This is a genomic window from Humibacter ginsengiterrae (genome assembly GCF_054780115.1).
Genome location: NZ_BAAGWY010000012.1, coordinates 56,889 through 112,337, shown reverse-complemented (window position 1 = coordinate 112,337; position 55,449 = coordinate 56,889). Strand labels below are relative to the sequence as shown.

Below are 55,449 nucleotides of genomic sequence, written 5' to 3'. Positions count from 1 at the left end.
GTTTCGGGGCGGGCGTGCAGTCTCGCGATCGGGGCAGCACGCCGTGGCAGCACGCAGGGGCCGCTTACACGTCGACGCGGTAGCCGAGGGCGAGGTCTGCAGCGTTCTTTCCGCGGATGCCCCAGTTCACCTTCGGAGTCTCGGCGATCGTGATCTCCAGGCTGTGCGGCTCGATGCCGGCCTTCGTCTGAACGCGATCGATCAGCTCCGCGATGAGGGCTCGTTTGGCGCCCTCTGAACGCCCTTCGAACATCGAGATCTCGACGATCGTGTAGTCCGGGCCGCGGTCCGCCGGGTAGATGAAGTCGTCGGCGTCGAGCGAGATGAACCGCTGGAACTTCTTCTCCGGTGGGTAGTCGAGCGCGACCATGATCGCCTCGTGGATCGCCTCCGACAGCGCCGTTCGATGCCGCGCGAGCGAGTCACGCCGCCCGTAAACCACCACCTGCGCCATGTCGGCCACCCTACCGAGCAGGGGTCGCAGCGGGTCGTTTGCGTTGGCGAGGACCATGCCTGCCAGGCTGTAGCGTGTATGTGCGGTTCGAAGGTGCGACACCGAATTCGCGCGGCGTGAGGCCGGGAGTCTTTGCGCTCGCCAATCGTCTTGCCCACACTGGCGTTCTCAGCAGTGCTGACTATGCCTGGTGGCGCTCCAGTAACGATTGGACGAACGCCGCTTACACCGACACGGCCGAGATCGACGCAACACTGTTCGATCGGAGTATTCACGCCCGCACCGAGTGCTGGTTCAAGCTCAGCGCTGCCCATCTCATCGCTCGCACCCGCGGATACCTTCGACTCCTTGACCGATAAGGGATCGACTGGATCGAGCGCCGATCCGATGGTCCGGGACGAATCCTGTACGAAGACGACGTCCAGATCGTGATCGTGCCCTGACCATCGAGGCAGCAACCACGCTGAAAACCTCGCCGCATCTCAAGTCTCTGATACAAACGCGGTGGCGGTAATACGATTCGGCAATGCCGTACAGCGTGCGAGTGGTGCTTCCGGCGCCGATGATTGTCCGCAAGAAGGCAGGAACGAGATGACTAGTCCGACGCATCGACACATGATGCCGATGCTGTGGCGGCAGCTAGTCCGTTCTCCGAAGGCGATGTTGGCCTGCGCGCTTATCCTTGCTATTCCGCTTGCCCTAGGAGTGTGGATGATTGCGTGGGAAACCCACGTGCAATCTCTCGCGTGCTCGGTCGCTTCGGTCGTCATATCGCCGAAGGACTTCAACAAGTTCGGCGAGCCCACCGCGTTCGATCGACAGATTCGAACCCGCAATTGCGGGGTTATGAACATGAACAGTGACTGGCTTCGTCCGCCGGCCGCGACGATCATCCGATCGGGTGGCTCATATGAGTTCACCGTGGTCGGTTGGCAAAGCCCGATCTTCGACATGACACCGAACATCGTCGCAGCGGCACCGTCGGCCTGAACCACGATGCCAGCTCACGGCAAACGAGACGCAACACGCAACTGGATCGGCCACCTTCGGAATTGCACTACCGGTTCCGCAGTGCGATTCCCGTCGCGACGAGAGCGATGAAACCAATCCCGAGGGTGACGAGATTGATGAGAGGGTTATGAGTGGCTGCGGCGATGACACCTCCAATGTTCACGGAGATGATAAAGATCGCGGCACAAACCACGGCTTTGCGGGGCCACGGGCGAAGTCTTAGCGCGCCGGCCGCTCGGCGTCGCGCATGTCCAACCGGTGTTTCTGCCCTCGCGAGACCGATGAGTAAGACGGCCACCACGACGAGCATGCCGAAGAATGCGACAAGGATGGTCACCGCTAACAGGCTCATGCCTCCACTCATCCTCTTCGTTCGGCCGTCATTTGCGTTGATACTCCTGGTGCAAGCCCATCACCTCGAAGGTGCGGAGCACGAACACAAGGGCAAACCCGAGCCCGTGTTATCTAGCAACACGAAGGGAAGCATCGATGGTCGTTAGTCGCAGCCCTACGAGGTCTTGCTAGCCTATTCATATGCACAAGCCAAGTCTCCGAGCCTGAATGAGGCATGCCACAACTCAGTTGCTTTGCTCGTCGTTCGGATTTTGTGCTTGGAACCGACGTGCGGAACGGCGCCTTCGGGCGTATGCAATCGCGCGCCGCGCCCATGCGACTAACCCCGAGAATGACCAACAGAATCACTCCGATTGCCGTCACGACCGCGAACTCAGACAGTCTACCGCGGCTGGCAACCAGTCCGATCAGCCCGATAACGAAGAGAGATACACTCGTCGCCCCGGCCACCAAATACAAGATCGCGTAAAGCCGCATCCGACCCGCCAAGCCTTCAGTACGCTCCATAAGCCGACCTGTCTTCAGCGGACACGCCGCCCTCGTCTTGCCCGGGCGCCCGCAGGTATCACAATCCCCTGCCGCGGCGACAACCGACACCGGCGCTAACACCGCGCTTGGTGCGGCGTCGGTACAGTCATCCTATGGGTCGCCCGACTCCAGACGGGTCGATGAGGCCGGCCCTGCCCCTGGTGCCGCCCACTTGACTGCGGCGGTTCTTCTGCTCGGTGTCGCGCTCCTGCTTGGGCTCATGGGTGCGACATTGATCTAGACGGAAGCAAGGGCTGCTCACCGCCAGCAGCGGGCCACCGGTCCCAGCGATGTGCACGTTCGAGAAGGTAGTCGTAGCTGCTGCCGCGGTCTTTTCACTGGCCAATTCTCGCCTGCAGCCGCTATTGCAGTCGGAAGCGTTGCACTCGTCTGTGTTATCGCAGCCTTGATCGCTTACGCGGACGCTCCATGATGTGTCTTCCGCAAATCACGCAAACCCGAGGGGGGTGGGGCTGCCGGACGAGTAGGCGACCGCCCCGCGGATCCCGATAGGAGCTGTGCTCCTCAATCGAGCGCGAGAACCGTCAGTAGCGCCTGGTCGACCTAGCGCATCTCGGCGCTGCTCAGCCACCCCGCGAACTCTCCGAGCCTTGCCTGAGGGTCGATGACGGTGAGCTGCTCGACCAGTACGCGAGTCTTGATGGCTTCGATCTCGATCTCGGGACGGAAGGATGCGGCTCGCCGTATGGACCGACTACTTCTTCTTCAGATCGGCGCGGTACCAGAACACGTTGTACGGGCCCCACTTCGAGAGCGTGAAGTAGATCGTGCGACCACCGTTCGCCGTGTACTGGGGCAGCATGAACGGCGCGTACAGCCCGGGTACGGTCGTGGCGGAGACGAGCGTCTTCGGCGTGGACCACGGACCCCACGGATGCGCACTGTCGCTGATGAGCGCGCCGGCACCCGCGCCGTCCGTGTAGGTCATGAGCCAGCGCTGCAGGTAATCGTTCCACACCACCGACAGCTCCCCAACGGTGCCGTCGGCGACCACCTTGGCGTCGGCGATATTTGCGCTCCACTGCGGCGCGCCATCCGATTTCGTGCCCGTGAAGTAGCGGTAGGCGCTCTGCTTCTCGACATCCTTCTCGGGAACCTTCATCAGCTTCACCTGGCCGAACCTGCCGTGGGTGACGCCCCAGAAATAGAGTTCGTCGCCCACCGTGGCCACGCTGACCTGCACGAAGTTGCTGTTGCCGCCCCAGCGGGGGGACGCGAGCTTCTTCCAGGTCTGGCCGTGGTCCGTCGACTTGGCGAGTCCCGCGTAGTTGGTCTCCCACTCGCCAGGATCGCCCCAATGCTTCACTGACATGTAGTCGAGGTACATGTCCCCGTTCGCCGCGAAACCGTACGTCGGGATCGTCGTCATCTCGACCTCGTCGACCTTCTTCGACGAGATCAGCTCCTTCGCCCAGCCCTGCTTGTCGACGATGTAGCCGTCGAGGTGGATGCCGTCCGCTGGGTTCGTGTCTGTCGTGTACGCCATCGCGTTGGAGCGCCACTCGGTTCCGCCGCCGCCCGTCATGCCAGGATCGCGCTGTCCGAAGGTGTCGCCGAAGACGAACCACGTCTTGCCATCCGCCTGGAACATGGATCCGAGGTCCTGTCCGGCGACCTCGAAGCGATCGGTCTTGTTCGGCGACTTCGGCCCGGTGAGCTGCGACACCTGATGAACGTCGGTCACGCCGGCGAGCACCGAGGGCCGGTCCTGGGTCGAGAGCATGGTTGCGGGATCGTCGGACGAGCATCCGGAGAACGCGACGACGGTGACGGAGACCACCGCTACCAGGGGCGTGAATCGTGCCGCAGCGCGAGCATGCGGATGCGCCATCCGTGATCCTCCTCATCGAACCGATCGTGATCAGTGAACGCCATGAAATCGGTTTCGTCAAGTCGATGCCAGGAGGCGCTGACCGCTTCGAGCGCGAATAGAGAGATTTCACGAAACCGATTCCGCGCTAAACAGAGGAGGTCGCGAGCAGACTCAGGTGGTCTTCGGCGAACGCGCGTTCGGAGCAACGATGACGTGATTCCCCATTTCGCGGAGCCGTGCGACATCCGATTTCGACGTCGCATAATCGACGATGATCGTGTCGAAGTCCCGCAGCTGGGCCATCTCGTGGAGCGCCCGCTTGTTGAATTTCGTGTGGTCGGTGAGCAGAATGCGCTTTGCCGCCGAGTTGAACATGGCACGCTTCGTGTCCACGGTCTCAGGCGTCTGAAAGAAACATGCATCATCGGTGATAGCTGCTGTCGACATGATGAAGACGTCTGCCCGCAGTTGCGAGATCGCCTGAATCGTCATCGTTCCCATGAATGCACTGCACCAGTTGTAATAGGTGCCGCCAAGGCCGAGCAGTGTGATGCCACGCTGGCCGTTGAGGTCGTTCATCAGGGTCAGCACGTTCGTGATAACTGTGAGCGGCGCCTTCTGCGGCAACAGCTTGGCCAGTTGCAGAACTGTGGTGGAGTCGTCGAGGAACAGCGACTGTCCGGGCTCGATGAGTTCGATGGCGGACGAGGCGATGGCTCGCTTCGCCTCGATCTCCTGTCCCGCGCGATAGACATCGCTGGATTCCACGAGGCTTGACGATTGCGCTGTCGCCACCCCCCGTGACTTCCGCAACAGGCCTCGCGATTCCAGTTCATCCAGATCGCGATGCACGGTCATCAGCGAGATCCCGAATCGTTCTGCGAGCTGTTCGATGCGGGCCGCTCCCTCGGCCATCACTGCGTCGGCGATCGCACGCTGTCGCGTCTGCTGTCGGTTCTGCCGGGCGTCGCCCTTTACATCCCCGGGACTGGCATCCGATTCGAGCATGCGAGTACTCCAGATCAGTCAGCGCGGGCCGGGGAGTGCAGCCACCTCGTCGAGTAGTCGCTCCACTGTACGCGGGTCATGGGCAAATCGGCCCAGGAACAATCCGTCGATCGAACCAGTCAGCTCGGTGAGCATCCCGGGTCCGGCGCTTCCCCCGTAGATCACTGCGGCGTCTGCAATTCGTTCGTCGGCCGCCAAGTGCGAACGCAAAGCATTCGAGACGGCGCGGATATGCTCCGCCGGTGCGGGCGCCTCGGCTCCGATCGCCCATACCGGCTCATACGCGACGATCAATTCGCGAGCCGGCTCCGGCTTGCCAGCCTCCAATTCACCCATTTCCGGGATGAGCGCCAGCACCTGCTCCAGTTCCTCGAGCGTCTCGCGCTGCGCAATCTCGATGTCTTCTGGAGCCGATTCACCGACGCAGAGCACCGGGGTCAACCCGGTGCGGAACGCCGCGGCGAGCTTTCGTGCCGCAATCTCGCGGCTCTCACCGAACATGCTGCGACGCTCCGCATGGCCGATCTCTGCGTACCGGCACCCGATCGCACGAAGGTCGGCGCCGCTGACACCACCTGTATACGGGCCTTTTTCCTCCCAGAACAGGTCTTGCGCGCCGACCCCGACCGGGCTCTCGGCGAACTCCCGCATGGCGGCCGGCACGGTAGGCAATGACGGAAGCACGAAGAGCCGTGCCGCCCCGGTTGCGAGCGCTGCATGCCGAGCCGCGATCGCCGCGACACTCCTCGACCAACCGATGGTCGTTCCAAGGTCGAAGTACAGCTTCAGGCTTACCCCGAGAATCACGGGCCGAGGGCAGTCAGGTCTGACATCGCCCATGGGAATGTTCACTCGCACGTGTCGTGCTGCTCGTACTCGTCGAGCACGGCGACCTTATCGGCTGAGGCCGACGACTCGTCGAACTCGTATCCGAGCCACTCCCTGGCAAGCCGGCGTGCAAGTTCGAGGCCCACAACGCGCTGGCCGAACGCGAGCACCTGTGCGTTGTTGCTGAGCACGCTGCGCTCAACGCTGAAGCTGTCGTGCGCCGTCACAGCACGGATGCCCGGCACCTTGTTCGCAGAGATCGCGACGCCAAGGCCGGTGCCACAGACGAGTAACGCGCGGTCCGCCTCACCGTCCCTGACCATTTCGGCGGCTGCGATGGCGACCGTGGGATAAGGGGTGTGGCTGTCGGCATCCACTCCGACATCGATGACTTCGCTCACGCGCGGATCATTCTCGAGATCCGCCTTCAGCGCCTCTTTGTACTGATATCCGGCGTCGTCTGATCCGACGACCACCCGCCAGCTGCGGCTCATCGTTCTCACCCCTCATTCGTCTCGGTCGGCCCGGCCCCACCATCGGCTGAGTCCTCTAGCGGGACCGCGAGCGTTGTCGGCTGCGCGGATTCATCTGGTACGGGCGCGTCGGCAGCTCCGATGAGCTCCGCCACAGCCGCCATCGCGAGCGCGAAGGACACGGCCCCTGGGTCAGGCGTTCCGACGCTGTTCTCAGCATGCGGGCGCGCCCGGCCTAGACGGGGAACCAGCTTCGCCGTCGCGTCCGCGGCATCAGATGCCGCCTGCGCGGCAGCGGCCCAGGCTTCTGGCAGGTCGTCGCCAAGACGTGCACGGTCTGTGAGAGTGCTCGCGAACGGAACGAGCGCGTCCACCAGTGTCTTGTCTCCGACCGTGGCTTTCCCGATGGTCTGTACCTCTCGGCGAGCTTCCTGCACCGCTTCGGCGATCGTTCGAGTCAACGGAGCGTCGGTGTCGCCGATCCGCTCGCCTGCCGCGCGGAGAGCGGCGCCCCACAGTGCGCCCGACGTACCACCGGCCCGGTTCGCCCAGGCGTTGCCGGCGCATACGAGCACGGTTCCGGCCCCTCCGCCCGCCTCACGCGTCTCCATGGCCGCACCGACGGCTGCCCGTGCGCCACGTTGCATGCCGATTCCATGATCGCCGTCTCCGGCGACGGCATCCAGCCGTCCCAGCTCATCAGCTTCGCGGTCGATGACGTCGCGTATTGCCGTAAGCGCTTCGCACACGCAGGCCGCTACTCGGCGGGACTCGGCACTGGACTCCGGAAGGGCCGGAGCATCAGCCGACGCCGAGGCTTCGGACGCCGGCTCTTTCGCCACGGGCGTTACCGTGCCCTTGCGGTAACCAGGGGCGTAGGCGGGCCCGTTCCAAGCCGCCTCCAACTCATCATCGAGCCACATCAGCGTGAGCGAGACGCCCGCCATCTCAAAGCTCGTCGCGAACTCACCCACTTCGGGCTCGACAACGGTGAGTCCGGCACGTTCGAGGTGATCCTCGATCATTCCGTAGAGCAGGAACAGCTCCTCAGATTTGACCGAGCCGAGTCCATTCACGATCACGGCGACCCGGTCAGCACCGTCCATGGGTCGTTCAGCGAGCAGGCGGCTCACGAGCAGTTCAGCAAGCCGCCCCGCGTCGGGCAGTGGCAGCGTCTCGATGCCAGGCTCACCGTGGATGCCCATACCGACCGCCATGTGGCCGGGTGCGATCGTGAAAAGCGGCTCGTCCGCGCCCGGAAGCGTGCAGCCGGAGAAGGCCACGCCGATCGTTCGGGTGCGATCGTTCGCACGAGCCGCAAGCGCTGCAGTCTCGTCCAGACTGAGACCCTGCTCTGCGGCCCATGCTGCCGCCTTGAAGACTGCGAGGTCGCCTGCTATGCCACGACGCTTTTCGCGGTCGTGCGCGCCGCCGCTGAAGATGTCGTCAGTGACTCTTACGGTGGCGCACGGGACCCCTTCGGCGAGGAGTCTGCGTTGCGCTTCGTCGAAGTTGAGGACGTCACCTGCGTAGTTCCCGTAGCTGAGCAGAACGCCGGCAGGACCCGCGACCGATCGGGCGACCTCGTACACCTGCTCTGCGCTCGGCGAGGCGAAGACGTTCCCCAGGGCTGCCGCATGCGCGAGGCCCGCGCCTACGAATCCAGCGAAGGCCGGATAATGGCCCGAGCCGCCGCCGATCACCACAGCGACACCAGGCGCCGGGCCGCTTCGGCGGGAGACTCCACCCGGCACACGCGCGATCAGACTGCGATTGGCCGCGACGAACCCGCGTAGGGCCTCCTCGGCGAATTCCGCTGGGTCGTTGACTACGTGGCTCATGTGCCTCTCTTGTCTCGAGGAGTTGGCCGCTCGTTTCGCCGCCTCGATTCGCGAGGCGGGCACGTGGACCTGGTCGATCGATGATGGCCGGCACGCGGGGCGAACGAACGTGATCGTCCGCCCCGCGTGCGACCGATGGCGCGCTCTGGGGCTAACCGGAGTAGGTGAAAGGCCCCGTCATCTTGTCGACGTTGGCCTTCGTGATGAGGATGCAGTCGAACGACTGCTTCTCCTCCTTCGGCTTCGTGCCGTGCTTGATGTACGCATCCAGTTCTTGCACAGCCTTCTTCGCGAAGGTCGCGACCGGCTGGAGCACTGTGTACGCAAGGTCGCCAGACTTGATCGCGGAGACAGCATCGGGAGATCCGTCGAAGCCTCCGACAACCACGCCGGTCTTCCCGGCTTGCTTGAGGGCAGCGATCGCACCCAGCGCCATCTCGTCGTTGCCTGAGATCACGGCATTCACGTCGGGGTGTGCCTGCAGGATCGACTGCATCTTCTGCTGACCGAGAGCGCGATCCCAGTTGGCGGTCTGCTGCGCAGCCTTCACCCATCCGGGGTACTGCGAGATGACGCTCTGGTAGCCGTTCGCACGCGTGGCCGCATTGTTGTCAGACGGCAGGCCGTAGAGCTCTGCGTAGTTTCCCTTGGTGCCGGCAGCCTTGATCCATTGCTGCGCGCCGATCGCCGCACCCTGCGCGTTGTTCGACACGAGCTGACCGAGTGCGACACCGGTCTGGTTGATCTCGGCGTTGACGAGGAACACCGGAATCTTCGCCTTCATGGCCCGCTTGATGTTACCGATCGAGCCGCTGGCATTGGCGGGGTCGAGGATGATGCCGGCAGAGTGATTGGCGATGGCCGTGTCGATGATGTTCGATTCGGTGTTCACATCACCCTTGGATGCCTGAACGCTGGCCTTGTACCCAAGGTCTGTGGCTTCCTGCTTGGCGACGTTTCCCTCCGTAAGCCAGTACGGATTCGAAGGGTCGTTCACCACGATGGTGATGAGGCCGCCGGCTTTACCCGATCCAGTGGAGTTGGACCCGGTCCCGGATCCCGAACACCCTGTCAATGCGAGTGCCGCGATGCCGAGCGCCAACGCTGCCGCGATAGCTTTGCGGGACATATTGTTTCCTTTGCGCTTTTGAGCTGTGCTCGATTGCTGTATGGATTCGTCCTGTGTGTGCGGGACGAGTGCCGCCGTCAGGCGACGGTTTCCTCGGCGGCCGACCTGGCGGTCATGTCGCCGGTCGGCTCCGAGGAAGCTGGTGGAGGCGCCGGAGTCTCCGATTTCGCAGCGGAGCGGCGTCGACGGTACTGAATCCCGTTGAGGAGTACGGCCAGCACGATCACTGCGCCGGTGAATACGGTCTGCACATACGCCGAGACACCCACGATGGTGAGGCCTGCAGCGAGGAAGCCGATCACGAATGCACCGAGCAGTGTGCCGCGCACTGTGCCGCGCCCGCCGGTGAGTGCGGCCCCGCCGATCACGACGGCCGCAATGGCCGTCAGCTCATACGACGTACCCTGGGTTGGCCCGGCAGAGGTGAGCTCGCTTGTCAGAATGACGCCGGCGATGGCGGCGCACACGCCCGAGATGACGTATGCCCGCACCTTGACCTTCCGCACCGGCACGCCGGAGAGCTCGGCGGCGCGCATGTTCCCGCCCGATGCGTAGAGCCATCGGCCGTACACCGTACGGTTCAGCAAGAGACTCGCGGCGATGCCGACGACAAGGAGCACCCAGACACCGATCGGGATGCCGAGAAGCGAGTTGAATCCGAGCCAGTCGAATCCGGTGTTGCCGAGCTCCGGCTTGCCGTCGAGGTTGTTGACCGTGAGGCCGTTGGTAGACAGCTCGGCGAGACCCCGAACCACGTAAAGCATGCCCAGAGTGGCCACGAAGGGCGCCACGTTGAGCCTGGCGACGAGGATGCCGTTGACCAGCCCGACCAGGGCACCGGTCGCGACTGCGATGATCACGACGACCCACACGGACGGGTACAGGACCACGCTGCCGAACTTGATCCCCTGCATGCAGAGCCCGGCAACCATGCCGGCCAGGCCGAGGGTGGAACCGACGGATAGGTCGATGCCGCCGTCGAGGATGACCACGAGCATCCCTATGGACAGGATCGCGTACACCGAAACCTGCTGGCACATCACGACGATGTTCGACAGGGTGGGGAAGGCGGTCGGCGCCAGGAGCGAGAAGATCGCGAAGATGACAATGAGCGCCAGGAATGCTCTGGCTTCGAGCAACATCGCTCCGAACGACAACCCAGCGAGCGGATTGCGTCTGCGAGTCCTCACCGTTGAATCGGTCATGAGTATGTTCCTTGGTCCTCGTTCTCAGGCCGCGACTGCTTCACCGGAGCTGGCCATGATGTCTTCTTTGCGTACGGTGGGTGGGAATTCGGCCGCGATCCGGCCGCGGCGCAACACGACGATCCGATGCGCGATGCTCAGGCACTCACCGACCTCGCTCGTGGAGTAGATGACCGCGAGACCCGCACGAGCACGGCCGGCGATGAGGCGGAAGACTTCCGCTTTCGCTCCGACATCGATTCCTCTGCTGGGCTCGTCGAGCAGTAGCACGTCTGGTCCGGTCGATACGATCTTTCCGATCACGACCTTCTGCTGGTTCCCTCCGGAGAGCGAGCCGATCATCGCGGCGCCGCCGGCGGTCTTCACGCGGACGTCCTGGATCGCCTCGTTGACGTGCTTGCGCTCAGCGGACGGTGAGATGAACAGGCCGCGCACGAATCCGCTCAGGCTGGACAGGGAGAGGTTCTGCCCGACCGTCATGGTCTGCACGAGGCCGTCACGCTGCCGATCCTCCGGCACGAGTCCCAGTCCCTCGGCGAGGCGTTCTCGAAGCGTCAGCTTCGAGACCTCGTGCTGCTTGAGCTTCACCTCGCCGCCGGCCAAGGGAATGCGTCCCGCCACTGCCTCCATCAGCTCGGTGCGGCCGGCGCCCATCAGCCCGTAGAGGCACACGATCTCGCCTTCGCGTACATCGAGCGAAAGGTGATCGACCAGAAGGCGGTTCGGGTCTCTCGGGTCTGCGACACTCACATCCACGATGGAGAGCGCGACGTCACCGAAGTCGTAGCCGGAGGGCGGGGAACCCAGGTCGAAGTCGTCGCCGACCATGTGCCGCACGATCCATTCCAGATCGATGTCTTTGGCCAGCGCAGTCGCCGTCATCGTGCCGTCCCGGAGCACGACCGCGTAGTCGGTGATCTGCAGCGCCTCTTCGAGATGGTGGGAGATGTAGACGATCGAGACCCCGCGCGAGGTGAGGTCGTCGATCACGTGGAACAGGACGTCGACCTCGGTAGCAGACAGGGCGGACGTGGGCTCGTCCATGATCAGGATGCGCGAGTCTGCTAACAGGGCACGCGCGATCTCGACGAGCTGCTGCTGCCCCAGCCGGAGATCGGAGACCAGCATCAGGGGCTCGATCTCGTTGGAGAGCTCGGAAAGGACCGCACGGCTTTGCCGCTCCTCCTCGCGATAGTCCACGGCGCCGAGCGCGTTGCGCAGCTCCCGCCCCATGAACAGGTTGTCGCGCACCGTAAGGTTCGGAGCCAGGCTCAACTCCTGGTGAATGATCGAGATACCCTTGGCCCTCGCATCGTTCGTGTCAGCGAAGACGACCGCTTCACCGTCGAGCAGGATCGTCCCTGAGGTGGGCTGCTCGACGCCCGCGAGGATCTTCATGAGCGTCGATTTGCCTGCACCGTTCTCGCCGAACAGGGTGGTGACAGTTCCCGCGTGCACATCGAAGTTCACGCCTTTGAGGGCCCGGGTCGCTCCGTACGTCTTCACGATGTGTCGCGCAGAGAGCACTGCATTCTCCGCTGCAGGCCTCCGCACAGCGTTCTCGCTACTCATCTGGTCACCCCTCAACCGTGATGGATGCAGGCGTCACGTTCCATTGCTGGGGATTGACCAGCGTGAAAGCGCCCTTCACCGCGATGGTCTTGCCGGTCAGCTGGGTGGAGTCGACCTTCGTGAGCACCTGCTTCTTCAACTGGTCGTTGATCGCCGAGCCGGCGTCCTGGAACTGGATCTGGTTTTCGAAGTCGCCCAGGTGGATGTTGCCCGTCACGTCGCGAAGGTCGGTTCCGGTGATGGCCGGACCCAGTTGAAGTCCGATCGCTGTACCCTGCGGCAATCCCTGCACCGTCATCGGGGTGAATCCGGCATCTGGGATCTGACCGACCACGCCGGTGAACTCGATCGGAATGACGTACGTCGCACCGTCCGAAGATTTGCCGTACTTCTTCGCTGCCGCTGCGGGATCCTTGGCGATCGCCGCCTCGAGCACGGCGACACTGACGGCGTGCTTCTTGATGTATGCCTGCTGCTTGGGGAACTGCGACTTGCCGTACTCGGCGGCGACGAACTTGCCTGACGACGACTGCGCGAGGCTGGAATCGGCAGGAACGATTTTCGTACCGAAGAACATGGCCAAGAGCACGAGAACGACGACGAGACCGCCGATGGTGCGCTTCGCGACCGGCGCGAGTCGCTTCGTCCGAGTTCCGGCTGCGGTGGTCATGAGACGAGAACCCGGGACTCGATGTCGTTCGGCCGTATCTGCAGCTTTCGCCCCTCGCCCTTGCGGAACATCTCGAGCGCCTTCTCATAGTCGTCGAGAGTGAAGGAGTGGCTGATCATCGCTTTCGCATTGATGGCGCCGCCCTCGAAGAGCTGTACCGCTCGTCCGAACGAGTTGAGCACCGCCATGGTCCCGACGATGCTCAGCTCGTCTCGATACACACGGAACGGCGAGAACTGAGCCATGCGGTCAGCCGGTGCCACACCGAAATCCTGGAAATAGCCAGCGGGCTTGACCCTCGTGAGGGCATCTTCAATGGCACGGATGTTGCCAGTGCAGTCGATAACCACGTCCCACTTCTCCCGGTCGGCCTCGTCCGCGCTGTTGTACCGCAGGCTGATACCGCACGCTTCCGCAGTCTTCAGCCGCTCACTGTTGAGATCGACGATCGTCACCGTTGCCGCGCCGGCTCGCGACGCGAGCTGCGCCATCAGCAGACCCATCGTGCCCGCCCCAAAGACGAGCACGTGATCGCCTAGACGACGGGGTAACACGTCCCAACCTCGGATTGCGCAGGCGAGCGGTTCGATGAGCGCCGCCTCGAAGAGATCCGTTTCGGGCTTCAGCTTGTACACGTTGCGCGACGGCGCAACGAAGAACTGCTGGGATGCGCCATCAGAGGCCACGACTCCCAGCCCGTTCCATTGCGGGCAGAGATTCGAGTGCCCGTTGAGACAGAACTCGCACTCGCCGCACGTTGTGCTGGGGTTCACGGCGACGTGGTCACCGACCTGAAAGTCGAAAGCACCGTCGTTGACGCCCTCTCCTAGGGCGACGATCGTGCCGGTCGCTTCGTGGCCCGGCACCAGCGGAAAGACGGTGCCCTCGAATTCGCCGTCGAAGACGTGCGTGTCAGTTCCGCAGATTCCCACCGCGGCGGTCTCGATCAAGACCTCTTTGTAGCCAGGAGCCGGCATGGGCCGTTCCTCCAGCGAGAGCCGGCCTTCCGACTCGAACACAACTGCGCGCATCTTTGCTCCCATTGCCTCGTCCACGCTGACTCAACGCGACATCGTCGCTCTTGCCGATCGCACTCGTCCTCCGCCAGCACTGCTTGCCAGGCCCGTGTGATCTTTACGTTATTTTGTTATCATTTCACGTGAGAAATCACCATATGCTGACGAGCGAAACCTGTCAAGCAGGTCGCCACCATAGTTCGGAGGATCCGTGCCAGCGCCTCACCAAGTGGCCGTAGTCGGCAGCATCAACGTCGATCTGATCGCGCACGCTCCACGGCTGCCCGGGCCCGGCGAAACGATCGGCGACGCGTCGTTCATCCGCATGCCAGGAGGAAAGGGTGCCAACCAAGCAGTCGCCGCGAGTCGCCTCGGTGCTGCGACTCGCATCATCGGTGCGGTCGGCGATGACGACGACGGTGCATGGATGCTTCGCGTGATCGGCGCCGCCGGGGTAAGCACCACGGATGTGAGCACGACCGATGGCCAGACCGGAGTAGCACTCATCGTCGTCGACGCGGCGGCGGAGAACCAGATCGTCGTCTGCCCGGGCGCGAACTCAGCGATAACGCTCGATGGGACCCGCTTCGGCGTCGATGAGATCGTGCTGACGCAGTTGGAGACTCCCCCAGCGATCGTTGCCGCTCTGACTACCGTCGTGCCGGGATTTCTCGCCGTCAACGCCGCTCCCGCCGGGCGGTTGCCGGCCACCGTCATCGACCGCGCTGACCTCATCGTGGTGAACGAGTCGGAATATCAGCTTCAGCCCGAGCTGCGTGAAGGCCGCTCTGTAGCTGTCACGTATGGCGCCGATGGCGCCATACTCCTGGAGCACGGTCGGGAAGTCGCTCGTGCTTCGTCGCCGAGGGTCTCGCCGGTGAGCACCGTCGGGGCCGGCGACGCATTCTGTGCTGCTTTGACCATTGCGCTCGGATCGGGCATGCCGAGCGGGCAGGCGCTTCAGGCTGCCTGCAACGTCGGATCGGCCGCCGTCACGATGGCGGAATCCCAGCCCGAGCTCGACCTGCTCGAGAGGTACATCGGTCCGTGAAGCGCAACTCGCCCACATGCGATGGAATGGCTGCATGACGACCGATCGCATCCCTGCCGTGTTCGAGAGCCGTGACGAGCGATTCGCCGGCATCCGTGGCGACACCGAGTTGCGCATCCTCTTCGACGACGGCCGCTGGCTCGAGGGGCCCGCCTACTCACCGCAGGGTCGGTTCCTGCTGTTCAGCGACATCCCGAACGATCGCGTGCTGCGGTACGACGAGGTGAGTGCCCGCATCGATGTGTGGGCGAGCCCGGCCGGCTTCGCGAACGGACGCACGGTCGACGCGCAGGGTCGGTTCGTCGAGTGTCAGCACGGGCACCGTCGCGTCGTGCGCAGGGAGCACGACGGGTCGGCGTCGGTGCTGGCGGATGCCTACGGCGGGCTCCCGCTGAACAGCCCGAACGATGTCGTCGCCCGTTCCGACGGCTCGGTGTGGTTCACCGATCCGTCGTACGGCATCCTCACCGAATACGAGGGGCACCGCGGGGTCGAGGAGATCGGAAGCCGCAATGTGTACCGCTGGGCAGCGGGCGCCGGCACCACGGATGCCTCGCTCACCATCGTCGTCGACACTCTGACCCAGCCGAACGGCCTTGCCTTCTCCCCCGACGAGCGGCTGCTCTACGTGAGCGATAGCGAGCTGCGGACGATCACCGTGTTCGACGTCGACGGCGACGCATTGCGCAACGGGCGAGCCTTCGCTGCCAGTGACGCCGGCTACGACGGCCTGCGACTCGATGACCAGGGACGCGTCTGGGCCGCGACAGGCGAGGGTATTCACGTCTACGACCCCGACGGCACTCTGCTCGGTCTGCTCCGCCTGCCGGAGATCGCCGCGAACCTCGAGTTCGGCGGGCTCCAGCGCAACACGCTCTACATCACGGCGACAACGCGACTGTATGCGATCCGCGTCACGGTCGAGGGTGCGAAGCGGCTCTGAGCGGGGTGCGCTCGAGCGCACCCCGCCTCGTTCGGCGGGGCCTCGCGCTACGGCCGGAGCATGATTCCGCATGGATGCTTGCGCCGAGCTGTGATTCACCGCTAGGTTTGCCGAGGCCCAACCGGCGGCCGACTCAGTCCGGCTCGCGCGGCATCGTCGCGCTCGAGCGGACAAGGAACACGAAAGGGGAACGTCATGATGCACACCATCACGCACACTCAGCCTCACACCTTCGTGTTTCGCGGCGCCGCGTTGCTGCGCGGTCGTCGTCTCGGCACAGGACTGGCCTGCTGATGCCGGCGCACCGCTAGCACACACCGCTCGCCGCTGCCGCCGGTCGACTAGTCGTCGACCGACGGTGGGGCACCCGCCTGCGTAGCGGGTGGCGTATCCGGAGCTGACTGCTTCGTTTCGATACGCGTGCCACTTCGTGGCCCGGTGCACAACGAGCGGTAGCCGCTCGGCTCCTGCCGCCATCGCCGCACGTCTGCCGACCGCAGAACGTGCCCGCGGCAGAAAACGCCTCCGTGCCGCGACCGGGCGACCCATCGTCTCTTGTATCCGCCCTTTCAGATCGCGACTGACGGCATCCGTCGATGAGTCGCGTGAGTCCCGTGACGACCGGGTCGTCGCGGGCACCCGTCGAACCGGTACACGGCCGTTCGACGTCACCGCGAGAAAACCGAACCTAAGGAAACGAACCATGAGTACGCAGACACTCGATCAGCAACGAGCGTCGACGACCGAGGCGATCGCCTCGCTGAGGCAGAACTCGCATCCGCCGAGTCCGCTCGACCGCCTCGCCATGCGGGTCGGCCTCGCGCTCGTGCTGTGGAGCAGGCGCGAGCACCGTGAACGTCCCAGCCGAGACGCGGAATGGGAGCTCATTGCGCGCCGCAACCGCCTCGAGCGGGAGCGGCGGGAACGCGAGGTGAGCTGGCTGCTCGCCATGCACAAACTCCCGCCACGGTGATCGCCATGAACACGATCACCCTTGGAGGCATCCTGGCCGCTGCCGAGTACATTTCGGCAGCGGCCGGGGTGCAGCCCTCCAGAGAGGGATCCGCGTCAGCCGATGACGACCTGGATCGCGGCCTCCGGCGTGTTCACGCGGAAACTGAACGACTCCTCGAGGTAGAGGCTCACGCTCTGGGCGTCGTGCGAGCGGTATCCGATCGCGAGATCCTGGCCGACCTCGAGCACGAAGTCCCCGCCGCGCAGGCTGAGCACGACGACTCCGTCGAGCCCAGGAACCCACTCGACAGGACCGCCGAGGATGTCGCGCAGATGCCGGATCAGCGGGTACCCGCCGCCCTCGTTCGCCTCGATCACGCTCGTCCACTGCGTCGGTCCCAGCGCCAGCGCGTACGGCCCATCGACTCCTGAGCGCTTCAGCGCCGCGATCGCCTGCGTGACCACGTCGTCGTAGTCCTGCGGAGCGCCCTCGTGCACCAGCGGCCGATGCGGCGACGCGGCGACGATGCCCGTGATGCCGGCGGCATCCCATCCGTTGAAGACGGCCGAGTTCTCCACTCGAGCGGCACGAACCGCGGCCTCGTCGAGGGGACCGAGGTCGACATCCTCCGCACCGCGATCGGCATCGTCGAGCTCTTCCCGGTCCAGCGTGAAGTCCGCTCGCACCTCCACCAGCGGCAGCACTTTGCGGCTTCGGGCGATGACGGATTCCTCGGGTGCAGCGACCACGCCTGTCACACGCCCAAGGTTGGTCGCCGAGTACTCCCAGCCGTGCGGTCCGGAGAAGTCGACGAGTTTGCGCGCGCCGAGCGCGACGGGCAGACGGGCGGATGCCTCGGCATCCAGCAGCGCCCAGGTCGAGTCGGTGAGCGGTGCGTGGTTGCGTAGCAGATGGTTCGTCATGATGCGGTCCCTTCCAGTTCGTCCGCGGGAGCGCGCAGCGACCCGATGCCGAGAGAGCCATCAGCCCCTCCGCCGTTCGACGGCTGGCTCTGCTCGTCGCCACCCGAGCTCAGCCCCAGCGTCTCGGCAAGGGCTGAGGGGTCGGCGAGCGCCTGCAGCACCGGGTTCGACGGCACGAAGAACGTGCCGCCCGTCACCGGGGTCGACACGTCGAGCAGCTTGTCGTAGAACCCGGGTGGGTCCCCGATGAACATCCGCTCCATCATGCGCATGGTGACCCAGAGCTGGGCCGAGTACCCGATGAAGTAGGTGCCGAACTCGCCGGCCCCGGGCCTGCCGAACGGCATGTTGTCGCGCAGGATGTCGTGCTCGACGCCGTTCTCGTCGACGATCGTCGCGAGCGTCTTGTGCGCCTTCTGGTTCTCGGCGCTGTCGGGCAGTTCGACGTTGTCGAGCTTCGTGCGGCCCATGACCGCCTCCTGCTGCTCCACGGTGAGCGACTTCCAGGCACCCATGTCGTGCAGGTACTTCTGCGCCACGACGTAGCTTCCGCCGGCGAATCGCGGATCCTCTTCGTCGATGACGGCCGTGGGCGCGAGGTCGCTGCCGATCGGATTGGCGGTGCCGTCGACGAACCCGAGCAGGTCGCGCTCGTCGAAGTAGCGGAAGCCCTGCGTCTCGTCGGCGATGCGCACTGCACTGCCGAGGGCATCCAGAAGCAGGCGCTCGAGTTCGAAGCACAGGTCGATGCGCTCGGCCCTGATATGGAAGAGCAGGTCGCCCGGTGTCGAGACCGCGGTGTGCACGTCGCCGCGGATGGTCGGGAACACCTCGAGCTCGGCGGGGCGGATGCCGGGAACCATGCGGTCCCACAAGAGGCGCCCGATGCCGACGACGCACGACAGATGTGCGCCGAGGTCGCGGAATCCGACCGTCTTCACGAGGTCGTCGATGCCGGAGATGGTGTCGCGCACAGTGTTGAGCGACGCGGCATCCGCCCCGACGGTCACGATGAGGAACACGGCGAACTTCGAGAGCGGGGCGTCGACGCTCTGCGCATCGATCGGCACCCGATCGCCGTGTTCGCTCGACATGCGGGCCCCTTTCCGCCTTTGCCACATTACCGCCGCACCGGTGTCCCTGTTCTGGGCGCAGGATCGACCGGAACGGTTCGCCCGATCCGAGGTAAGTTCACTTCACATGGGGCAGGAACCAGTCCGACCACGGGCGGGCGAGGCAGCGCGCTTCGTGATGAACGCGTTCAGCACCGAAGCCACGGTGTACGGCATCGTGCTGGTGACGGCCCTGACCGCCATCGGCTGGAAGTTCGAGACCGACCTCGAGGTGCTCGGCTTCATCGTGGCGACCACGCTCGTCTTCTGGGTGACCCACGTCTACGCTCGCGCCGTCGTCGCGCACAATGACAAGACGGGCGAACCGGTGCCGGTCAGAGCAGCGCTCGCCGAGTCGCTCCGTCATTCCTACGGGATGCTGCTGGCCATGCTGCTGCCCGCGTTCTTCCTCCTGCTGGCTGCACTGAACGTGATGGACGAGTACGTCGCCTATTACATCGCGCTGCTCGTCGGGATAGCGATGCTGATGATCATCGGCTACATCGTGGCCCTGCGGAACCGTCGTTCCTGGTGGCGGCGCATCGCGGCCGCGGTGATCACGGGCCTGCTCGGCGTGATCGTGATCGTGCTCGGCATCCTCGCGCACTGATGCGCACTGATGCGGACCGTCGTCCCGGGTGACGCGGTGCCTGCGGCTGACTCGATGTGCGGCGACTCACAGCGCCACCACACGGATTTCCGTTCGGTTCCAAGGCCCCGCGGGTAACGTTCGAGGTGTCCCTTGATGTCTGCGACGCACACGATGACCGACCACAACCGCACGGCAGAACGGCCGCCTTCCCGCGCTCGATGGATGCCTGCTGTCCGGTTCGCCGCCGTGGGAATCGGATCGATCTTCGCGGCGCTCGCGAGCGTCGCTGCGCTCACCGTCGCCGAGGGTTTCTGGGTGCGCGGGCGGCTTCTCCCGTCGCGCACGGAGGACCCGGAGGCGGCGAGAGGCCTCTTCGGGCGGCAGCACCAGGGGCCGCCGCTGAACCTGGTGCTGATGGGAGATTCCCTGGCCGTCGGGTACGGCTCCGAGGATCCGACGGAAACCGTGGGTGTGATCCTGGCGAACGAGCTCGCCGAGCTGTCGGAACGGCCGGTGCAGCTGGAGAACGTCGCGAGAGTCGGCGCGGAGTCGATCGACCTGCTCGTCCAGTTGGGCGCTGTGCGCGGGTTCTCATCGCGTCCCGATGTCGCGGTCGTCATCGTGGGTGCCAACGATGCGATGCACCTGCGCCCCCTCAACGAGTCGCTCGGAGCGCTCCGCACGACCATCACCGAACTCCGCGGCATGGGCGCGCAGGTCGTGCTCGCCAGCTGCCCCGACCTCGGAACGGTGCGCCCGTTCTTCGAGCCGCTGCGGTACTTCGCGCACTGGCTCAGCCGCCTGCTCGCCACCAGCCAGACGATCGTCGCCCTGCGCGCGGGCGCCCGCACCGTCTCACTGGCGGACTCGCTCGGCGCGCTCTTCCGCCAAGATCCCGGCACGATGTTCTCGCAGCTGGACCACCTGCATCCGTCCGCAAGGGGATACCATCACGCAGCCGAAGTACTGCTGCCCAGCGTGCGAGCGGCAGCAGGGTACCCGATGGGCGACGGGCGATTCGTGCCGCACCGGGTCTACGACAAGAACAGCAGGCATCCGCTCGCCTGGCTCGCCTTCCGCGCATCGCGCCGGGCCGGAATGCGCCTGCGGCACAGTCGCGGCATCACTACAGCGTCTGCCTAGCGCCGCGCGCGCCGCGCCGGGCGCGCATCCTTGCCTATCGCCTCGCGCGAACCTGGGTCTCCCCGCACAATCCGCTCGAACCGGTTGCGGCAGCGCGGCACCTACGGAATCGTGGCCGACTCGAAGGAAAGCAACCGGAAGGAGAGCCCATGCTCACCCTCACCGAGAACGCCACCACGATCGTGAAGACGCTGACCACTCAGTCGGTCGATTCGCCCGAAGGAGGCCTGCGCATCAGCAGCCCGGACCCGAATGCCACCACCTTCTCGGTGGCCGTCGCGCCCGCGCCGGAGGCCGACGACCAGGTCATCGTCGACGGCGACGCGCGCGTCTTCGTCGAGGAGAACGCCTCAGTGGCGCTGGCCGACAAGATTCTGGATGCCCAGCTCGACGACCAGGGAGCTGTGCACTTCCAGCTCGGGCTGCAGGCGTAACGCCGAGCGCCGCCGGGCGCGACGACCGGCGTCGCAAGGGCGGGTCACCTCAGGGTGGCCCGCCCTTCGCGTTCTCAACGAGCGCCTCTCACCCCAGCAGCCCTCGATCGACCGCCTTGCGCACAGCATCCGTGCGCGACGTGGCACCGAGCTTCTGGAACAAGCCGTACACGTGCCGCTTCACGGTGCCCTCGCCGATGCCGAGCTGAGCGGCGATCTGCTTGTTCGACTGCGCCAGGCTGATCAACCGCAGCACCTCCAGCTCTCGCTGCGTGAAGGCATCCTTCTCCCTGAGCGCCGGATGCTTCGCCTCCGCCACCGGCGGCGTCATCACCGCGTCGACCAGAGCGTCGATGAGCACGGCGCCCGACGTCGACTTGCTGAGGAATGCGCGCGCGCCCGAGCGCAGCAGCGTGTCCCTCAGCGGTGCGTGGTTGTGCATGGTCACGATCGCCACGGCCGACTGCGGAGAGATGCGGCGCAGTTTGAGCAGCGTGTGCTCCACGGGCGTGCCGTCGATGTCGACGTCGAGAACGACGAGCTCCGGCCGGCACGACTCGACGAGGGCGACGCCCTCGGCACTGGTGGCGGCAGAGCCGACCACGTCGATGCGTCCGTCGTGCTCGAGCAGGCCGCCGAAGGCATCCAGAAACACGCGGTGATCATCGATCAGCACCGCCGTGATCGGGGCGCTCCGCGAATACTCAGTCATTGGCATACGGCACTTCCACCAGCACTCGCGTTCCCGCACCCGGAGTCGACTCGAGCGAGAACGCCGACCCGATCAACTCTGCACGCTCGCGCATCCCGACCAGCCCCATGGCTCCAGGACGGATGCTCAGCGGGCTGAAGCCGCGGCCGTCATCCCACACGGTCACGGCCAGGCCCTCGGCATCCCACTGCAAGCGCACTCCGACCCGCGCTGCCTGCGCGTGCGCGAACGAATTGCGCAGCGCCTCACGGATGATGAGGAACACCTGGTCGCGCGTCGCATCCGCCAGCACCCGCGGTTCGCCCGACATCGCAACCTCGAAGTCGATGCCGCGCACCTCCGCCTCGGCAAGGTAGAGGTTCACCGACTCGATCAGCGACCGCGACGTCGTGATCTGCCGCAGCTCCGTGGCGATCGTCTGCGCCTCGGCGAGCGCCTGGCCGATGAGCTCACGGCCGGCCGAGCGAGTCGCCGCGCCACCCGGGCCGGGCTGGGTCTGCGCGAGGTCCAGCTTCATCAGCCCGGAGGCGAGCGTGTGCGCCACCCGGTCGTGCAGATCGCGGGCGATGGATGCCCGTTCCTCTCGTTGCACCGCGGTGATGCGGTTGAACAGCACCTCGACGTACGCCACTGCCGCGGCGCCCATCATGCGGAAGATCTGACCGCTGAGCGTGAGTGCCACCGCATCACCGGGCAACGGATGCCCCGCGGCAGCGACCGCGTCGGTCACCGCCGGCAGACCCACCGTGAACAGCAACCGCGCTGCCAGCAGGCTCTCGGACGGATGGATGTGCTGACCCGCCCTGGCAAGACCCACGCCGGTTCCGCGGTCGTCGAGCGCTCTGCCGTGCTCCTCGATCACGAATCCCAGCTCGACGAATGTCGAGCGGATCAGAAAGCGCACCTGGTCGTGCAGTTCCTCCTCGACCTGGTCGTCGGCGACGAGTGCACTGCCGGTCTGCGCCAGACCATCGCGCACCCGCACGAACACGTGCTCCACGACGTCGTCGAGGCGACTTCGATCGACCTTCACATCAGCACCACGATCACCAGATTCGAGACCACCTGACTCACCATGAACACGGCGTACATCCGTTTCGTTCCGAGGCTACGACCATAGGCGGCGATACCGATCATCGCCAGCGCGGCGGCCAGCAGGCACGCCGCGACGATCCGGGCAGGCGCCGAAGGGACGAACAGGCCCGCGACTCCGACCGCGCAGCATCCCACCGCAGTTGCCCAGGCCGCGGGACGGATGCCCAGGGTCACCGGAAGCGTCCGCCTGCCCGCCACCCGGTCGCCCGCCACGTCGGCGAGGTCCTTCGTGTTGCCGGCCACGGCCATCCATGCCGCCATGAGCACGGCGACGGCGATCGTCCCGGGCGCCGGAACGTTCCCTGCGGCGAACGCACCGCCCAGGTAGGTAGCGATTCCGCCGCCGAAGATCACGAGGGATGCCGACCAGACACGCTGCTTCGCCGCATGCCTGCCGGCCGAGTACAGCCATCCGAACCCGAGCATCGCCAGCGCGCACACCAGCAGGCCGAGGCCGACGACCGCGCTGAGCACGACGGCCGCCACCGCGAAAGCGATGCACCAGCCGATTGCGGCCCGCACCGGAAGGCGCCCGCTCGCGAGCGGTCGCGTCGAGCCGTTCAGGCGGTCGCCGGGGATGTCGGAGACGCCGTTCAGCAGGTACACGAACCCGGTCGCGGCCACCCACGAGACGACGCCGACGACGAGGAGACCCGCGTCCGCCGCAGACAGCCTGCCCCAGCCGGGGCCTCCCATGGCGGCACCGGCCACGAACCGCAGCGCGAACATCGCGAGCACGATCGGACGGCACTCCGCGAACACCAGCGGAACGACGCGCCAGCCGAGCCCGCGGGCATCCTCGCCCGGTCTCGACTCCGCATCGATCGTCACGCCACGATCATGGCGCACGATCGGGGGTCGGCGCAGGTCGGCCTCGACTACAGGCCCAGCGAGCGCGCGATCAGCATGAGCTGCACCTCGGTGGTGCCCTCGCCCACTTCGAGGATCTTCGAGTCGCGGTAGTGCCGTGCCACCCGGAACTCGTTCATGAAGCCGTTGCCGCCGAAGATCTGCGTGGCGTCGCGCGCGTTGTCCATGGCGGCTTCGCCGGCGACGAGCTTCGCGATGGATGCTTGCGTCTTGAACGGCTTCCCCGCAAGCATCAGCGCGGCCGCGTTGTAGTACGCCTGACGGGCCACGTGCGCACGCGCCTGCATGCGCGCGATCGTGAACGCGATCGACTGGTAGGCGCCGATGGCGTGGCCGAACGCCTCGCGCTCCTTCGCGTAGCGCACCGACTCATCGACACAGCCCTGCGCCGCTCCGACCGCCAGAGCGGCGACGGCGATGCGGCCCTCGTCGAGGATGCGCAGGAAGTTCGCGTAGCCGCGCCCGCGTTCCCCGAGCAGGTTCTCCCGCGGCACCCGCACGTCGTCGAAGGCGAGGCCGTGGGTGTCCGACGCGTTCCATCCCACCTTGCTGTAGGGCGGATCCACCGTGAACCCGGGCGTACCGGAGGGCACGATGATCGTCGAGATCTCCTTCTTGCCGTCCTTCTCGCCCGTGACGGCGGTCACCGTCACGAGCGAGGTGATGTCGGTTCCGGAGTTGGTGATGAACTGCTTGCTGCCGTTGATCACCCACTCGTCGCCGTCTTCGCGGGCCGTCGTGCGCGTGGCGCCTGCATCGCTGCCGCCGCCCGGCTCCGTGAGCCCGAAGCCGCCGAGCGAGATGCCGGCAGCAAGCGGTGGAAGCCAGGTCTGCTTCTGCTCCTCTGTGCCGAACCGGTAGATGGGCATCGCACCGAGCGAGACACCGGCCTCGAGTGTGATCGCCACGCTCTGGTCGTAGACGGCGAGCTCCTCGATGGCCAGGCACAACGCGAAGTAGTCGCTGCCCATGCCGCCGTACTCCTCGGGGAACGGCATGCCGAAGAGACCGAGCTCGGCCATCTGGGCCACGACCTCGTATGGAAAGCTGTGTTCCTCGTCGTGCTTCGCCGAAACCGGTTCGACCACCTCTCGCGCGAACTCGCGCACATGGGCTGCCAGCTCGCTGTACTCCTCGGGCAGCTCGGCCATCAACGGCTCAGGCATGTTCTCTCTCATTCCTCATGGTTGTGTGCGGCGGTCAGAATGCTCCGCGCCTGCCGCATCAACGGCTCGTCGACCATGCGTCCACGAACAGTGAACACGCCGTTCTCGGACGCGTTCGCAGCGTCCATCACCTCGAGCGCCCACGCGACCGCGTCGGCGGAGGGCGCGAACGCACGCCGCAGCACGGCGACCTGACGTGGATGGATGCACAGTGCGCCGGCGAATCCGGAGCTGGAAGCATCCGCCGCCTCTTCGGCCAGACCCTCTTCGTCGGCGATGTCCAGGTGCACGGTGTCGTACGCAGGCTTGCCGAACGCGGCCGCCGCGATCAGCACGCGGGCCCGTGCGTGGCGCGCCACGTCGCGGTACCGGCCGTCGGCTCGCCGGCTGGACGTGCCGCCGATCGCGGCCGCCAGGTCTTCGGCGCCCCAGGTCAGCGCGACCACAGCGTCACACGCCGCAAGGTCCTCCGCACGCACGATGCCGAGCGGGCTCTCGCAGAGTGCGACGACGCGCACGTCGGGAATCGCCGCCGTAAGCGCCTCGACCTGCTCGGGGCTCTCCCCCTTCGGCAGCATCAGCGTGCGGAAGGGTGTGTCGAGCACCGCACGGATGTCCGCCTCCTGCTCGCCGGTGTCGCTCGCGTTCACGCGCACGATCGTGGTCTCCGGGCGCAGACCCGCCGACGTGGCGGTGAGAAGCGCGCGACGGGCGGCATCCTTCCCGTCGCGCGCGACCGCATCCTCGAGGTCGAGGATGACCGCGTCGGCCGCTGCCGCCGCCTTCGCGTACCGGTCGGGCCGATCGGCCGGGCAGAACAAAAGGGCCGGCCCCGGTGGCGGAAGCTCAGCGCTCATCGGCCGCCCCGCCTTCGCCAGTTGCCCCCGCGCTCGACGGTTCGGGCCGGCACAGCATGAGCGTCGACCGCACGGCGACCGCGACGACCTCGCCGCGCTGATTGCGGCCGGTGTGCTCGAACTCGACGATGCCCTGCCCTGGCCGGCTCTTGGAGAGCCGCTTGGAACGTATGCGCGTCTCGGCATACAACGTGTCCCCGGCGCGCATGGGACTCGGGAAGCGGATGTCGGCGAAGCCGAGGTTGGCCACGATGGTGCCCTGCGTGAGCTGCGCCACCGACATGCCGACAAGGGTCGAGAGCGTGAACATGCTGTTGATCAGCCGCTCGCCGAACTCCGTGGATGCCGACCATGCGGCATCCAGGTGCAGCGACTGCATGTTCATGGTGAGGGTGGTGAACAGCACGTTGTCGGCCTCGGTCACGGTGCGCCCCGGCGCGTGCACGTAGACCGCGCCCTCCTCGAACTCCTCGAAGTACAGCCCGCGCTGCTGGATGCGTCGTTCCTCACTCACGAGAGCTCCTGTTCGTTGCCGGTCGCGGTGTCGTCGGTCGCGGTGTCGTCGGCCACCGCCACCACCGCGACGACCTGGCCGCCCGTCACCTGGTCACCGACGGCGACCCGCAGCGACACCGTGCCGGCGTGCGGCGCCCGCAGCACGTGCTCCATCTTCATCGCCTCCACGATCAGCACCGGATCGCCTTCGGCGACGACCACGTCGTCGTCCACGGCGATCACCGTGACCGTGCCGGGCATGGGTGAACGCAGCTCCGGGTTCGAGGCCTCGTCGTCGGCGGCATCGGACACCGCCTCCCGCTGCACGAGCGTGAAGGATGCCCCGTCCTGGAACAGCAGCATCCTGTCGCCATCGGCCGCGAAACGGTACGAACGAGCGACGCCGCAGGCTCGGATCCGTGCGATATCGCCCTCGAGTTCGACGGATGCCTCGACCGGCTCCGCGTCTCCCACGGCGACGTGCGCAGCATCGGGTGCGCCGGTGATCAGTACATCGACCGCGTGCTGCTGGCCGTGCGACGCCAGCGCATAGCGGGACGGCGCGTGCTCCCCCAGCCGCCAGCCGGATGGGACGTCCCACGGGCCATGCCCCGCTGCCGTGTACGCCAGCGAATGCAACACCAGTGCTGCCGCCATCAGCACCTCATCGTCGACGGCCCGGAACCGCAGGCCGTCGAGCCGGCGCTCGATCAGTTCGGTATCGAGACGTCCCGCCCGCACGTCGGGGTCGTCCACCAGCAGCCGCAGGAACTCCACATTGGAGTCGACGCCGAGCGTCACGAACCGGCCGAGCGCGGCATCCAGCCGCTCCAGCGCCGTGGCACGATCGGGCGCCCACGCGATGAGCTTCGCCATCATCGGGTCGTAGTCCGAGGTGACGGTGAGCCCCTCGATCAGCGCACTGTCGACGCGGATGCCGTCACCGGCCGGCTCGTCGAGCCGCAGGATGCGCCCGCCGGTGGGCAGGAATCCGCGCTGCGGGTCTTCGGCGTAGATCCGAGCCTCTACGGCGTGTCCGGCCAGCGTCACGTCGTGCTGTGCGAAGTCCAGGCGCTCCCCCGCCGCGATGCGGAGCTGCTGCTCGACCAGGTCGATCCCGCGGCGCCCGTCGATCACGCCGACCAGCTCGGTGACCGGATGCTCCACCTGCAGCCGGGTGTTCATCTCCATGAAGAAGAACTCATCAGGGGCATCCGCGGAGACGATGAACTCGACGGTGCCCGCACCGCGATATCCCACACTCCTGGCCGTCTCGACGGCCGCCTGGCCGATCCGTTCCCTGGTCGCGGCATCCAGGAGCGCCGACGGCGCCTCCTCGATCACCTTCTGGTGTCTGCGCTGCAACGAGCACTCCCGCTCGCCGAGATGCACGGTCGTGCCATGGGCATCCGCAAGCACTTGCACCTCGATGTGCCGCGGCGTCTGCACGAAACGCTCGATGAAGAGCGTGTCGTCGCCGAACGACGAGGATGCCTCGCGCCTCGCCGTCTGCAGCGCCTGCAGCAGGCCGCTCTCCTGCTCGACCAGGTGCATGCCCTTGCCGCCGCCGCCGGCGGACGGCTTGATGAGCACCGGAAACCCGATGTCGAGCGCCGCACGGGCGAGGGTCTCGTCATCGAGCCCGGGTTCCGCGATGCCCGGCACGGTCGGAACACCGCGCTCTGCGACCGCCTTCTTGGCCCGGATCTTGTCGCCCATCACCTCCAGCGCCTCGACGCCAGGACCGATGAACACGATGCCGGCCGCCTCGCACGCTCTGGCGAAGTCGGCGCTCTCGGAGAGGAACCCGTACCCAGGGTGGATCGCGTCAGCGCCCTGGGAGCGCGCCGCATCGATGATCCGCTCGACGGAGAGATAGCTCTCGGCGGCGCGAGCCGGCCCGAGGCGGACGGCGACGTCGGCGAGGCGCACGTGGCGGGCATCCGCGTCGGCGTCGCTGTAGACCGCGACCGAACGGATGCCCAGCGAACGCAGGCTGCGGATCACCCTGCAGGCGATCTCGCCACGATTGGCGATGAGCACGGTGTCGAACATGACGGTCACATCCTGAAGACGCCGTACGAGACGTCGTCCATCGGGGCGCGGGAGCAGACCTCGAGCGCCAGCCCCAGCACGGTTCGCGTGTCGGCGGGATCGATGACCCCGTCGTCCCACAGCCTCGCCGTGGAGTAATAGGGACTGCCCTGCTTCTCGTACTGCTCGACCACCGGCTCCTTCAGCGCGGCCTCCGCCTCGGCGGAGAGCGTCTCGCCCTTGGCCTCCAGCTGGTCGCGGCGGATGGTGGAGAGCACCGAGGCGGCCTGCGGTCCGCCCATCACCGAGATGCGGCTGGCGGGCCACATCCAGAGGAAGCGCGGTGAGTAGGCGCGGCCGCTCATGGAGTAGTTGCCGGCTCCGAACGAACCCCCGATGATCACCGTGAGCTTGGGTACCCGCGCGCACGCGACCGCGGTGACCATCTTGGCGCCGTGCTTCGCGATGCCGGTCGCCTCGTACTCGCGACCCACCATGAAACCGGTGATGTTCTGCAGGAACACCAGCGGGATGCGCCGCTGATCGCACAGCTCGATGAAGTGCGCACCCTTCAGCGCCGACTCACCGAAAAGCACGCCGTTGTTCGCGACGATGCCGACCGGATGCCCGTGGATGCGCGCGAACCCCGTCACCAGAGTGCGCCCGTACTCGCGCTTGAACTCGTGGAACCTGCTGCCGTCGACGACGCGCGCGATGACCTCGCGCACGTCGTACGGCTCCTGCAGGCTGACCGGCACGACGCCGTACAGTTCAGCGGGATCGACCGCGGGATCCTCGGCCGGCTCCACCTTCCACGCGCGTTCCCGCGACGGCGGCAGCTGCTCGACGATGTCGCGAACGATGCGCAGGGCGTGTGCGTCGTCGTCGGCGAGGTGGTCCACCACGCCGGAGAGCCGCGCGTGCGTGAGCCCGCCGCCGAGATCCTCAGCGCTGACGACCTCACCGGTCGCGGCCTTCACGAGTGGCGGTCCGCCGAGGAAGATCGTGCCCTGGTTCTTCACGATCACTGTCTCGTCGCTCATCGCCGGAACGTACGCGCCGCCTGCGGTGCTGGAGCCGAGAACGGCGGAGATCTGCGGGATGCCGCGGGCCGACATCCGTGCCTGGTTGTAGAAGATGCGCCCGAAGTGCTCCCGGTCGGGGAACACCTCGTCTTGACGTGGAAGGAATGCTCCGCCCGAGTCGACCAGGTAGATGCACGGCAGCTCGTTCTCGAGCGCGATCTCCTGCGCGCGCAGGTGCTTCTTCACGGTCATCGGGTAGTACGTGCCGCCCTTGACCGTCGCGTCGTTCGCCGCCACCATCACAAGCCGGCCGTGGATGCGCCCGATTCCCGCGATGAGGCCGGCGCCGGGCGCGTCGCCGTCGTACATGTCCTCTGCCGCGAGCGGCGCGATCTCGAGGAACGCGCTGCCGCGGTCCAGCAAGCGGTCGATGCGGTCCCTGGGCAGCAGCTTGCCGCGAGCCACGTGACGCTCCCGCGACGCCTCGGAGCCGCCGCGCGCAACCCGGCTGAGCCGTTCGCGGAGCTGCCGCACCTGCTCCCGCTGCGCCCGCTCGTTGGCGGCGAACTCCGGACTCGAGCGCCGTGCGGCACTGGTGAGCACATCCATGGGCAGCGTCTCCGGGCCGCGAGAAACGAATGCGGCGATCAAGATTCAGTGAACGACCAATAACTGATTTCAGGTTATCGATCGTTCACCGAGTTGTCCAGGCGCATATCCTGGAAGACGTGGCACAGACCTGGCGAGCGACCGAGAAGGCCCGCACGCGCCAGAAGTATCTGGATGCCGCCGTGCGGCTCTTCGCCCGACGCGGCTTCCACGCGGTCTCGATCGACGAGCTCGGCTCCGCCGTCGGGCTGAGCGGGCCTGCGCTGTACCGGCACTTCCCCGGCAAGGAGGCGATGCTCGGCGAGATCCTGGTGAGCACGAGCGAACGCCTGCTCGTCGGCCTGGAAAAGACGCTGGAGCTGCAGACCCCTGACGAGGAGACGCTGCGCAACCTCGTGCACTTCCACCTCGACTTCGCGATGGCCGAGCGCGACATCATCCGCATCCAGGACCGGGAGCTGCCGAGCCTCCCCGAGGAACAGAACCGCACCGTACGGCGGCTGCAGAACCGCTATCTGGACGGATGGGCCGACGTGCTGCTGCGCATCCGTCCCGGGCTGACGCGGGCGGATGCCCGGGTGCAGATGCACGCCGTGTTCGGCATCCTCAACTCCACGGCGCACAACTCGATGAGCGATCGCTCGGTGGATGTCCGTGGAATCCTCGAACGCGCCGCGGTCGCGGTGCTTCTCGGGCCCGTCAGCGAGCGGTGACCTTGCCGAAGACCCGGGCGATCGGGGCCACGATGAGCGGTCGCGCGGCCACCCAGCCGGCGGCCATCACCACGAGCGACAGCACGAAGATCCAGAATCCCGCCCAGTTGACGGCATCCTGCCCGCCGTACATGTGGTTGAGGTTGCGCAGCGCACCGGTGGCGAACACGAGCGCGACGTGCACGATGATGAACGCCACGAAGTAGATCATCACCGGGAAGTGCACGGCACGCGCCCACTCCACGGGGTAGGCCGAGTTGAGCCGCTCCGCGCCCTTCGGCCACACGCCTGACATGCGCACGCCGGTGATCGCGGCGAGCGGCGCGGCGATGAACACGGTCACGAAGTAGGCCAGCTCCTGCAGTGAGTTGAAGTTGACCCATCCGTCGTCGGTCGGCCAGTTCAGCGATGCGTACTTCAGCGCGGCGGTGATCGCGTTCGGGAACACGGACCAGTTCGTGGGAACCAGTCGCATCCACTGTCCCGTGCTGAACAGCAGCACGACGAAGACCGCCCCGTTGACCAGCCACAGCACATCCAGCCCCTGATGCAGCCAGAGGTTGAGGCTGATCTTGTGCTTCGGGTTGCGCTTCGAGGTCCAGAAGGCGTTCGGGCGCTTGTCGCGACGAACCGTCAGGCCGGTGCGGATGATGAGCACGATCAGGAAGGCGTTGAAGAAGTGCTGCCAGCCCACCCACGCCGGGAACCCGATCGGAGCACCGTTCGGCAGCGCGTACTGCCCCGGATAGGTGTGCACGAAATCGCGCATGAAGTCGAGCCCGAGGAACCAGCGCACGGCGAGCACGACGACCGTCACGAGGCCGACGATCGCGAGCGCGAGGATGACCGCGACTCCGACCCACTGCACCGGGGTGAAGGCGCCGAGCGTGCGGGGGTTTGCGGCCGTGGAGGATGCCGGGCGAGCGGGTGTCGCCGCGCGGGCGGCGGTGGATTCCGAGCGAGCGGGTGTGGGCGTGCGGGGTGCGGCGGCGGGCACGCGAGCGGCGGGAGGAGGTGCCGCGGGGGTCGGCGCTTGCGGTTGCGGCTTGGCCTCTGCGCTGGGTGCCGCAGTGCTCGCCGCCTTCGGGATGCCGGTACGGGGCAGCGACGACCGGCGATGTGGCGGCTGCGAGGACGCGGGCGGTCCGGCTGCCGGGGGCTGCGCGGGTGCGGAAGGCTCGGACGGCCGGTCAGCCGGAGGCTGCGCGGGTGCGGACGGCCTGGCAGCCGGGGACGACTGCGTGGTGCCTTCTGGTTCGGCCGTTTCGCCAGCCCCCGGACGGCGGGGCAGCCCCCGGCGCATGGCGGGCGGCTTCGCGTCGGACGATGCGCCGGAATTCGGACGATCCGCCGGATGCGAAATCGCTTCCTCATGCGGCCGATCGTTCGTTTTCCGGCCGACCGCGTCAGGGATCGGCGCCCCGTCGGACGACTCATCCGCCGACGTCTCGACGAGCTGCGCGGCGGCGACGGGCGGCCAGGCCTCGCCACCGCGCGTTCGAGGCAGGCCTCGCCGCCCGGCCTGCACCGGCTACGCCTTCCGCGCTTCGAGCACGGCGATCAGCTGCGGAACGACCGTGAACAGGTCGCCCACGACGCCGAAGTCGGCGATCTCGAAGATCGGAGCGTCGGCATCCTTGTTGATGGCGACGATGGTCTTCGCCGTCTGCATCCCCGCCTTGTGCTGGATCGCACCGGAGATGCCGAGCGCCACGTAGAGCTGCGGGCTCACCGAGACGCCGGTCTGCCCGACCTGGTACGAGTGCGGCACGTATCCGGCGTCGACGGCGGCTCTGGATGCCCCGACCGCCGCCCCGAGCACGTCGGCCAGCTGCTCGACGAGTTCGAACTTCTCTGCCGATCCGAGTCCCCGGCCACCGGAGACCACCTTCGCCGCGCCGCGCAGTTCCGGACGTGAGGATGCCGCCACCTCGGCCTCGAACGACTCGATCGTGGCCGCGCGCGCTCCCGACGGCGTCACCGTCAGCTGCTGCGACTGCGCCGGGGCCGCCTCGGCACGGGCATCCACGGCGCCCTCACGGAGAGTGACCACGAGTGGGCCGAACGTTGCCGCAGAATCGACGTTGAACGCGCCGCCGAACACCGAGTGGTGCACGACCACGCCCTCCTCGTCGCGCGAGAGGCCGACCGCGTCGACCGCGATCGGCAGCCCGGCCCGAGCGGAGAATCGGCCGCCCACATCCCGCCCGTCCACGGAGTTGGACACGAGAACGGCATCGGGCTGCACGAGCTCGAACGCCGCGGCGAGCGCGTCGACCACGGGAACGGTGAGCTCCGCACCCGGCTCGGCCAGCAGCACCTGCTGCGCACCGAGCGACGCCGCCTGCTCGGCGACACCCTCCGCATCAGAGACCAGAAGCGCGACCGGCGAGCCGATCTGCGCCGCGGCACCGAGCATCCCGGCGGCGCTCTTCGCAAGCTGTCCGTCGGCACGCACCTCGAGCAGGGTCAGGACGGGGTTGCTTCCGAAATCGGCCATCGTCGCCTCCCTCACGCCAGCCGGTTCTGCACGAGGAACTCGGCGAGCTGTTCGCCGGCATCCCCCTCGTCGACGATCTTCACGCCCGCCCCGCGTGGTGGCCGCTCACTCACGGCGATCATGATCGAGCGCGGCGCATCCTCCCGCTCGGCGACGACGCCGAGGTCGGCCACCGAGAGCACCTCGTACGGCTTCTTCTTGGCCGCCATGATGCCCTTGATGTTGGCCATGCGGGCATCCGGGAGCGACTCCGTGATCGAGATCACGGCCGGCAGGGATGCCGACACCGTGGCGACGCCGTCGTCCAGCACGCGACGACCCGACACCGAGGCATCCGTGATCTCCACGGATGCCAACGCGGTCAGCTGCGGAACGCCGAGGCGCTCGGCGAGCATCGCGGGGATGACGCCACCCGACCCGTCGGTGGACTCGTTGCCCGCGATCACGAGGTCGAAGCCGGTGTGCTGCAGCGCTGCGGCGAGCACCTCGGAGGTGAGGCCCAGGTCTGCACCGAGCAATGCCTCGTCGACGACCTGCACCGCGGAGGATGCGCCCATAGCCAGCCCACGACGGATGCTCGCCTGCGCCGATTGCGGCCCCATCGACAGGAGCGCGATCTCGGTGTCCGGATGCCCGTCAGCATACGAAAGCGCAACCTCCAGTGAGCGCTCCCCGATCTCGTCGAGAACGGCGTCGCTTGCTGCCCGGTCGACGATGCCGGTTTCGAGGTCGAGTCTGCGGTCCCCGTAGGTGTCGGGGACCTCCTTGAGGAGAACGACGATCTTCATCGCACCGGCACCGCGTCGAGGGCGTACAGGTCGTCGGCGCCCGCGACCGCGGCGCTCTCCAGTCCCGACACCTGCGGCAGGATCTGCTGCGCGTAGAAACGGGCGAGCACGAGCTGCTCGGCCGCGGACTCGTCGCCGACGGATGCCGCAGCCAGTGCCGACTTCGCCAGCAGCCACGCGCAGACGCACAGCCCCCAGATGCGCAGGTACGGGCTCGATCCCGCGAGCACGGCACGGGGGTCGGAAACGCCCGTGCGAAGCATCCACTGCGTCGTTCGCTTGAGCGTACCCAGCTGGGTCTCCAGCTGGGACCGGATCGCGGCGAAGTCCTCGCCGGCGCCCGCGAGATCGGAGTCGATAGCCTGCAGCTGCTCGATGAACTCCAGCGCCGATGCACCGTCTCGCACGGGCAGCTTGCGGCCGACCAGATCGGCGGCCTGGATGCCGTTCGTTCCCTCGTAGATCGCGGCGATGCGGGCGTCCCGGTAGTGCTGGGCGACGCCGGTCTCCTCGATGTAGCCCGACCCGCCGTGCACTTGGAGTGCCAGCGAGGTGAGCTCGATGCCCTGATCCGACCCGAAGGACTTGCAGATCGGGGTGAGCAGGGCGACGACCTCGCTCGCGCGCTCACGAACCGCAGCGTCGGGGTGGTGCGTGGAGAGGTCGACCTGCACGCCGTGCAGCAGGATGAGCCGCCGCAGCGCCGCGATCGAGGCCTGTTGCGTGAGCAGCATGCGACGCACGTCGGGGAAGTCGATGATCGGCGACGGCTCGGACGAGCCGGGCGCGCGGCCCTGGATGCGCTGCTTCGCGTACGCCAGCGCGTCCTGGTACGCGCGCTCCGCCAAAGCGACGCCCTCGAGGCCGACCGAGGTGCGGGCCGTGTTCATCATGATGAACATGATGCTCATACCCCGGTTCTCCTCGCCGAGCAGGTATCCGGTTGCGCCCTCGTACGACATGACGCAGGTCGGCGAGCCGTGGATGCCCATCTTGTGCTCAACGGACAGCGCGCGTACTCCGTTGCGGTCGCCGAGCGTGCCGTCCTCGTTCACCAGGAACTTGGGCACCACGAAGCAGGAGATCCCACGCGTGCCCTCCGGCGCATCCGGGGTGCGGGCCAGCACGAGGTGCACGATCTGATCCGTGAGGTCGTGCTCGCCGAAGCTGATGAAGATCTTCTGCCCGGTGATCGCGTAGGTGCCGTCTTCGCGAGGCACGGCGCGCGTGGTCAGGGCACCGACATCCGACCCGGCCTGCGGCTCCGTCAGGTTCATGGTTCCGGCCCACTCGCCGGTGACCATCTTCGGCAGGAACCGCCGCTGCAACTCCTCGGTGCCCACCGCGGTGAGCGCCTCGATCGCCCCCTGCGTGAGCAAGGGTCCGAGTGCGAACGACATGTTCGCCGAGGTGATCATCTCCTGCATCGCCAGGCCCACTGCGCGCGGGAATCCCTCGCCGCCGAACTCCTGCGGCATGGGCACACTCCCCCAGCCGGTCTCGACGTAGGTGCGGTAGGCATCCTTGAACGCCTGCGGCACCGTGACAGATCCATCTGGGTGGTACTGCACGCCTTCGGTGTCGCCGATGCGGTTCGTGGGCGCGATCACCTTCGTGACGAATTCGCCGTAGCTCTCGAGCAACTCGACGACCGTGTCGAGATCGGCATGCTCGTAGCCCGGCAGAGCGGAGATCTCCGGATACCCGACAACGTGTTCCAGGGCGAACCGAAGATCAGTGAGAGGTGGACGATACTCAGCCATGCCTCCACGTTAATGGACGTTAACTGGATGTGAGAAGGGGATGCGTGTCAAGGCCCTGTGATTCCGGCTCGGCTCGGAGTGGACTTGTCGCTTGTATCCAAACGGTGCGTCGGAAGGAGATTCGTATGCCAGGGCGAGAGGACATGCCCTCGACGATCCGTCGATCGGACAAGCACGCCCAGAACCTGTGGGCGAAGACCCACGATTCGGCCGTCAAGGAGTACGGCGAGGGACAACGGTCGCATCGCACCGCATTCGCCGCGCTGAAGAACGAGTACGAGAAGGTAGGCGATCACTGGGAGCGCAAGGCAGAGCGCGGACCCTCCGACAAGCAAGCCGAGGGCGGCAGGAACACGCGCCGCAAGACGGCCGGCGGCGTGGATGCGAACGCCTCGAAGGAGCATCTGCTCGACGTGGCGCGCCGGCTGGACATCCGGGGCCGCAGCTCGATGAACAAGGATGACCTCGTCAAGGCGATCGAGAAGGCCAACGATAGGGCGACGGCGAAGAGCCGGTCCTGAGAAACCTCTACCGGCGTCATGAATGCCGCTTCCGCGCGTCTCTCAGAGAGAGACCAAAGGGGTATTCGGGTGCCTGTTGTGAGTTGCAGTGTTTCATACGATCCGAACGCGTTTCGTTCGCTCTATCGGAGTCCGTCGGATGACGAGCTCAAGACCGCTGTGGAATCGGCTCAGGCAGCCGTCCTACGGGAAAGCGCCGGAGACTGCTGGGTGATCCTCGACGTCGAGGCCGACGCGGCGGTCGATGCGAGGGTGAACCTCATCGTCGCCGTGCCGGATGGCCCGGATCACCGTGTTCGGCTGCACGAGGCCGTCGAACGCTTCGAGCGTAAGGTGACGGCACGCATCGGCGGCTTCGTGAATCGCGGGCTGCGCGTCATCGAGGCGCACAGCCCGATCGCGGTCGCCCGCTGTTAGCGACCTTCGACCGCGCCGCCGCCGACACCGAGGCATTGTTCCGGGGTCGATGTCATCGTTGGCACTAACATCGGAGCATGACTACCCGGGAGCCGTCCGCGAGCAAGAGCGGCCCACGACGCCGGCCGCGCCTGCAAGACATCGCCGAGGCCACTGGGGTGAGCATCAAGACCGCCTCACGCGCAATCCGCGGCGACGGGCCGGTGCGTGATGAAACCCGCGCTCGCGTACTCGCGGAAGCGGAACGGCTGGGCTTTCAGCTCAACGACATCGCGGCCGGGCTACGGCGCAAAGACCAGTCGATGACCACGGTCGGCGTCACCCTCGGCGATTTCACCAACCCCTTCTTCGCACCGATGCTCCGGGGCATCTACTCGGTCGCGGCACAGCACCACCACCTCGTGCTCTCCGGTGACGCGCAGAACGATGAGGAACTCGAGCACCGGGTGATCCGCCAGTTCTTCGCGCACCGGGTCGCCGGTCTCATCGTCGCCCCGATCAGCGCGGACCTCGGCTACCTGGTGGATGAGGTGTCTTACGGCGCCGCCATCGTGTTCGTCGATTCGCCGCCGCCCGGGCTCGACGGTCTGCTCGATTCCGTCACCACCACCAACGAGCAGACCACGCGAGATGGAATCGCCATGCTGGTGGCGCGAGGCCATCGTCGCATCGGCTACCTCGGGCATCCACTCTCCGGTAGCGGGGCCCTCGAACGGTGGCAGGGCTACCGGTCAGGGCTCGAGGCTGCAGGCATCCCGCTCGACATGTCGATCGTGCGCGACGGCCTCGTCACCGAGGGCGAGGCCCGGGTAGCCGCCGAATCGCTGCTGGCGATGCCGGATGCACCCACTGCCGTTTTCACTGACAACAACCGGCTCTGCACGGGGCTGCTGCTCAGCGATGGATACGATCGGAGACTCGTCGACGTTCTGAGCTTCGACGACTTCCCGCTCGCGCCGAAGTTCGGGGTGAGCGTCATCGACAGCGACCCCTACGAGGTGGGCCGCGTCGGAGCGCAGCTCCTCTTCGATCGGCTGCAAGACAGGGCTAGGCCGGTGCAGCGGGCTGTGGTGCCGGCCAAGCTCGTCGTGCGCAAACCCAGCTGACGGGCACCCGAGAACCGGGAAATACCCCGCTTCAGGCGACGAGTCGAAGCCATGCTGCGGCCAGTGCCGCGTGCCCCGCCGGAGTGGGATGAACGCCGTCCGCAGCCCAGTACTCCGGCCCCGTGGTCGCCGCGAGCTCGGCGAACATCCCATCCGCCGCGAGCAGGTGCGCCCCGTATCGCCTGGCGAGGTCCCGCACCGCTTGGATCTTCGGATCGAGATCGTCCCGCTGCGCTCTCTGCGCCGCATCCAGCGGGAGCAGGAACGGCTCGATGAGGATCAGTTGCACGCCGCGCTCCGCGAGCGGTGCGAGCAGACGGTCGTAGCCGGCCGCGTAGTCCCCGACCGGGATCACGTAGCCGTCGGGCGCGTAGGTATGCCAGCCGACATCGTTGATGCCGACCAGTACAGAGACGACGTCGGGTTCCGCATCCAGCACATCCCGCTGCCACCGCCCCTCGAGGTCCATGACCTTGTTCCCGGCGATGCCCGAATTCAGCCATCGAATCGCACGCTCCGGATGCCGCAGGCCCCACTCGCCCGCAATCCGCAGCGGGTATCCCCATCCGAGCGGCTGCTCGATCTCGAGGTGCTGGCAGTCGGTGATCGAGTCTCCCGTGAACATCACGGTGCTGCCGGGGTTGAGGGTGATCGTCATGCGGCTTCCTTGTCGTGAGGGGTGAAGGTGGCGACGCCGATTGTCGTGTCGCTCTGTCCGTAATAGGCGAACCACGTACCGCGGTGGAACACGAGCCCTTCGACGAAGGTGACATCGTCGACGAGCCCATGCCGCTCCTCAGGCGACGACGGCTCCAGCCAGGGCTCGGTGAGCTTCGCGACGACGCGGTCGGGACGGTGCGGGTCGATGAGAATCTGTCCGCATGCGTACCGCACGTCGTCGACGGCATGCACGATGGCGCTGTTGTGCATGAGCAGCACATGCCCGGTTCGGGTGATGACGGGCTGAGGTCCGGTCTCCACCAGGTCGCCCATGAATGTGCCGGGCTCCGGCCTGAGCACAGGCTCCGGGTTCGCCTCCCAGTGCAGCAGATCGGTCGAGTACGCGACGTGCACATTGCCCTCGCCGAACCACATGAGCCAGCGACCGTCGATCTGCTGGGGAAGGATGACCCCTCCCTTGCTCCACTCCTCACCCGGCGTCTCGCGGACGCCCGAGAACGTGTTGATCCCTGGAACGATGGGACCGTGCTTCTCCCAGTTGCGCAGGTCGGAGGATGTCGCCAGGCATAGCCGGGCCGTGTGCCTGTCCCATCCCGTGTAGGTGCAGTAATACGTACCGTCGATGAACACCAGCCTGGGGTCCTCGCATCCGTATCGCTCCCAGTCGTGCTCTGGCACCATCACCGGTTCCGGCTCGGTGTCGAAGGCGAATCCGTCGTCACTGAACGCCAGGCCCAGGGACGACACGATGTCGTCGGCGTGCGCTCGATAGAGAAGCGCGATGCGGTCGTCGACGACGATCGCGGCAGGGTTGTAGACGTTGCTCGACTCCCATGCGTGCCTCCCCGGCCGGAGCACAGGATTGTGCTCGGCCGGGGAGAACGGGCCGAACGGAAAGTCGATCGGCGGTGCTGCGGTCATTTCTTGATGAGCCCCTTGATGCCGGAGACGGTAGAGGCGATTCCCGCATCGAGGCTCGTCTTGCCCTCCAGCATCGGGTTCCACGACGTCGTCCCGATGTCGCCGGCCTTCGTCGACCAGGCATCGAGGAACTGCGTGATGAACTTCTGCTTGGCGCCGAGCTCGTACTTCGCGGTGGCCGCGATGCTCGCCGACGCGGCATCGCCGTTGGCCGCGAGAGCCGCGTAATACCCCTTGCTCCCTGCCGTGTATGCGATGGGCGCCACCGGCTCCTTCTTCATCGCATCGTTGAATCCGGTCGTGTCCATGTACGAGATCGTCTTCCAGACGGCATCCGGGTTCTTGAGTGTGGCGGGTGAGCACACGCCGTTCGCTTCGATCGGCTGCACGTTCGCCTTCGAGCCGACCGGCCAGGGCGCGAAACCCCAGTTGAACTTCGGCTTGTTGGGGCTGATGAAGTTCTGCAGCCACTGGCCGCCGAACATGAGCGGGATGCTGCCGTTGGAGAACGCCGCCATCGCGTTGGTCGCGTCATAGTCGGGGTTCGTCATCTGCCCCGCCTTGATCGCATCCACGAACTTCTGCGTGCCCGCCTTGAAGGTGGAGTCCGCTTGCACCCGGGTGGCGTGCACGAAGCTGTCGACGAATGGCTTGCCGCCGTTCGCAACGGAGTACGCGGAAGCACCCTGGATGCTGTCCAGCAGCGGCCATTGGTTGACCAGCGGCGTGCTCGACGGGTTCTTCTCCTTCAGCTTGGCGATGTCGGAGTACAGGTCATCCCACGTCCATCCGATCTTCGGGGCGTCCAGGCCGGCCGCCTTGAAGGTGTCGGCGTTGTAGAAGAAGCCGTATGTGTTGGCCAGGGTGGGGACCCCGGCGAGCTTGCCGTCAGTGGTCTTCCACATCGCGAGCGAGCCGGGCGCGAACCCGCTGCTCTTGAGGCCGTCGCCGGAGTCGAGCTTCGACGACCAGTCGTAGAGCAGGCCCTCCGATGCGAGGTTCTGCGCCTCCGCCGTGGTGCACCAGAAGAAGTCGGGCGCCTTCTTGGAGAGGATGAGGCTCGCGAGCTTCTGCGCGTAGTCGGAGTTCGGTGCGGGGTCGCGCTCGATGGTGATGCCCGAAGACTTCTCGAACTTCTTCATCGTGGCGTCGAGCGCCGCATTGGTTGTCGTCGTCTCCCAGGTCATGTACGAGACCTTTGCGCCGGACGATCCTGAGCCGTTCGATGAGGAACTGCAGCCGGCCAGTGCGAGGCCGGTCAGTGCGACTGCCGCGAACGCGGCGGTCATGCGTGAGCGATGCATGTGACTCTCCTTCGAGTGGATGTGGTGGTGGGTTGGGGGTGACGCCGGTTCATTTCGAGATGGTCCCCAGGGATCCGATGCCCTCCATGAAGTAGCGCTGGGCGAGGAAGAACAGGATGAGCGGCGGCAGCATGAACAGCAGGTTGGTCGCCATGTAGTAGTTGTATTGAGATCCGGCGGTGTCCCCGAGGAACGAGGCCATGCCGAGCGAGAGGGTGAACTTGGATCCCGTCTGCAGGTACACCAGCGGGTTGAGGTAGTCGTTCCACGCGAACTGGAACGACATGATCGCGATGGTGATCGACACCGGTTTGGTGATCGGCAGCATGATCTTCGTGAAGATGGTCCAGTGCCCTGCACCATCGAGCAGCGCGGACTCGTCCAGGTAGCGCGGGATGGACTGGTAGTACTGCCTGGCCAGGAACACGAAGACCGGGCTGCCGAAGAACGCGGGAAGGATGAGCGGAACCCAGGTGTCGATCAGCCCGAGCGAGATGTACAGGTGCTGCAGGGGGATGAGGCCGACGATGCCGGGCACGAAGAGGCTGCCGGAGATGAGCGCGAACCAGAGTTTGCGCCCGGGGAACTCGATCCGCGAGATCCCGTAGCCGACCACCATCGAACTGATGACGGCACCGACGGTCGACAGCACGGTGACGATCACGGTGTTGAGGAGCAGCCGGTAGAAGTCGATCATGTTCGGCCCGGTCACGAAGTTCGACCACTGGAACTCCTTGGGAAAGAAGGTGGGCGGCAGCTGGTTGATGTCGCCGTTCGACTTCAGCGCGATGCTGAGCATCCACACGAGCGGCAGCAGCATCGAGACGGCGAGCAGCGAGCACAGCAGGTACCACGCGATGCGCGAGACCACGATCGGCACCCGCTGCGAGAAGGACGAACGAACGTTGCGGGCTGCGACGGATGTCATGCCTCACCTCCGGCGGAGAAGCGCCCCCGAGTGAGCCGGAGCATCCCGAACGTGACGATCATCACGATCAGGAAGAGGACCCATACCTCTGCCGTGGCGTACCCGAGGTTCGGGGACGCGATGAAGTTCGCGAACCCGTCCGAATAGATCTTGTACATCAGCAGGTCGGTCGACGTTCCCGGCCCGCCCTTGGTGAGGATGGCCACCTGCGTGAATGTCTGGAACGCGCCGTTGAGCTGCAGCACGAGTTGGAGCAACAGGATGGGTCCGATCATCGGAAGGGTGATCTGGACGAACCGGCGGACCGCCCCCGCGCCGTCGACCTTCCCGGCCTCCGTCAGCTCGACGGGTACCGCCTGGAGCCCGGCGAGGAAGATGATCATCGTGCCGCCCACGCCCCACACGCCCACGATGAGCACGGACGCAAGTGCGACATGGGAGTCGCCCAGCCACATGCTGGTCGGCAGATGGAGCGCGCGCAGAACCTGGTTCGCGAGCCCGTACGTCGGGTCGTAGATGTACTTCCACAGGGTGAGCACCGCGACCGCGGGGAGCACGACCGGCAGGTAGAAGATCGTGCGGAAGAGCTTCACGCCGCGAAGCGAACGATTGACGAGCACTGCAAGAGCCAGCCCGGCGGCGATCGTGGCCGGCACCGAGATGACGACCCAGAGCAGTGTCACCTCGATGGAAGGCCAGAACTTGGGGTCGGTCGTGAACATCTCGACGTAGTTGTCGAAACCGATCCACTTGGCAGGCGTGAGCCCGTTCCACTCGGTGAAGGAGTGATACAGCGACGTCACCATGGGGTAGCCGACGAACAGGACGAGCCCGATGATGGCCGGCGAGATGAAGAGGTAGCCGGCGAGGGCATCCCGTCGCTTCTTCGCCGACAGGCCGGGCGACCTCACCCGCCCTCTCGCCAGCGTCCGCGCGGGCGGCGCCGGCATGCTTTCGATGGTGGCCCGTGTCATCCGTTCTCCTCCTCGAGCCGGTCGTTCCGGTGGATCCGGAGCGTGATGATCTGAAAGGGACGGAACTGCAGCAATGCGGTGCCTCCCTCGTGGGGAAGGTGCTCGAGCGTGCGCTCGAGCAGGTCGACCACCGACGCGCCCGCAGAGTCGATGTCCCAGCTGACGGTGCCGCTCGTGCGGGCACCGAGTGCCTCGTACAGGCGTACGACGAGGTCGCCGGACCGGTCCTCGGCGAGCTTGACGCTCTCCACGACGACGCCCGCGCCATCGACCCGGATGATCGGATCCACGGGACCAGCTCCGATGCGCTCGCGCAGCGGCAGGTTCAGCCGATGCCCGGCGGCGACGGCGTCTGCGATGGTCGCATCGCTCACCAGTCGGTAGGCGAACCGGTGCACACCCTGATCGGCCTCCGGATCCGGATACCGCGGAGCCCTCAGCAGCGACAGACGGACGTTTGTGCCCGGCAGACCGCCGCCCGCCGGCTCGCGCCTGCGCACGTCGTGCCCATACGTCGAGTCATTGGCGATCGCGACGCCGAATCCGGGTTCACCGACGTGCACCCAGCGGTGCGCGGAGATCTCGAACTTCGCGGCGTCCCAGGTGGTGTTCCCGTGCGTGGGGCGCTGCACATGGCCGAACTGGATCTCGGAGGTGGATGTGTCCGTTCGCACGTCGAGCGGGAAGGCGACCTTGAGGAAACGCTCCGCCTCGTGCCAGTCGACCTCGATCTCGAAGTCGATCTCGCGTTGCCCCGGTCGCAGCGTCGTGCGCTGGATGGCGGAGGACCGCCCGAAGCGACGATGCACGACGACCGTGGCTGAGCCGTCCTCGTTCCGGTCCACCCGCAGGTCGTCGACCTCCTCCAGCACCTGCGCCGTTCCGAGGTAGTGCTCGTCGACGTCCCAGGCATCGAACGCGTTGGGCAGGTCCTGGTGCAGCACCAGTTCGCCGATCCGGCCGCCTTCCGGCACCAGTTCCCGCGCCCGTCGCACGTCGATGACGCTGGGCATCGCCCCTGTCTGGTCGATCGTGATGCGCAGGGCGCCGCCGTCGAGGATCGTGAGTCCCTCTTCCTGTCGCACCGCGACCGCCGACAGGTCAGGGTCCTGGCCGGGGGTGGCGGCGCTGAGAGCGGGCACGCCGAGAGCCGGAACGGAGGCTGCGTTGAACGCGACGACGCTCGTGCCGTGCCCTGCCAGCGCCTCGAGTGCGTGTTCGATGAGCGCCTCGAGCTCGGTGCGAACCGCCGCATAGTTCTCCGCCGCCTGCCTGTGCACCCATCCGATCGAGGAGCCCGGCAGGATGTCGTGGAACTGCTGGAGCAGCACCGTCTTCCACAAGCGGTCGAGTTCGTCGTACGGGTACGGGATACCCAGCCGGGCTGTAGCGGTGGCGCTCCAGAGTTCGGCTTCGCGCAGCAGGTGCTCGCTGCGGCGGTTGCCCTGCTTCATCGCTGCCTGCGAGGTGTACGTGCCGCGATGGCCTTCGAGGTACAGCTCGCCCACCCACACCGGGGCGTCGGCGTACTCGGCCTCGGCCGCTCGGAAGAACGACTCAGGTGTGGCGTGCTGGATGCGCGGCGACCCTTCCAGGTCTGCCTGACGCCGCGCCCGCTCCATCATGATGACGGTCGGTCCGCCTCCGCCGTCGCCGTGCCCGAACGGCACGATCGACATCGTCGCTCCCCCGTGGTCGCGGAAGTTGGATGTGGCGTGTTGCAGCTCGCGTGGGGTCAGTTCCGACAGATAGCTGTCTACCGGCGGCATGTGACTGAACAGCGTCGTGCCGTCGATCCCCTGCCAGCGGAACGTGTGATGCGGGAACTTGTTCTTCGGGTTCCCCCACGACAGCTTCTGGGTGAGAAACCATCGGTAGCCTGCGAGCGCCGCGATCTGCGGGAGAGCAGCCGTGTAGCCGAACGAGTCCGGCAGCCAGACCTCCTCCGGCTCGAATCCGAACCGGTCCGCGAAGTAGCGCTTGCCGTGCAGCATCTGGCGCACGAGTGCTTCCCCGCCCGGGAGGTTCGTGTCCGACTCGACCCACATGCCACCGGCCGGGATCCACTGCCCGCGAGCGACGGCATCCTTGATCCTGGCGAACAGCTCCGGATGCGTCTGCTCGATCCACGCATACTGCTGCGCCTGAGAGCACGCGAACCGGAACTCCGGATACCGGTCCATCAGATCGAGCACGTTCGAGAAGGTGCGAGTGCATTTGCGGATCGTTTCCCGCGTCGGCCACAACCAAGCCGAATCGATGTGTGCGTGCCCGATCGCGGCAAGCCGGTGGGCACTGCTGTCTGCCCCTCGCTTCAGCTCCGGCGCCAGGACCGCGCGCGCTGCGCTCGCGGTACCAGCGACGTCATCCAGATCGAGGGCATCGCACGCCCGGTCGAGCGCTGCCAGCAGGCGCACACGGCGCGGGCGCTCGGCGGGCAGCTCCTCCGCCCAGCCGAGCAAGACGTCGAGGTCGACCTCGAGCGCCTGCACCTCGGGGTCGAGCAGAACGATGTCGGCCCTGACCAGCCGATAGAGCGGAGGACCGTCGGCTGCGAGCCCGTCGCCGAGGTGCGTCGGCCGGAACTGGGCCGCGGCGATGTCGGGGTTGGCCGCGGCCTCCACCCACAGGTCGACGCTGGGCTCGTCGAGGCGAAGCGGTGCCCACTGCGAACGCGGGTGGATGCCCTTGACGATCGCGCCGTCGCGGCTGTGCACGAGGCCCTCGCATTGGAATCCGGGACCCGAGTCCGGTTCGAACCCGATGTCGATCATCGCCACGAGGGTCGGCGCCGTGGACGCGAGACGCTCGCGCGCCCGCTCCGCGCGTGTCACGGCATCGGCCCACCCGGCCGGCACCGTCCCGGTCAGGTGGAACCAGCTCGTCGTCCATGCCGGCCCCCACGGGTCGCCGACCGCAGCAGGCCGGAACGCCTCGGCCGGCGCAGTTGCGCTGACGAAGGGCTCCGGCTCGCCCGGAAGCGCACGCACGGTGACGTCGAGCGGCACCACGGCCGTTTCGGTCGCGGGGCGGACGCGTTCGCGGAGTACGCGGCGGGCGCGGTCGATCACGCGCTGGGGACTGCTATGCATGGTTCGGTGGTGCTTTCTCTGCAGGGTGAAGTCGACCTGCACGAGCATCTGGAAAGCCGTGCCGGGGTCGTAGTAGGTGCGCTCTGGAAGTCGACCTGGTGGGAGAGCGACTCCTCGAAGGTGTTCATGTACTGCGTCGCAACCTCATCGTTGTGAGAGCTCCTCATCGAGTGGACTCGTGAGCCGGGACTTCGGCCACGGCAATGAGTGTGACAGCGTTGACATCGAATTGTCAACGTTGACATCATGGTCATATGGAAGTCGCTTCGACGACCCGGCCGTGGCTCGGGCCGCTCTACGACAGCGCGGTCGAGACACTGGATCGCAACGTCGTACAGGACGCCATCGGCACCTTCGTCCGAGCCGGCGGCGGTTACGCAGATCCGTGGACCCGCGACGCGGCGCTCAACAGCTGGGGCGCGGCGAGCATCCTCAGGCCTGACATCGCGCGAGCGACGCTCCTGCGCGTCTGCGACAGACTTCCCGACGGCAGACCGGCCGTGGCTCAGGATGACCAGTGGTGGGATCAGATCGTATGGGTACTGGCCGCCTCGGATCTCGCCGCTACGACCGGAGACGTCGGCTTTCTCAGGACGGCATGGAACGTGGGACGCGCCACCGTGGAGATCCTTCACCGCGACCGCTTCCGGCCACCATGGGGTCTCTACGCGGGGCCGGCGCTCATGCAGGACGGCATCTCGGGGCTTCCCACCCCACCCGCGACGAGCGATGAGCCGAGCTCCTTCGTGCTCGACTATCCCGAAGCCCACGAGATCATGGCCCTGTCGACGAACGTGCTCTACGTGGCGGCGTACCGCTGTCTCGACGACATGGCCCGAGCATTGGGCGAGGATGCCTGCGACTTCGCCGACCGGGCGGATCACCTCACCGACGCCATCCGCCGCCATCTCGCAGACGGCGATACCTTCGGATACTTCGTGCACGGTTCCGGCGATCTCGCGGGCACCCTTGACCGGCACAGGGAGGCCGCGGGTCTCGCTCTCGCGACGATGTTCGGCGTCGCGCCGCCGGGTGCGGCGCCCGCGGTGCTCGGTTCAGTGGGGCGGGGTCCGGCTGGGGCGGTGAATGTCGTCCCTCACTTCGCCGACAGGTATTCGGATGAGCGGCCCGGACGCCACAACGCCATGTGCTGGCCCATGGTCATGGGACTCGTGGGCCTCGCCTCCTCGGTGACAGGCGACGCGGGCGGCGCCACCCGTGTACTCGAGGATTTCCGCGTATTGGTCAGCAACAGCGGCGGCCGATTCGACGAGGTGTACGACGCGCTCACCGGGAATCCGAGCGGTGGCTGGCAGTGCGGCCGGCTCTGGAACAGCGAGCCGGATCAGACGTGGTCTGCGACATCCTTTCTCCGCCTCGTGCACTTCGGGCTGCTCGGCATGAGGCCGCAGGCAGCGGGCCTCAGCTTCAGGCCGTCGCGACCGGAGCGCGAGATCGTGACCGCACTCGACCTGTTGTATCGCGATGCGATTCTCGACGTCACCGTCGAGCCTGGCGAGCGCTTCTCAGTCTCCGTCGATGGACGCGACGTGACGCGCTCAGACGTGCATGTTCCGGGCGGTATCACGGGCCACCACACCGTGAGGGTGACGGTTTCGGAGTGAATGCGCTACCGGATGCGGACGGCGTCCGGCTGGATACTGATCCCGATCCGGGTGGTCTCCCCGAGGTCGTCGCCGTCGACCTCGAACACGCGCGGCTCATCGAGCTCGATCGTGAGCGAAGTGACGCGTCGATGTGTGGTGCTGTCGCTGCTCTCGGCGGCGTCGTCGCCGGGCGTCATGAGCCGCTTCAGTCCGTTGTGCCATGCGAAGTTGCGCAGCGTGTCGGCCCAGCCCGCGATTCCCTCCGCGTTCAGGATCAGGAGATCGAGCTGGCCGTCGGCCGGATCGGCGTCGGGGAGCAGATTCAGGCCGCCTTGCAGGGTGCCGCAGTTGCCGACGATCACCGTGTGCGCCTGCTCCTCCGTCACCTCGGTCCCGTCGAATTCCATCCGGATGCCGATCACCTCGCTCGCGGAAAGAGCGCGTCCTAGGGACTCGACGTAGGCCACCCAGCCGGCCTTGTCTTTGAGATCGTCGTTCGTCTCGGTGATCATGTGCGCGTCGATCCCGAAGCCGGCCATGACCGCGAACGCATACCGTTCGGCGCCACCCTCCATGGTGACTTCGGCCCATCCGATGTCGATCGGCTTCGCGCTCCCCTCGAGCGCACGAGCGAACGCGGCGGACAGATCGTTCAGGGGCACGCCGAGGTTGCGGGCGAGAAGATTGCCGGTGCCCAGCGGAATGACGCCGAGCTCGACCTCCGCGTTCGTCTCGGCAAGGTGTTCGGCGACCGCCCGGACCGTGCCGTCGCCACCCGCGGCGAGCACGAGCTGCGCTCCGGCGTCGAGCGCCTCCGCCGTGGCTGCGCGACCAGGGTCCCGTTCGCTCGTCTCGAACCACGAGACCTTCGACTCACGCGAGAGCGCGGCCTCCAGGTCTTCTCTGCTGGTCTTCGACGGATTCCAGACGATACCCACGTGCTCGGCACTCATCGCAGCGTTCCCTCCATCGGGCAAAACAAAACCCCCGGCTCACGCTCGACTTCCGCGTGATTCCGGGGGCTTCTACTGTCTCAACACAGTGTGCGAGCCGCGCGCGGCTCGACAAGCTCAATCGCCTCGGTGACGAAAGCAAGTTTCCGTCTCTCTCGCCTCAATCACTTGTGCGCCATGAGGGATTCGAACCCCCAACCTTCTGATCCGTAGTCAGATGCTCTATCCGTTGAGCTAATGGCGCGCACGGCGTCGACCGGCGGTTTCGCTGCCTGATCAACCTGACGACTATATCAGGCGGAACGAAGGTGCTCGTAATCGGGAGGCGGCCTAGGCGAGGGCTGCCCGGATGCGAGCGGCCACGGCATCCGCTTCGTCCTGGGACGGGTACGCGTGCCGCGGCCCGAGCCAGAAGCGCAAGCCGTCGCCCTTCGAGCGCGGGATGACGTGCAGGTGCAGGTGCGGAACCGACTGCGAGACGACGTTGTTGACGATGAGGAGCGAGCCATCGGCATCCATGGCGCTCTCCACGGCGCGCTCGAGCGCCTGTGAGGTACGCAGCCACGGCGTGGCGAGTTCCTCGGGCAGCTCGTCGTAGGTCTGCACGTGCCGCCTCGGCACCATCAGCACGTGACCCGGGAACACCGGGTGAGCGTCGAGGAACGCCACGAAGTCGTCGTCGCGGTAAACCTCGCGGGCGGATGTCTCGCCTTCGGCGATGCTGCAAAATACGCAATTTGCAGCACCGCCCTCGACGGAACCTCTCGCGGAGAACGCGGCGCGCGATTCGACCGGCATCGGACTCTCCCGTCGCTCAGGCGAAGATCTCGTCGAAGAAGTCGAGCTGGGCCTGCCAGCTGCGGGCATCCGCCACCGGGCGGAAGTTCTCGCCGGGCACGGTGAATGCGTGCGGCGCGCCGCTGTATGTCACGACCTGCCAGTCGAGGTCCGGCACCGCCCGCAGCTCGTCCTGGAACGCGTGCACCGCCTCGTCGGGCACGACGGGGTCGACGCCGCCGGTGAGCACGAGCAGCTTGGCGCGGATGGCATCCGCATCGCTCGGATCGTGCGTGATGAGGCGTCCGTGGAAGGAGACGACCCCGCGGATGTCTGCCCCGGTGCGCGCGAACTCGAGCGCCGCGGATCCCCCGAAGCAGTACCCGATCACGGCGATGCGCGACTCGTCGACCTGGGGCAACTCGGCGAGTGTCTCGTACGCGGCCTGCACCCGGGCGCGAAGCAGCGGGAGGTCCTGGTAGTAGCGGCCTGCGAGAGCGGATGCCTCCTCGTGAGTGGGCCGCACATCCGCTCCGTAGATGTCGGCGACGAAGGCCACGTAGCCGAGCCGAGCGAGCATCTGTGCGCGCATCTCGGCGTTCGGGCCCACTCCGAGCCAGTCCGGCACCACGACGACGCCCGGCCTCGGTTCGCCGGCCGCCGCGTCGTGGGAGACATATCCCTCGAGCTCGGTGCCGTCATGGCCGTACGTGATCGTGGATGCCTCCAGGCTGGCTCCGGACGGGATCGGAATGCGGGCGAGAAGCGTCTCGTGCGTGGCGGGCAGGTCGGTCATCGGCGGCTCCTTCTGTGGGTCGTTGCTCACGTTACGCCGGGCGCACATCGAGCTGTCGGGAGACGACATCCGCCGGGCGCGCGCCGAGCTGTCGGACACCGGGTTGCGGCGGGCGACATAGCCTGAGGACATGGCCGAGGAATACGCGCACGAACCGGATGCCCACCGCTACGTACTCCGCGTCGACGGCCAGATCGCGAGCGTCGTCGACTACACGGTGCTCGGCGACGCGCTCTCGATGACGCGTACGTTCACGAATCCCAACCTGCGCGGACGCGGCCTGGCCAGCAAGATCGTCGAGTTCGCCGTGAACGACGTCGAGCACAACACGGACTATCACGTGGTGCCGATGTGCTGGTACGTGGCGCAGTGGTTCGACCAGCACCCGGAGCGCGCCGACCTGCTGAAGGCACGCACGGCATAACGGGATGCGGCGGCCGGCACGCGAGCCATGCCGCGGCGCCGAGCAGCGCCACCAGTGGCGCAGCAGGCTCAGGGCATCCGGCTATCCTCGAATCGAAGCCGCGGCCGTGCCATGAGCCGGCGCGGTGTCGCACATCGGTCTCCCACGAGGACATTCAATGACGAATTCATCAGGCCGCTCGGCGCTCATCGCGTCGTACGCGCGCACTCCTTTCCTTCGGTTCAACGGCGGGTTCGCATCCGTCCCGGCTGTCGAACTCGGCGCCCACGCGTTGAAGGCCGCGATGGCGCGAGCGGGCGTCAGCCCAGAGCAGATCGACATCGTGCAGGGCGCACAGGTGGTGCAGGCCGCAGCGGGCCAGAACCCGGCGCGACAGTCGGCGGTGAAGGCCGGCATCCCGATGACCGTGCCCGCGATCACGCTGAACGCGGTCTGCCTCTCCGGCACGCTCGCGATCGCCGCGGCCGCCAAGCTCATCGAGGACGGCGAGGCCGACGTCGTCGCGGTCGTCGGCCAAGAGTCGATGTCGCTGGCGCCGCACGCGTGGTCCGGGTCGCGAATGGGGCAGAAGTACGGCGCGATCGAGTTCGTCGACACGCTCGAGCACGACGGGCTGACGGATGCCTTCCAGCACGTCTCGATGGGCGCCTCGACAGAGGAGTACAACAGCAAGCTCGGCATCACGCGCGAGGAGCAGGATGCCTACGCCGCGTCTTCCCACCAGCGCCTGGGGGCCGCCGCCGAGTTCGTCGCCGGCGAGATCGAGCCGTACGGTGTGCCGTCCCGCAAGGGCGCGACGACCTACTCCGCCGACGACGGACTGCGCGCCGACACGACGGCGGAGAGCCTGTCGGCCCTGCGCCCCGCATTCGCGAACAACGGCACCATCACGGCGGGCAACTCGTCGCAGATCACGGACGGCGCAGCTGCGCTCATCATCGTGGGCGACGACGTCGAGCTGTCGGTGAAGCCGCTCGCTCGGATCGTGTCCTCGTCGTTCGTCGCCGGTCCCGACACGTCGCTGCACTCGCAGCCCTCGAACGCGATCGCCACCGCGTTGCGCAAGGCGCACGTCGAGGCATCCGCCCTCGCCGCCGTCGAGATCAACGAGGCATTCGCCGCGGTGTCGGTGCACTCCACGCGTGAGCTCGGTCTCGACCCGGCGATTGTGAACACCGACGGCGGGGCCATCGCGCTCGGGCATCCGCTCGGGGCATCGGGTGCCCGCATCGTCGGGCACCTCGCGCGGCGCCTGCAGCAGGCCGGAAGCGGCAGCGTAGGCGCGGCGGGACTGTGCGGCGGTGGCGGTCAAGGCGCCGCGATGGTGCTCGAGGCCCTGTAAGGCCACTACGCATAAAGGGCGTCGCCGACCAGGCGCCGCAGCTCGATCACACCGCTGTCCGACCAGCGGGTGGGATGCACGCGGTTCGTCAGCAGCGTCCAGGCGCGGCGGGCGTCGAAGTCGATCCAGAGCCCGGTGCCCGTGAAGCCGGTGTGACCGATGGTGGCGGGGCTGCAGGCCTCGCCGCCCGACCAGCCCTCGTACGGATGCTCCCACCCGTAGGTGCGCCGCGGCCCGACCGGGGTGCGCATCAATTCGACCGACTCTTGCGACGCGCCCGTGCCGTCCAGCAGCCCGCGCGCGAAACCGAGCACGGATGCCGCAGTGCCGAACAAGCCGGCATGCCCGGCACCCTGCAGCGCAGCCGCGTTCTCGTCGTGCACCGTGCCCACAAGCATCCGTCGCCGCCACGGGCAGTACTCGGTCGCCGCCGCCTGCGCCGGATCGGCCGACCACGCGAACCCCTCACCGGGGTCGAGGTCGCGGATGCGCGCCCCCGCGAGGCGCTCCAGCACGAAGCCGAGAAGCATGTAGTTGAGGTCGGAGTAGGCGGGGTCCCCGTGCGGCCAGTCCCGCTGGATCACGAACGCTCGCAGCTGGTCGGGGTCCGTGCCGTACGTGTACACCGGGAACGTCGCGGGCAGACCGCTCGCATGCGTCAGGCAGTCCCGCAGAGTGATGCGACGCTGCCAGGCATCCGGGTCGAACTGCCGCAGCTCGGTCAGCACCTGAGTGACGGGCGCGTCGAGGTCGAGGATGCCCGCAGCAGCAGCATCGAGGATGCGCGGCGTCGTGAAGATCACCTTCGTCAGCGACGCGAGGTCGAACCAGGTGCCGGCCGTCATGGGGCGCTCGTCGGGTTCGCGCTGCGCGAGCCCGACCGCGCGCACCTGCGGCTCGGGCTCATCCAGGTCGAGCACGCCGAGCACCGCACCCGGGATGCGGCCCGACTCCACCCACTCGTTCACCAGGTCGAATGCGGCGTCGAATCCCATGCGTTTCAGCGTACGGCCTCACGTTTCAGGCACCGCGGGCGTCTGCACAATGAAAGAGGAACGAACGCGAGGAGTTCAGCATGAGCATCCGGCACGCCACGATCACGGCGCCGCAGATCTCGGAGCACATCGGCGAGATCACGATCGTCGCGGAAGACGACGCCGTCGTCGGTATCTACTACCCGGGGCATTGGACGAAGCCCGATCGCTCCGCCTTCGGACCTGAGGTGCCGCACAGCTCCGACCCGGCCATCGCAGCAGCGGTGGAGCAGCTGCGCGACTACCTCGACGGCCGGCGCGACACGCTCGACTTCGCGATGCGGGCCAATGGGAGCGACTTCGAGGAGCGGGTCTGGGGCATCCTGCGGCAGATCCCGTATGGCGAGACAGTCACGTACGGCGGCATCGCCGAGCAGCTCGGCGACCGGTCGCAGGCCAGGATCGTCGGCCAAGCCGTCGGGCACAACCCGCTGTCGATCGCCGTGCCATGCCATCGCGTGGTCGGCGCCGACGGAAGCCTCACCGGCTACGCGGGCGGCCTGGAGCGCAAGCGGTTCCTGCTCGGCCTCGAGGGAGCCCTCGAAGAGCACGCGCCGACGCTGTTCTGACGCCGCCGGCGGGCACCCTCCGTCAGTTGTTGCCCTTCGAGCAGGTCTGCGTGGCAGCGGTCTGGCCCTTGACGTCCTCCGGCAGCGCGACCGCCGTACTGCCCGAGCCGCTGCCGCCGCCCGCGCTGGACCCGCCGGACGGCGTTCCCGACCCGCTCGAAGCATCCGATGGCGCTGGTGTACCCGTCGGTCCCACCGCACCCACGCCCGTGCCGCCGGTCAGCTGGATCGGCTGGTCGTTCTTGACCGCCTCCATCAGCACGTCGGCCGACGAGTGGTCGGCGACGACCTTGCCCGGGTCGTCCGAGTCGCTGCCCACCGGGTACTGCACGAACGTGATGTTGTCGTACTTGAGGTTCTTGCCGGCCATCGCGATCTGGTAGAGGGTGGTCACGTTGTTCAGCGAGTCAGACCATTGGATGTGCTGCTGCGCGGCCTTCACGAGACCCCACATCTTGACCGGGTTCGTGAGCGTCTTCGGGGTCATCACGGTGCGAACGAGCGACGACAGGAACACCTGAGTGTTGCTGATGCGCCCGAGGTCGGAGCCGTCGCCCACGCCGTATCGGGTGCGCAGGAACTCAGCGGCCTGCATGCCCTGCAGAACCGATGTGCCGTCCGGAAGGTCGAGACTCGTGTGCTCGTCGTGGATGCCTCCGCCGGTGATGCACACCGGCACACCGCCGACGGCGTTCGACATCGCCACGACGCCCTCGAAGTCGACGACACCGGCGAACGGGATGTCGATGCCTGTCAGGTGCTCGATGGTCAGCACCGTGCACGCGACGCCACCGTTCGAGAGCGTCGTGTTCAGCGGTTGCGACGACATCGCGCTGTTCCAGCCGCCCTTGCCGTCCGGACACTTCGGGATCGGGAGCATCAGGTCACGCGGAAAGCTCACCACCGTCGCGTGGGTGTGGTCCTTCGACAGGTGCAGCAGCATCGTGACGTCGTTGAGCCCCGCTCCCGAGCTGTCGTCGGTGGTGCCCCAGGCGTCACCCTGTCCCGTGCGCGTGTCACTAGCGAGGAGAAGGATATTCACACCACCGTCGAGCGCGCCGATGTCGGGAATGGAGCCGAGCTTCCCCTCGCCGACGAGGTGCACCGACGGCTTCTTGTCCGACACGAGGTTCGCCGCGGCGACTCCGCCGATGCCGAGCACACTCACGAACGCGACGACGACGACGGATGCCACCACCTTGCCGAATGTCGCCCACGGCTTGCGGCGCAACCGGCCGTGCCGCGCTATGGCGTGCAGGGGCTCTGACGCGGCGTCGGCGCTACGCCGTCCACGCTGCGTACTCCTCGATGCTGCCACCGGACCACACTAGGGCACGCAACCTGTACAGACCCACAGCGGGCTGGAGCCATTTCCGGCAGGATCAGTCGACCGAGACCAGCCCGCCGAACTCGTAGTGCACCGTCGCGCCGGGGCCGGGCTCGCCCGCACTCAGCCGGTACAGCGAGGGCAGCGCACCGGACGCGTGTGGGAGCGAGCCGTCGTCGGCATCCGTGCCGTCCTCATCCGATTCGTCCACCGCGGCACAGATCATGTCGGCGTCGAAGTCCTCCGGATCGAGCTCCATCACCTGCCCGTCGAACTGACCGCCGTGCAGCACGGCGTGGAAGGTGGGGCCGGAATTGAGGATGTCGGTGAGCTCGCTACGAAACTCGTCGAGGCTGAGGGATCGGTTGGCGCCCACCAGCAGAGCTACCCGCTCGAGCAGGTCACCACGCTGGGATTCGCTCAGCGCAGTGACGGACTCGACGAGCTCGCTGGCATCCAGGGCAGCCAGCAACTGCTCCGGGGTCGGCTCGATGTCGTCCATTTGCTTGAGGCTAAGTCGCTTGTGCCGGTTACCGCGACAGCACACGGAGTGTCGCGGAGTCCGCACGCGACCCGCGTTAGGACCACTAGGGCGCCGGCACCTCGCGGGGCGGAAGCGGCGAACTCACCTCGTCGAGCACGGTCCTGATCCGCTGCTGCACGGCGGGATCGGAAGCGGGGCCCGACCCGATCAGCTCCGCTTCGTCCTCGGTCATCACCACCATGCCGCGCATGCCGTGTGACGAGCGACTCAGCGACTCGAGCCACTTCGGGTTCAGCGGCGGCGGCACGGGCTCGTTGAAGAGGAACTGCAACTGGATCGCGGGGCTCAACCAGATACTGATCCGCCCGCCCCCGTCTTCCGGGGCGACCCGCCAACTCAGAAGAAAGCCCTCCTGCAGCCGCAGCTTCGAGGTGATCGCGATCTTCAGATGTGACAGAGTGCGGTCGTCGAAGCGGTACTGGGCACGAT

At 66.7% G+C, this 55,449-nt stretch carries 55 protein-coding genes and 1 tRNA gene (1 of these 56 cut by a window edge); 16 read left to right on the top strand and 40 right to left on the bottom strand.

Features of this window, described 5'->3' with window-relative positions; genetic code table 11:
- Positions 1–64: 64 nt before the first annotated feature.
- Positions 65–511: a tautomerase family protein gene (locus ACYVII_RS14315; RefSeq protein ID WP_460536227.1), complete on the bottom strand. Its 447-nt coding sequence runs from the start codon at positions 509–511 to the stop codon at positions 65–67.
- A 654-nt stretch (positions 512–1,165) separates the two neighbouring features.
- On the opposite strand from ACYVII_RS14315, the gene ACYVII_RS14310 reads away from it, so the two are divergent.
- Positions 1,166–1,444 (top strand): hypothetical protein, encoded by a 279-nt coding sequence (locus tag ACYVII_RS14310; protein WP_460536225.1) that lies wholly within the window; start codon positions 1,166–1,168, stop codon positions 1,442–1,444.
- Positions 1,445–1,511: 67 nt separating this feature from the next.
- Here ACYVII_RS14310 and ACYVII_RS14305 read toward each other — a convergent pair whose 3' ends face one another.
- The 11 genes from ACYVII_RS14305 to ACYVII_RS14255 all read right to left on the bottom strand — a co-directional run bounded on the left by ACYVII_RS14305 (position 1,512) and on the right by ACYVII_RS14255 (position 13,938).
- Complete coding sequence (locus tag ACYVII_RS14305; RefSeq protein WP_460536222.1) at positions 1,512–1,817, bottom strand: hypothetical protein; 306 nt, start codon at positions 1,815–1,817, stop codon at positions 1,512–1,514.
- A gap of 1,245 nt (positions 1,818–3,062) precedes the next feature.
- Entirely contained in the window at positions 3,063–4,199 is a 1,137-nt protein-coding gene (locus ACYVII_RS14300) for a DUF4185 domain-containing protein (RefSeq protein WP_460536220.1), read from the bottom strand.
- Positions 4,200–4,352: 153 nt separating this feature from the next.
- Entirely contained in the window at positions 4,353–5,189 is an 837-nt protein-coding gene (locus ACYVII_RS14295; protein ID WP_460536218.1) for a DeoR/GlpR family DNA-binding transcription regulator, read from the bottom strand.
- Between the two features lie 18 nt (positions 5,190–5,207).
- Positions 5,208–6,029: a triose-phosphate isomerase family protein gene (locus tag ACYVII_RS14290; protein WP_460536216.1), complete on the bottom strand. Its 822-nt coding sequence runs from the start codon at positions 6,027–6,029 to the stop codon at positions 5,208–5,210.
- A gap of 8 nt (positions 6,030–6,037) precedes the next feature.
- Positions 6,038–6,511, bottom strand: coding sequence for an RpiB/LacA/LacB family sugar-phosphate isomerase (locus ACYVII_RS14285; RefSeq protein WP_460536214.1), 474 nt, complete (start codon positions 6,509–6,511; stop codon positions 6,038–6,040).
- A gap of 5 nt (positions 6,512–6,516) precedes the next feature.
- Positions 6,517–8,331, bottom strand: coding sequence for a dihydroxyacetone kinase family protein (locus ACYVII_RS14280; protein ID WP_460536212.1), 1,815 nt, complete (start codon positions 8,329–8,331; stop codon positions 6,517–6,519).
- Positions 8,332–8,482: 151 nt separating this feature from the next.
- Positions 8,483–9,460 carry a D-ribose ABC transporter substrate-binding protein gene (locus tag ACYVII_RS14275; RefSeq protein WP_460536210.1) on the bottom strand — a complete coding sequence of 326 codons (978 nt, stop codon included), beginning with the start codon at positions 9,458–9,460 and terminating at the stop codon, positions 8,483–8,485.
- 77 nt (positions 9,461–9,537) lie between these two features.
- Positions 9,538–10,665, bottom strand: a complete 1,128-nt coding sequence (locus ACYVII_RS14270; protein ID WP_460536208.1) for an ABC transporter permease — start codon at positions 10,663–10,665, stop codon at positions 9,538–9,540.
- 24 nt (positions 10,666–10,689) lie between these two features.
- On the bottom strand, positions 10,690–12,237 hold the full coding sequence (locus ACYVII_RS14265; RefSeq protein WP_460536206.1) for a sugar ABC transporter ATP-binding protein: 1,548 nt from the start codon (positions 12,235–12,237) through the stop codon (positions 10,690–10,692).
- Positions 12,238–12,241: 4 nt separating this feature from the next.
- Positions 12,242–12,907: a DUF2291 family protein gene (locus ACYVII_RS14260; RefSeq protein WP_460536204.1), complete on the bottom strand. Its 666-nt coding sequence runs from the start codon at positions 12,905–12,907 to the stop codon at positions 12,242–12,244.
- Positions 12,904–13,938 (bottom strand): zinc-dependent alcohol dehydrogenase family protein, encoded by a 1,035-nt coding sequence (locus tag ACYVII_RS14255; protein WP_460536202.1) that lies wholly within the window; start codon positions 13,936–13,938, stop codon positions 12,904–12,906. The genes ACYVII_RS14260 and ACYVII_RS14255 overlap by 4 nt, the downstream gene beginning before the upstream one ends.
- Positions 13,939–14,134: 196 nt before the next feature.
- Between ACYVII_RS14255 and ACYVII_RS14250 the strand changes: the two genes are divergently transcribed.
- From ACYVII_RS14250 to ACYVII_RS14240, 3 genes are all read left to right on the top strand, one after another.
- Positions 14,135–14,974 (top strand): ribokinase, encoded by an 840-nt coding sequence (locus ACYVII_RS14250; protein ID WP_460536200.1) that lies wholly within the window; start codon positions 14,135–14,137, stop codon positions 14,972–14,974.
- Positions 14,975–15,008: 34 nt separating this feature from the next.
- Complete coding sequence (locus ACYVII_RS14245) at positions 15,009–15,917, top strand: SMP-30/gluconolactonase/LRE family protein (protein ID WP_460536198.1); 909 nt, start codon at positions 15,009–15,011, stop codon at positions 15,915–15,917.
- 703 nt (positions 15,918–16,620) lie between these two features.
- Positions 16,621–16,890, top strand: coding sequence for a hypothetical protein (locus ACYVII_RS14240; RefSeq protein WP_460536195.1), 270 nt, complete (start codon positions 16,621–16,623; stop codon positions 16,888–16,890).
- A 95-nt stretch (positions 16,891–16,985) separates the two neighbouring features.
- On the opposite strand, the gene ACYVII_RS14235 is transcribed toward ACYVII_RS14240, so the two are convergent.
- Positions 16,986–17,795 carry a bacteriocin gene (locus ACYVII_RS14235; protein WP_460536193.1) on the bottom strand — a complete coding sequence of 270 codons (810 nt, stop codon included), beginning with the start codon at positions 17,793–17,795 and terminating at the stop codon, positions 16,986–16,988.
- Entirely contained in the window at positions 17,792–18,889 is a 1,098-nt protein-coding gene (locus ACYVII_RS14230) for a Dyp-type peroxidase (protein WP_460536191.1), read from the bottom strand. Before ACYVII_RS14230 ends, ACYVII_RS14235 begins: the two co-directional genes overlap by 4 nt.
- Positions 18,890–18,995: 106 nt before the next feature.
- Between ACYVII_RS14230 and ACYVII_RS14225 the strand changes: the two genes are divergently transcribed.
- The 3 genes from ACYVII_RS14225 (at position 18,996) to ACYVII_RS14215 (ending at position 21,076) form a co-directional block, all read left to right on the top strand.
- Positions 18,996–19,517 carry a hypothetical protein gene (locus tag ACYVII_RS14225; protein WP_460536190.1) on the top strand — a complete coding sequence of 174 codons (522 nt, stop codon included), beginning with the start codon at positions 18,996–18,998 and terminating at the stop codon, positions 19,515–19,517.
- A gap of 135 nt (positions 19,518–19,652) precedes the next feature.
- Positions 19,653–20,642 (top strand): SGNH/GDSL hydrolase family protein, encoded by a 990-nt coding sequence (locus ACYVII_RS14220; RefSeq protein ID WP_460536188.1) that lies wholly within the window; start codon positions 19,653–19,655, stop codon positions 20,640–20,642.
- A 149-nt stretch (positions 20,643–20,791) separates the two neighbouring features.
- Positions 20,792–21,076 carry a Fe-S cluster assembly protein HesB gene (locus ACYVII_RS14215; RefSeq protein ID WP_460536186.1) on the top strand — a complete coding sequence of 95 codons (285 nt, stop codon included), beginning with the start codon at positions 20,792–20,794 and terminating at the stop codon, positions 21,074–21,076.
- 88 nt (positions 21,077–21,164) lie between these two features.
- Here ACYVII_RS14215 and ACYVII_RS14210 read toward each other — a convergent pair whose 3' ends face one another.
- Genes ACYVII_RS14210 through ACYVII_RS14175 form a run of 8 tightly spaced genes read right to left on the bottom strand, consistent with a single transcriptional unit; the run spans position 21,165 to position 29,939 of the window.
- Complete coding sequence (locus ACYVII_RS14210) at positions 21,165–21,788, bottom strand: transcriptional regulator (protein ID WP_460536184.1); 624 nt, start codon at positions 21,786–21,788, stop codon at positions 21,165–21,167.
- Positions 21,781–22,821, bottom strand: a complete 1,041-nt coding sequence (locus tag ACYVII_RS14205; RefSeq protein WP_460536182.1) for a sensor histidine kinase — start codon at positions 22,819–22,821, stop codon at positions 21,781–21,783. The genes ACYVII_RS14210 and ACYVII_RS14205 overlap by 8 nt, the downstream gene beginning before the upstream one ends.
- Positions 22,818–23,714, bottom strand: a complete 897-nt coding sequence (locus ACYVII_RS14200) for a UbiA family prenyltransferase (RefSeq protein ID WP_460536180.1) — start codon at positions 23,712–23,714, stop codon at positions 22,818–22,820. The genes ACYVII_RS14205 and ACYVII_RS14200 overlap by 4 nt, the downstream gene beginning before the upstream one ends.
- Positions 23,715–23,761: 47 nt before the next feature.
- Entirely contained in the window at positions 23,762–24,919 is a 1,158-nt protein-coding gene (locus ACYVII_RS14195; protein WP_460536178.1) for an acyl-CoA dehydrogenase family protein, read from the bottom strand.
- A gap of 8 nt (positions 24,920–24,927) precedes the next feature.
- Positions 24,928–25,776, bottom strand: coding sequence for an HpcH/HpaI aldolase/citrate lyase family protein (locus tag ACYVII_RS14190; RefSeq protein ID WP_460536176.1), 849 nt, complete (start codon positions 25,774–25,776; stop codon positions 24,928–24,930).
- Entirely contained in the window at positions 25,766–26,290 is a 525-nt protein-coding gene (locus ACYVII_RS14185; RefSeq protein ID WP_460536174.1) for a MaoC family dehydratase, read from the bottom strand. Before ACYVII_RS14185 ends, ACYVII_RS14190 begins: the two co-directional genes overlap by 11 nt.
- Complete coding sequence (locus ACYVII_RS14180) at positions 26,287–28,326, bottom strand: acetyl/propionyl/methylcrotonyl-CoA carboxylase subunit alpha (protein ID WP_460536172.1); 2,040 nt, start codon at positions 28,324–28,326, stop codon at positions 26,287–26,289. Before ACYVII_RS14180 ends, ACYVII_RS14185 begins: the two co-directional genes overlap by 4 nt.
- Before the next feature lie 5 nt (positions 28,327–28,331).
- The gene (locus tag ACYVII_RS14175) at positions 28,332–29,939 is read right to left on the bottom strand and encodes a carboxyl transferase domain-containing protein (protein WP_460536170.1); all 1,608 of its coding nucleotides are present in this window, start codon (positions 29,937–29,939) and stop codon (positions 28,332–28,334) included.
- A 119-nt stretch (positions 29,940–30,058) separates the two neighbouring features.
- Between ACYVII_RS14175 and ACYVII_RS14170 the strand changes: the two genes are divergently transcribed.
- Positions 30,059–30,652 (top strand): TetR/AcrR family transcriptional regulator, encoded by a 594-nt coding sequence (locus ACYVII_RS14170; protein ID WP_460536168.1) that lies wholly within the window; start codon positions 30,059–30,061, stop codon positions 30,650–30,652.
- Here the strand turns inward: ACYVII_RS14170 and ACYVII_RS14165 are convergent.
- The 4 genes from ACYVII_RS14165 to ACYVII_RS14150 form a co-directional block, all read right to left on the bottom strand.
- Positions 30,639–31,649: a cytochrome b/b6 domain-containing protein gene (locus tag ACYVII_RS14165; protein ID WP_460536165.1), complete on the bottom strand. Its 1,011-nt coding sequence runs from the start codon at positions 31,647–31,649 to the stop codon at positions 30,639–30,641. The two genes, ACYVII_RS14170 and ACYVII_RS14165, sit on opposite strands and share 14 nt — an antisense overlap.
- Before the next feature lie 534 nt (positions 31,650–32,183).
- Positions 32,184–33,152 carry an electron transfer flavoprotein subunit alpha/FixB family protein gene (locus ACYVII_RS14160; protein WP_460536162.1) on the bottom strand — a complete coding sequence of 323 codons (969 nt, stop codon included), beginning with the start codon at positions 33,150–33,152 and terminating at the stop codon, positions 32,184–32,186.
- Between the two features lie 11 nt (positions 33,153–33,163).
- Positions 33,164–33,940, bottom strand: coding sequence for an electron transfer flavoprotein subunit beta/FixA family protein (locus ACYVII_RS14155; protein WP_460536160.1), 777 nt, complete (start codon positions 33,938–33,940; stop codon positions 33,164–33,166).
- Entirely contained in the window at positions 33,937–35,703 is a 1,767-nt protein-coding gene (locus ACYVII_RS14150) for an acyl-CoA dehydrogenase (protein ID WP_460536158.1), read from the bottom strand. Before ACYVII_RS14150 ends, ACYVII_RS14155 begins: the two co-directional genes overlap by 4 nt.
- 125 nt (positions 35,704–35,828) lie before the next feature.
- Here ACYVII_RS14150 and ACYVII_RS14145 point away from each other — a divergent pair, with 125 nt between their 5' ends.
- The 3 genes from ACYVII_RS14145 (at position 35,829) to ACYVII_RS14135 (ending at position 37,747) form a co-directional block, all read left to right on the top strand.
- On the top strand, positions 35,829–36,224 hold the full coding sequence (locus ACYVII_RS14145; protein WP_460536156.1) for a ChaB family protein: 396 nt from the start codon (positions 35,829–35,831) through the stop codon (positions 36,222–36,224).
- 18 nt (positions 36,225–36,242) lie between these two features.
- Positions 36,243–36,641, top strand: coding sequence for a hypothetical protein (locus ACYVII_RS14140; protein ID WP_460536154.1), 399 nt, complete (start codon positions 36,243–36,245; stop codon positions 36,639–36,641).
- A gap of 77 nt (positions 36,642–36,718) precedes the next feature.
- The gene (locus ACYVII_RS14135) at positions 36,719–37,747 is read left to right on the top strand and encodes a LacI family DNA-binding transcriptional regulator (protein WP_460536151.1); all 1,029 of its coding nucleotides are present in this window, start codon (positions 36,719–36,721) and stop codon (positions 37,745–37,747) included.
- Positions 37,748–37,778: 31 nt separating this feature from the next.
- On the opposite strand, the gene ACYVII_RS14130 is transcribed toward ACYVII_RS14135, so the two are convergent.
- Genes ACYVII_RS14130 through ACYVII_RS14105 form a run of 6 tightly spaced genes read right to left on the bottom strand, consistent with a single transcriptional unit; the run spans position 37,779 to position 45,647 of the window.
- Positions 37,779–38,405: an SGNH/GDSL hydrolase family protein gene (locus ACYVII_RS14130; protein ID WP_460536148.1), complete on the bottom strand. Its 627-nt coding sequence runs from the start codon at positions 38,403–38,405 to the stop codon at positions 37,779–37,781.
- Positions 38,402–39,349, bottom strand: coding sequence for a glycoside hydrolase family 130 protein (locus ACYVII_RS14125; RefSeq protein ID WP_460536146.1), 948 nt, complete (start codon positions 39,347–39,349; stop codon positions 38,402–38,404). The genes ACYVII_RS14130 and ACYVII_RS14125 overlap by 4 nt, the downstream gene beginning before the upstream one ends.
- The gene (locus ACYVII_RS14120; RefSeq protein ID WP_460536144.1) at positions 39,346–40,653 is read right to left on the bottom strand and encodes an ABC transporter substrate-binding protein; all 1,308 of its coding nucleotides are present in this window, start codon (positions 40,651–40,653) and stop codon (positions 39,346–39,348) included. Before ACYVII_RS14120 ends, ACYVII_RS14125 begins: the two co-directional genes overlap by 4 nt.
- Before the next feature lie 49 nt (positions 40,654–40,702).
- On the bottom strand, positions 40,703–41,581 hold the full coding sequence (locus tag ACYVII_RS14115) for a carbohydrate ABC transporter permease (protein WP_460536141.1): 879 nt from the start codon (positions 41,579–41,581) through the stop codon (positions 40,703–40,705).
- Positions 41,578–42,555 carry a carbohydrate ABC transporter permease gene (locus ACYVII_RS14110; RefSeq protein ID WP_460536140.1) on the bottom strand — a complete coding sequence of 326 codons (978 nt, stop codon included), beginning with the start codon at positions 42,553–42,555 and terminating at the stop codon, positions 41,578–41,580. The genes ACYVII_RS14115 and ACYVII_RS14110 overlap by 4 nt, the downstream gene beginning before the upstream one ends.
- Positions 42,552–45,647 carry an alpha-mannosidase gene (locus ACYVII_RS14105; RefSeq protein WP_460536138.1) on the bottom strand — a complete coding sequence of 1,032 codons (3,096 nt, stop codon included), beginning with the start codon at positions 45,645–45,647 and terminating at the stop codon, positions 42,552–42,554. The genes ACYVII_RS14110 and ACYVII_RS14105 overlap by 4 nt, the downstream gene beginning before the upstream one ends.
- A 9-nt stretch (positions 45,648–45,656) precedes the next feature.
- Between ACYVII_RS14105 and ACYVII_RS14100 the strand changes: the two genes are divergently transcribed.
- Together ACYVII_RS14100 and ACYVII_RS14095 are read left to right on the top strand one after the other, a co-directional pair.
- A complete protein-coding gene (locus ACYVII_RS14100) occupies positions 45,657–45,803 on the top strand; it encodes a hypothetical protein (protein ID WP_460536136.1) in 147 nt (48 codons plus the stop codon).
- A gap of 98 nt (positions 45,804–45,901) precedes the next feature.
- Entirely contained in the window at positions 45,902–47,272 is a 1,371-nt protein-coding gene (locus ACYVII_RS14095; protein ID WP_460536133.1) for a glucosidase family protein, read from the top strand.
- A gap of 5 nt (positions 47,273–47,277) precedes the next feature.
- Here the strand turns inward: ACYVII_RS14095 and ACYVII_RS14090 are convergent, their stop codons facing one another.
- From ACYVII_RS14090 to ACYVII_RS14075, 4 genes are all read right to left on the bottom strand, one after another.
- On the bottom strand, positions 47,278–48,207 hold the full coding sequence (locus ACYVII_RS14090; protein WP_460536131.1) for a diacylglycerol/lipid kinase family protein: 930 nt from the start codon (positions 48,205–48,207) through the stop codon (positions 47,278–47,280).
- A gap of 171 nt (positions 48,208–48,378) precedes the next feature.
- Positions 48,379–48,451 (bottom strand) — tRNA-Arg (locus ACYVII_RS14085).
- 86 nt (positions 48,452–48,537) lie between these two features.
- On the bottom strand, positions 48,538–49,005 hold the full coding sequence (locus ACYVII_RS14080) for an HIT family protein (RefSeq protein WP_460536129.1): 468 nt from the start codon (positions 49,003–49,005) through the stop codon (positions 48,538–48,540).
- A gap of 16 nt (positions 49,006–49,021) precedes the next feature.
- A complete protein-coding gene (locus tag ACYVII_RS14075) occupies positions 49,022–49,780 on the bottom strand; it encodes a dienelactone hydrolase family protein (protein WP_460536127.1) in 759 nt (252 codons plus the stop codon).
- Between the two features lie 130 nt (positions 49,781–49,910).
- Between ACYVII_RS14075 and ACYVII_RS14070 the strand changes: the two genes are divergently transcribed.
- The gene (locus ACYVII_RS14070) at positions 49,911–50,204 is read left to right on the top strand and encodes a GNAT family N-acetyltransferase (protein WP_460536124.1); all 294 of its coding nucleotides are present in this window, start codon (positions 49,911–49,913) and stop codon (positions 50,202–50,204) included.
- Between the two features lie 157 nt (positions 50,205–50,361).
- A complete protein-coding gene (locus ACYVII_RS14065) occupies positions 50,362–51,546 on the top strand; it encodes an acetyl-CoA C-acetyltransferase (protein ID WP_460536121.1) in 1,185 nt (394 codons plus the stop codon).
- 5 nt (positions 51,547–51,551) lie between these two features.
- Here ACYVII_RS14065 and ACYVII_RS14060 read toward each other — a convergent pair whose 3' ends face one another.
- Positions 51,552–52,541 carry a serine hydrolase domain-containing protein gene (locus ACYVII_RS14060; RefSeq protein WP_460536119.1) on the bottom strand — a complete coding sequence of 330 codons (990 nt, stop codon included), beginning with the start codon at positions 52,539–52,541 and terminating at the stop codon, positions 51,552–51,554.
- A gap of 80 nt (positions 52,542–52,621) precedes the next feature.
- On the opposite strand from ACYVII_RS14060, the gene ACYVII_RS14055 reads away from it, so the two are divergent.
- Entirely contained in the window at positions 52,622–53,149 is a 528-nt protein-coding gene (locus ACYVII_RS14055) for a methylated-DNA--[protein]-cysteine S-methyltransferase (RefSeq protein ID WP_460536117.1), read from the top strand.
- Between the two features lie 22 nt (positions 53,150–53,171).
- Here ACYVII_RS14055 and ACYVII_RS14050 read toward each other — a convergent pair whose 3' ends face one another.
- The 3 genes from ACYVII_RS14050 to ACYVII_RS14040 all read right to left on the bottom strand — a co-directional run.
- Positions 53,172–54,467 (bottom strand): LCP family protein, encoded by a 1,296-nt coding sequence (locus tag ACYVII_RS14050; RefSeq protein ID WP_460536115.1) that lies wholly within the window; start codon positions 54,465–54,467, stop codon positions 53,172–53,174.
- A 64-nt stretch (positions 54,468–54,531) separates the two neighbouring features.
- Positions 54,532–54,978: a hypothetical protein gene (locus ACYVII_RS14045; RefSeq protein WP_460536113.1), complete on the bottom strand. Its 447-nt coding sequence runs from the start codon at positions 54,976–54,978 to the stop codon at positions 54,532–54,534.
- A gap of 85 nt (positions 54,979–55,063) precedes the next feature.
- Positions 55,064–55,449 carry the 3' portion of a DUF7882 family protein gene (locus ACYVII_RS14040; RefSeq protein WP_460536111.1) on the bottom strand. The gene runs 22 nt beyond the window's last position, so only the last 386 of its 408 coding nucleotides appear in the window; the start codon falls outside the window, past its right edge — the gene reads right to left on this strand; the stop codon is at positions 55,064–55,066.

Excerpts from the sequence above, each read along its gene's own strand:
- ACYVII_RS14145 (WP_460536156.1), top strand. The coding sequence starts at position 35,829 with ATGCCAGGGCGAGAGGACATGCCCTCGACGATCCGTCGATCGGACAAG.
- ACYVII_RS14210 (WP_460536184.1), bottom strand. The coding sequence starts at position 21,788 with ATGACTGAGTATTCGCGGAGCGCCCCGATCACGGCGGTGCTGATCGAT.
- ACYVII_RS14240 (WP_460536195.1), top strand. The coding sequence starts at position 16,621 with ATGAGTACGCAGACACTCGATCAGCAACGAGCGTCGACGACCGAGGCG.
- ACYVII_RS14130 (WP_460536148.1), bottom strand. The coding sequence starts at position 38,405 with ATGACGATCACCCTCAACCCCGGCAGCACCGTGATGTTCACGGGAGAC.
- ACYVII_RS14300 (WP_460536220.1), bottom strand. The coding sequence starts at position 4,199 with ATGGCGCATCCGCATGCTCGCGCTGCGGCACGATTCACGCCCCTGGTA.
- ACYVII_RS14280 (WP_460536212.1), bottom strand. The coding sequence starts at position 8,331 with ATGAGCCACGTAGTCAACGACCCAGCGGAATTCGCCGAGGAGGCCCTA.
- ACYVII_RS14110 (WP_460536140.1), bottom strand. The coding sequence starts at position 42,555 with ATGACACGGGCCACCATCGAAAGCATGCCGGCGCCGCCCGCGCGGACG.
- ACYVII_RS14175 (WP_460536170.1), bottom strand. The coding sequence starts at position 29,939 with ATGGATGTGCTCACCAGTGCCGCACGGCGCTCGAGTCCGGAGTTCGCC.
- ACYVII_RS14155 (WP_460536160.1), bottom strand. The coding sequence starts at position 33,940 with ATGAAGATCGTCGTTCTCCTCAAGGAGGTCCCCGACACCTACGGGGAC.
- ACYVII_RS14305 (WP_460536222.1), bottom strand. The coding sequence starts at position 1,817 with ATGAGCCTGTTAGCGGTGACCATCCTTGTCGCATTCTTCGGCATGCTC.
- ACYVII_RS14220 (WP_460536188.1), top strand. The coding sequence starts at position 19,653 with ATGTCTGCGACGCACACGATGACCGACCACAACCGCACGGCAGAACGG.
- ACYVII_RS14090 (WP_460536131.1), bottom strand. The coding sequence starts at position 48,207 with ATGAGTGCCGAGCACGTGGGTATCGTCTGGAATCCGTCGAAGACCAGC.
- ACYVII_RS14160 (WP_460536162.1), bottom strand. The coding sequence starts at position 33,152 with ATGGCCGATTTCGGAAGCAACCCCGTCCTGACCCTGCTCGAGGTGCGT.
- ACYVII_RS14150 (WP_460536158.1), bottom strand. The coding sequence starts at position 35,703 with ATGGCTGAGTATCGTCCACCTCTCACTGATCTTCGGTTCGCCCTGGAA.
- ACYVII_RS14135 (WP_460536151.1), top strand. The coding sequence starts at position 36,719 with ATGACTACCCGGGAGCCGTCCGCGAGCAAGAGCGGCCCACGACGCCGG.
- ACYVII_RS14235 (WP_460536193.1), bottom strand. The coding sequence starts at position 17,795 with ATGACGAACCATCTGCTACGCAACCACGCACCGCTCACCGACTCGACC.
- ACYVII_RS14290 (WP_460536216.1), bottom strand. The coding sequence starts at position 6,029 with ATGGGCGATGTCAGACCTGACTGCCCTCGGCCCGTGATTCTCGGGGTA.
- ACYVII_RS14075 (WP_460536127.1), bottom strand. The coding sequence starts at position 49,780 with ATGACCGACCTGCCCGCCACGCACGAGACGCTTCTCGCCCGCATTCCG.
- ACYVII_RS14225 (WP_460536190.1), top strand. The coding sequence starts at position 18,996 with ATGGGGCAGGAACCAGTCCGACCACGGGCGGGCGAGGCAGCGCGCTTC.
- ACYVII_RS14125 (WP_460536146.1), bottom strand. The coding sequence starts at position 39,349 with ATGACCGCAGCACCGCCGATCGACTTTCCGTTCGGCCCGTTCTCCCCG.
- ACYVII_RS14215 (WP_460536186.1), top strand. The coding sequence starts at position 20,792 with ATGCTCACCCTCACCGAGAACGCCACCACGATCGTGAAGACGCTGACC.
- ACYVII_RS14295 (WP_460536218.1), bottom strand. The coding sequence starts at position 5,189 with ATGCTCGAATCGGATGCCAGTCCCGGGGATGTAAAGGGCGACGCCCGG.
- ACYVII_RS14080 (WP_460536129.1), bottom strand. The coding sequence starts at position 49,005 with ATGCCGGTCGAATCGCGCGCCGCGTTCTCCGCGAGAGGTTCCGTCGAG.
- ACYVII_RS14285 (WP_460536214.1), bottom strand. The coding sequence starts at position 6,511 with ATGAGCCGCAGCTGGCGGGTGGTCGTCGGATCAGACGACGCCGGATAT.
- ACYVII_RS14230 (WP_460536191.1), bottom strand. The coding sequence starts at position 18,889 with ATGTCGAGCGAACACGGCGATCGGGTGCCGATCGATGCGCAGAGCGTC.
- ACYVII_RS14105 (WP_460536138.1), bottom strand. The coding sequence starts at position 45,647 with ATGCATAGCAGTCCCCAGCGCGTGATCGACCGCGCCCGCCGCGTACTC.
- ACYVII_RS14140 (WP_460536154.1), top strand. The coding sequence starts at position 36,243 with ATGAATGCCGCTTCCGCGCGTCTCTCAGAGAGAGACCAAAGGGGTATT.
- ACYVII_RS14070 (WP_460536124.1), top strand. The coding sequence starts at position 49,911 with ATGGCCGAGGAATACGCGCACGAACCGGATGCCCACCGCTACGTACTC.
- ACYVII_RS14195 (WP_460536178.1), bottom strand. The coding sequence starts at position 24,919 with ATGCCTGAGCCGTTGATGGCCGAGCTGCCCGAGGAGTACAGCGAGCTG.
- ACYVII_RS14180 (WP_460536172.1), bottom strand. The coding sequence starts at position 28,326 with ATGTTCGACACCGTGCTCATCGCCAATCGTGGCGAGATCGCCTGCAGG.
- ACYVII_RS14255 (WP_460536202.1), bottom strand. The coding sequence starts at position 13,938 with ATGCGCGCAGTTGTGTTCGAGTCGGAAGGCCGGCTCTCGCTGGAGGAA.
- ACYVII_RS14190 (WP_460536176.1), bottom strand. The coding sequence starts at position 25,776 with ATGAGCGCTGAGCTTCCGCCACCGGGGCCGGCCCTTTTGTTCTGCCCG.
- ACYVII_RS14270 (WP_460536208.1), bottom strand. The coding sequence starts at position 10,665 with ATGACCGATTCAACGGTGAGGACTCGCAGACGCAATCCGCTCGCTGGG.
- ACYVII_RS14045 (WP_460536113.1), bottom strand. The coding sequence starts at position 54,978 with ATGGACGACATCGAGCCGACCCCGGAGCAGTTGCTGGCTGCCCTGGAT.
- ACYVII_RS14095 (WP_460536133.1), top strand. The coding sequence starts at position 45,902 with ATGGAAGTCGCTTCGACGACCCGGCCGTGGCTCGGGCCGCTCTACGAC.
- ACYVII_RS14120 (WP_460536144.1), bottom strand. The coding sequence starts at position 40,653 with ATGCATCGCTCACGCATGACCGCCGCGTTCGCGGCAGTCGCACTGACC.
- ACYVII_RS14115 (WP_460536141.1), bottom strand. The coding sequence starts at position 41,581 with ATGACATCCGTCGCAGCCCGCAACGTTCGTTCGTCCTTCTCGCAGCGG.
- ACYVII_RS14055 (WP_460536117.1), top strand. The coding sequence starts at position 52,622 with ATGAGCATCCGGCACGCCACGATCACGGCGCCGCAGATCTCGGAGCAC.
- ACYVII_RS14260 (WP_460536204.1), bottom strand. The coding sequence starts at position 12,907 with ATGACCACCGCAGCCGGAACTCGGACGAAGCGACTCGCGCCGGTCGCG.
- ACYVII_RS14065 (WP_460536121.1), top strand. The coding sequence starts at position 50,362 with ATGACGAATTCATCAGGCCGCTCGGCGCTCATCGCGTCGTACGCGCGC.
- ACYVII_RS14265 (WP_460536206.1), bottom strand. The coding sequence starts at position 12,237 with ATGAGTAGCGAGAACGCTGTGCGGAGGCCTGCAGCGGAGAATGCAGTG.
- ACYVII_RS14310 (WP_460536225.1), top strand. The coding sequence starts at position 1,166 with ATGATTGCGTGGGAAACCCACGTGCAATCTCTCGCGTGCTCGGTCGCT.
- ACYVII_RS14060 (WP_460536119.1), bottom strand. The coding sequence starts at position 52,541 with ATGGGATTCGACGCCGCATTCGACCTGGTGAACGAGTGGGTGGAGTCG.
- ACYVII_RS14315 (WP_460536227.1), bottom strand. The coding sequence starts at position 511 with ATGGTCCTCGCCAACGCAAACGACCCGCTGCGACCCCTGCTCGGTAGG.
- ACYVII_RS14245 (WP_460536198.1), top strand. The coding sequence starts at position 15,009 with ATGACGACCGATCGCATCCCTGCCGTGTTCGAGAGCCGTGACGAGCGA.
- ACYVII_RS14275 (WP_460536210.1), bottom strand. The coding sequence starts at position 9,460 with ATGTCCCGCAAAGCTATCGCGGCAGCGTTGGCGCTCGGCATCGCGGCA.